This window comes from Actinosynnema sp. NPDC023587 (genome assembly GCF_040640215.1).
Classification (GTDB): Bacteria; Actinomycetota; Actinomycetes; order Mycobacteriales; family Pseudonocardiaceae; genus Actinosynnema.
Genome location: NZ_JBFABG010000008.1, coordinates 1 through 57,671 on the forward strand (window position 1 = coordinate 1; position 57,671 = coordinate 57,671).

Genomic DNA, 57,671 nt, shown 5'->3' on the forward strand with positions numbered 1-57,671 from the left:
CGGGGGCCGGCCCCCCCCCCCCCCCCCCCCCCGCCCCCCCCCCCGCGGGGGGGGGGGGGCCCCCCCGGCGGCCAGTCCCCCGGCAGAACCGGGAGATCGTGCCGTGCGGCCGGGGGAAGTCGCCTCAGAAGCGGTCGGCGTGTTCGTCCACCCACTGCGCGAACGTGCGGGCGGGACGGCCGGTCACCTGCTCGACGGTGTCCACCACGCGGCTCGCCTCGGCGGGCGGGTCGGCGTGCCAGCCGACGACGTACTCCGCGTCTTGGCGGGTGACGCCGGTGGCCAGCAGGCGGTCGACGGCTTGGTCGTGGGTCAGCTCGACGAAGGTGATGTCCCGACCGAGCACCTCGCCGAGGAACTCGACGCGCTTGCGCGTGGTGAGCACCTCCGGCCCGGTCAGGTTGTACGCCCGGCCCGAGTGCCCGTCTTCCACGAGCGCGGTGACCGCGACAGCGGCGATGTCGGCCTCGTGGACGATCGCGCTGGGGGTGTCGTGGTGCTCGCGGACCACGCCCTCGGCGCGGATCGAGTCGACCCAGGTCAACGTGTTGGACATGAACTCCTGCGGCTCCAGGCGGGTCCACTCCACGCCCGACTCGACCATGGCCTGTTCCACCGGCCCCACGTACCCGCCCCACACGACGGTCATCCGGCGCACCCCCGCGTCCACGGCGCGCTGGACCAGGTCGGCACCGACCTCGGCGAGCCCGGCCGTCACGGTGATGTGCAGCCGGGTCACGCCGTCGAGGGCCTCGGTCAGGGTTTCGGGCCGGGTGTGCGTGCCCTGGACCAGTTCCACCCCTGCCGGGAGCTTCGAGCGGGCGGCGGCGGGGTCGCGGGTGAGAGCCCGCACGCGCTCCCCGCGGCGCACGAGTCCGGAGACGACGTGCCGGCCGGTGTTCCCGGTGGCACCTGTTACCAAGACGGTCATCTTTGCTCCACTTCGTTTCCCGCTACGGTAAAAGCTCCAGGAAGCTGGAGGTCAAGGCGGACCCCTCGGGCGGTCGTCCGGCCGGCGCGCACTCCTCACAGCAGCGCGGCGATGGCCGGACCGAAGGCGGCCCCCAGCAGGTAGGTCAGGTTGAACAGGCCCATGGCCGGCGCGCGGTGCGGGTCGGCGGCGGCTCCGGCGCGCACGGCGTAGACGCCCTGGCCCGACGCCGCCGCGACCGAGGTCAGCGCCTGCGCGATCAGCAGCACCGCCGGGGCGACGCTCACGCCGGCGAGCACCAGCCCGCCGGCCGCGAGCACCGGGAACAGCACCACCAGTGCGCGGAACGGGGTTTTCGCCGTCACCGCGACGACCGCGTAGGACATCAGCCCGCCGAACAGCATCGGCCACAGGATGGCGAACCCGACCTCACCGCTGGTCCAGCCGGACTGGTCGGTCAGCCGTGGCGGCAGCACGTACATCAGGCCGAAGTTGGCCACCGCCAACGCGAACGCGAGCCCGGACGCGATCAGGAACACCGGCGTGCGCAGCAGCGCGGCGGGCACGAACCCGTCCGGCTCGGACCGCAGGTGCCTCGCCAGCAGGACCGCGACGACGAGGACCGCGCCGCCCGCCGGCAGCCAGGAGTGCGGCACGAACACCAGCGCGGTGACCAGTGCGGTCACCAGGAGCGCGCCGATCAGGTCGAACCTCGGCGGCCCGGCCGGCGTCCCGGCCGGCGTCCCGGGTGCCGACCGCAGCGCCGCCGGCACGGCGAGCAGGCTGAGCGCGGGCAGCGCCAGCGCGACCTGCCAGCCGAGCGCGTCGCCGACCAGGTCGCCGATCAGCGGCGACGCCGAGCCGACCACCGCCAGCGACGACGTGACCAGGCCCATCACCCGCGCCGAGCCGGCCAGGCTCATCGCCGTGGTGGTGAACCCGGCGGTGCCCAGCCCCTGGAGCGCGCTGCCGGCGACGAGGACCGGCAACCACGCCGCGGTCACCACCGCGACGGCACCCGCCAGTACCAGCGCGGTGCAGGTGAGCAGCGCCGTCCGCACGCCGCGATGGCTCTGCAACCCGGCGAGCAGAGGTGTGCCGACCGCGATGCCCCAGCCGAACGCGGTCACGATCCAGGTCACCGCGGCGGTCGTGGTGCCGAGCTCGGCGGCGGCGTCCGGCAGGATCAGCGCCGGCCCGGCGATGCCGAACGACAGCGGACCGGCCAGCAGCGCCGACCACGGTCCGGAGATTCGGGGGCGCACCGGGGCGCTCACCGCGCCTCGGCGGTGGGGTAGTCGGTGTACCCGAGGTGGTCGCCGCCGTAGAAGGTCGCCGGGTCGGCGGCGGTGAACGGACCGCCGGTGGCGATGCGCGCGGGCAGGTCCGGGTTGGCGAGCCACAGCCGGCCGAGGCTGATCGCGTCGGCGACGCCGTCCCGCAGCGCGGCCACGCCGTCCGCCGCCGTCGCCGGTTCCGCGCCGGACGGGTGCGGGTTGAGGACGAGGGTGCCCGGCCAGTCGGCGCGGATGAGCCCGGTGACGTCCCGGTTGCCGGATTCCACGACGTGCACGTAGGCCGGGTGCACCGGGACGAGGGCGCGGATGAGCGCGGGGTACAGCAGGTCGGTGTCGCTCTCGCGGGTGCCGTTGAGGGTCGAGCCCGGGGACAGCCGGATGCCGGTGCGGTCCGGGCCGATCGCGTCGCCGACCGCCCGCACCACCTCCACCGCGAACCGGATGCGGTTCTCGACCGGGCCGCCGTAGGCGTCGGTGCGCCGGTTGGTGTTGTCGGCGAGGAACTGGTGGATCAGGTAGCCGCTGGCACCGTGCAGCTCGACGCCGTCGAAGCCGGCCTCCACCGCCAGTCGCGCGGCGGAGGTGAACTCGTCCACCGACCGCGCGATGTCCGCCAGGGTCATCTCCCTCGGTCGCGGGTGGTCGAGCAGGCCGTCCGGGGTGTACAGCTTCTCGCCCGACGCGATCGCCGAGGGTGCCAGCGGCAGGCTGCCGTCCGGGTAGAGGCTCGGGTGCCCGATCCGGCCGGAGTGCATGAGCTGGACGAAGATCCGGCCGCCGCGCGCGTGCACGGCCTCGGTGACCGTGCGCCACGCGGCGGCCTGGGCCGGGGTGTGCAGCCCGGGGGTGTCGGTGTAGCCCTGGCCGATGACGCTGGGTTGCGTGCCTTCGGTGATGATCAGCCCGGCTCCGGCGCGCTGCGCGTAGTACTCGGCGGTCAGCCCGGTGACCAGGCCGCCGGGGGCGCGGCTGCGCGTCATCGGTGCCATCACCAGTCGGTTGGGCAGGTGCAGGGCACCTGTGGTGAGGGGGGTGAGCAACGCGTTCATGCCGTGGAGTTTGGTCGGGATGGGGTTACGCCGAATCGGTAAGGTTTCGGTACCGGGGTACTGGGATTCGACTTACGTACCTCACTCAGGGTCACGGGGGGCCGCTGTGCTGTACGGCCGGGCCGGCGAGCAGGCGGCGATCGGGGCGCTGCTCGCGGCGGCCCGCGCCGGTCGCAGCGGCGCGCTGGTGCTGCGCGGCGAGGCGGGCATCGGGAAGTCCGCGCTGCTGGGGTGGGCGGCCGAAGCCGCCACCGGGCTGCGCGTGCTGCGGGTGACCGGGATCGAGGCCGAGGCCGACCTCGCGTTCGGCGGGCTGGTGCAGTTGCTGTGGCCGGTGCAGGACCGGCTCGCCGCGCTGCCCGGTCCGCAGGCGGAGGCGTTGCGCGCGGTGCTGGACTCGGGCCGCACCGGCGGGCAGGACCGGTTCGTGACCGGGCTCGCCGTGCTCACGCTGCTCGCCGAGGTCGCCGACGACGGCCCGGTGCTGTGCCTGGTCGACGACGCGCAGTGGCTGGACCGCGCGACCTCCGACGCGGTGCTGTTCGCGGTCCGGCGGCTGGCGGCGGACCGCGTCGCGGTGCTGTTCGGCGCGCGGGACACCGGTTTCGCCGCGCCGGACCTGCCGGAGCTGCGCCCGGCCCGGCTCGACGCGGCGGACGCGGGCCGGCTGCTCGCCGAGCGCGGCCTGGCACCGCCGTCGCCGGCGCAGGTGATCGCGCGGTCGGCGGGCAACCCGCTGGCCCTGCTCGAATTCGCCGCCGCGCAACGGGAGCACCACGTCGCCGCCGGGCCGCTGCCGGTGGCCGAGCGCGTGCTGGCCGGTTTCCGCGCGCAGATCAGCGCGCTGCCGGAGCGGACCCGGCTGATGATGCTCCTCGCGGCGGCCGAGGGGCGCGGGCACCTGCCGACCCTGCTCGGTGCCGCCGACCTGCTGGGCGTGGGCACCGCCGACCTGGAGCGGGCCGAGACCGCGCGGCTGCTCGACGTGACCGGGACGACGATCACCTTCCGGCACCCGCTGGTCGGCACGGCCGCCTACCAGGGTGCCGTGCTCGCCCGGCGGATCGCGGTGCACCAGGCGCTCGCCGAGTCCACTTCGGACGCCGACTGCCGGGTCCGGCACCTCGCCGCCGCCACCACCGCTCCCGATGAGCGGGTCGCCGCCGAGATCGTGCGCTCGGCCGACCGCGCGCGGGCGCGCACGGCGTTCACCGCCGCCGCCGGGTTGTACCGGCAGGCCGCGCAGCTCACCCCCGAGGCCGGTGCGCGGGCGGCGCGGCTGGCGGAGGCGGCGGCGCTGGCGCTCGCCGCCGGGCACGGGCGGCTGGCCGCCGAGCTGGTCGACCAGGCCGAGCCGCCGGCCGGGGACGCGCGGGCCCGCGCGGACCTGGCGCGGGTGCGGGCGGCCGTGGAGTTCGAGCTGGGCGACGGTCGGGCGGCCGGTCGCCTGCTCGTCGAGCACGTCCGGTCGGCGGAACCGGCCGGGGCGGTGGCGATGGCGCGCACCGCCGCCCGGTACGCCTGGTCCTCCGGCGACGGGCGGACCGTGCACGACGCGAACGACGCGCTGGACGGGCGCGATCCGCTGGTGCGGGGCATGGCCGCGCTGGTGGACGGCGACTTCGCGGTCGGGTTGCCGCTGCTGGCCGGGTTCGTCGCGCGGGCACCGGCGGCCGACCCCGGCCGGACCTACTGCGCGATGATCCTCGGCGACGACGCGCTGACCCGGGAGCTCGCGTCCGCCGAGGTGGCCCGCTGCCGCCGGGACGGGCTGCTCGGCGCGCTCCCCCGGGTGTTGCAGGACCTCGCGGGTGCGCTGGTGTCGGCCGGGCTGCACCGGGACGCCGTCGCGGCGGTGGCCGAAGCGGCGCGGATCTCCCGGGACACCGGGTCCCCGCAGCGGTTGCCCCGGCTGGACGCCGTGGTGGCGCGGGTGGCGGCGATCGAGGGTGACGAGCGGCGCTGCCGGGAGCTGGCGGAGGTGTCGCCGGACGCCGGCGGTGCGGCGAGCACGGCCGCGCTCGCGCTGCTCGACCTCGGGCTGGGCCGCTACGAGTCCACTGTGGACCTGGTGGACGCCGCGCTGCGCGGGCCGCTCGGGTACGCGACGGCGGTGGTCGTGGCGGCGGCCGACCAGGTGGAGGCGGCGGTGCGGCTGGGCGAGCCGGGCCGGGCCGACGCCGCCTTCCGCCGGTTCGAGGCGTGGGCGCGGGCGGGCGGACAGCCGTGGGCCGCGGCGGTGGTGGCGCGCTGCCACGCCCTCCTGGGTGATGACGAGGCGCACTACCTGCGCGCGCTGGAGCTGCACGCGCGCAGCGGACGGCCTTTCGAGCGCGCGCGCACGGAACTGCTCTACGGCGAATGGCTGCGCCGGGCCAAGCGCCGCAGCGACGCCCGGGTTCCGCTGCGCTCGGCGCTGGAGACGTTCTCGCGGCTGCACGCGGCACCGTGGGTCGATCGTGCCCGGACCGAACTCGTGGCCACCGGCGACTCCGGCCCGGCGGCCGAACCCACCGCGGAGAACCCGCTGGACCGCCTCACCCCGCAGGAGCTCCAGGTGGTCCGGCTCGCCTCGGCGGGCGGTACCAGCCGGGAGATCGCCGCGCAGTTGTTCCTGAGCCCGCGCACGGTCGAGCACCACCTGTACCGGGCCTTCCCGAAGCTCGGGGTGCGGTCGCGGCGCGAGCTGTCCCGGCTGGAACTCGGCCGGGGGTGAGCGTCCGCCGGGATTTCGGGTTGATCTTCCGGGCACCGGGTAGGTGGACGGGGGACAGCGTCGTGGGGGTGGTCGTGGTCGCGTCCCGGACCGCACCTGCCCTCCCCCGGACGAGAAGTGCCCGACCGCGTCGTAGGGACCGGCGACCCGTCCTCGCCCGCTGGTCGGGCCCGACCCGGAACCGGAGACCGTGATGCTCGGCAGGACCCACGCCGCCACCGGCTGGTGCGCCGGCCTCGCCCTCGCCCCGCTGCTGGGGGCCCACACCCTCGCCCAGGCGGTCGTGGTCGCCACCGTCACCGCCGGGTCCGCCCTGATCCCCGACCTCGACCACCCCGTGTCCCGGGCCAGCAGGCTGATCGCCCCCGTCACCGGGCTCCTGTCCACCGCCGTGCGGTGGACCTCCGGCGCGGTCTACCAACTCACCAAGGGCCCCGCCGACGAGGACGTCGCCGGCGTGCACCGGCACCTCACCCACACCGTGGTCTTCGCCGCCCTGCTCGGCTGGTGGACCACCTGGTGGGTGTCGGTCACCGGCCCGTGGGCGGCCGTCACGGCGCTCGCCATCGCGGTGCTGCTGGCCGTCGACGCCCTCGGCGACTGGCTCGTGCTCGTCGTGATCGGGGTGGCGCTGCTGTGGGTGGGGCGCGGTGATCCGCTCGCCGAACTGGCCGGGATCACCGAGTGGCTCGGCATCGCGATCGGCGTGGGCTGCGTGGTGCACTGCCTCGGCGACGCCCTGACCCTGTCGGGCTGCCCCTTCCTGTGGCCGATCCCCATCGCCGGCGAGACCTGGTACGAACTCCGGCCGCCCCGCCTGCTGCGCTTCCGCACCGGCGGCGGGTTCGAGCTCTGGGTGGTCTGGCCACTGTGCGTCGCTGGCGGCGTCCTGCTCCTGCCCGGAGCGTGGCCGCTGGTGGTCGGCCTCACCGGCGGCTGACGGACGGCCGGCTCGCCGCCCGCGCCGGCCGTGCCCACGGGTACAGTCCGGCGTCCCGAGTGGACGTCCGACACCCGCGCGGACGCCCCACCCGCAGCCGCCACCCCGCCGGAGGAACCAGATGGGCGCACGCTTCCAGGAACTCGACCGGTGTCACACCGCCCTGGGCGAACTCGTCCTGCGCCGCCGCTGGGACCCCCGATTCGACCGCGAGGTCCACGAGATCAAGCTCAACGACGAGTACCTCATGTCCAGCCTGTTCACCACCTCCGAGCGGGAACTGGCCCGCCTCGCGCTGGCCGGCGCGCCGGCACCGCTCGACGTGGTCGTGGGCGGCCTCGGGCTCGGCTACACCGCGCACACCGTGCTGGACAACCCCGCCGTCCGGTCCGTGCTCGTCGTGGACGCCCTCGGGGAGGTCATCGACTGGCACCGCCGAGGGCTGGTGCCCGGCGGCGCGGAACTGGCCGCCGACCCGCGCTGCACGCTCGTGCACGGCGACTTCTTCGCGATGTCGCGCTCGGCGGACGGGTTCGACCCGACCACCCCGCACCGGCGGTTCCACGCGATCATCGTCGACATCGACCACTCGCCCCGGCACCTGCTGCACCCCGGCAACGCCGACTTCTACCAGCCCGAGGGCATCCGCCGGCTCGCCGAACGCCTGCACCCCGGCGGCGTCTTCGCCCTGTGGTCCAACGACCGCCCGGACGACGACTACACCGCGACGCTGTCCGCCCACTTCGCCCGCACCACCGCCGAAGTGGTCCGCTTCCCCAACCCCTTGCAGGACCGCGACGCCACCAGCACCGTCTACCTGGCGACCGCCCCAATGGGGTGAGGTCGGGTACCGGTGCCACGGTGCACCGCGCCGTCACCCCGGTTGGTCGCGGCGGCGGGTGAGGTACGCGGTTTCGGCGGTGTTGCCCGCCAGCTCGACGGCCCTGTCGTAGGCCGCGCGCGACTCCCGACCACGGCCCAGCCGGCGCAGCAGGTCGGCGCGGGCGGCGTGGTAGGCGTGGTAGCCGGCCAACGCGGTGTCGAGGCGGTCGACGGCGGCCAGTGCCACCTCGGGCCCGTCGAGCTCCGCGACCGCGACGGCCCGGTTGAGGGCGACGACCGGCGAGCGGTCGAGGTGGACGAGCTGGTCGTAGAGGGCGACGACCTGGGACCAGTCGGTGTCGCGCAGGTCGCGGGCGGAGGTGTGCACGGCGTTGATCGCCGCGAGGACCTGGTAGCGGCCCGGGGCCACCCCGGCGGCGGCGGCGGCCAGGCGCTCGCGCACCAGCCGGTGCCCCTCGGCGATCAGCGCCGCGTCCCAGGCCCCCCGGTCCTGCTCGCCGAGGGGGACCAGCTCACCGCCGGCGGACACCCGGGCGGGCCGGCGGGCCTCGGTGAGCAGCATCAGCGCCAGCAGGCCGGCCGCCTCGCCGTCGTCCGGTACGAGGGCCCGGACCAGGCGGGTGAGCCGGATCGCCTCGGCGGTCAGGTCGTGGCGCACGGGACCGGTGTCCGGGCCGGTCGCCAGGTAGCCCTCGTTGAAGATCACGAACAGGACGGCGAGCACGCCGGACACGCGGGCCGGGAGCTCTTCGGCGGACGGCACCCGGTAGGGGATGCGGGCCGCCTTGACCTTGGCCTTCGCCCGGGTGATCCGCTGACCCATGGCGCTCTCCCGCACCAGGAAGGCACGGGCGATCTCGGCCACCGTCAGGCCGCCGACCAGGCGCAGCGTCAGCGCCACGCGGCTCTCCGCCGCCAGCGCCGGGTGGCAGCAGGTGAAGATCAGCCGGAGTCGGTCGTCGTCGATGGTGCCGAGGGGCTCGGGCGGGTCGTCGCCGTGCACCAGCCGGGCCTCCTGGTGCTTGTCGTCGCGCTTGCTCTCGCGCCGGAGCCGGTCGACGGCCTTGCGGTGGGCGGTGGTGGTCAGCCACGCGCCGGGGTTGGGCGGCACGCCGGCCACCGGCCACCGCTCGACGGCGGTGGCGAACGCCTCGGCCGCCGCCTCCTCGGCGAGGTCGAGGTCGCCGAACCGCCCGGTCAGGGTGGCGACCACCCGCGCCCACTCGCCGTGGTGGGCTCGGGTGATCGCCTCCCGGACGTCGACCGCGCTCACCGGAACGGCCGCACCTCGACCTTCCGGTTGCAGGCCCTCGACCCCTCGGCGGCGAGCTTGAGCGCCACGTCGAGGTCGAGCGCCTCGATGACCCAGAAGCCGGCGAGGTACTCCTTGGTCTCCACGAACGGCCCGTCGGTGACGATGGCCGCCCCGTCCCGGTTGTCGATGACGGTGGCGGTGTCGGGCATCCCGAGGCCGCCGGCGAAGACCCAGTGGCCCTCGGTCCGGAGCCGGTCGTTGAACACGTCGATCGCGGCCATCTCCTCCGACGTGGCCAGGTCGGACGCGTCGTAGACCACGGAAACCAGGTACTGCACGCGGATCATCTCCTGTACTTCGGGGCACCCCTGGTGGGCGAGCCGCTCACCCCTACTACGAACACCGCTCCCCCGATCCGACACCGCCCCCGGAACTTCTTCGAGTGTTTTTCCGGCGGACCGGGCCCACGATGACAGATCGACCTCCAGCCGGCCCACGCCGAGCGCGGAACCGCGCCGCTACCGGAAGTCGGCTCCCGGTCCGAGGGTCGCCCCGATGACGGCGGCGAGGTGGTCCTCGGTCGCGCTCCGGGGCAGGACGCACGCGGCGCGCACACCGGGGACGGTCGCCCTGGCCAGGGCGGTGAGGGTGTTGCGCGGGCCGGTTTCGAGGAAGACCCCGGTCCCCGTGCGGTGCAACCTCGTCAGCGCCCGGCGGAAGTGCACCGGTCGGACCAGGTGGTGGCCGGCCGCGTCCCGGAGTTCCCCGGTGTTCCGGTAGGGCCGCACCAGCACCGCGGAGAACACCCGCGTGCCCGGTGGCCGGACGGTGATCGAGGAGGTCCGGTCGCGGAAGGCGCGGGCCGCGTCGGCGAGCAGCCGGTTGTGGAACGCGGTGGCGGTGGTCAGCCACGTCGTCCGGTGGCCGCTCCGGTCCGCCGACGCCGCCAGGGCCGCCAGCTCGCGGGCCGGGCCCGACACGACGCACTGGTTCGGCGCGTTGTCGCAGGCCAGTTGCAGCGAGGGGAGGTCGGTCCCGGCGAGCAGCCGCGCCACGTCCGCCGCGGACGCCTCCAGGACGACCAGGCCGCCCGGGGGCGGGGCGGTCTCGGCGAGCGCGGCGTCCCTGGCCAGGATCATCCGGGCTCCGTCGCCGACGTCGACCGCGCCGGCGGCGGCCAGGGCCGCGATCTCGCCGGCGCTGTGCCCCACGACGGTGTGGGCGCGCACGCCGAAACGCCGGTGCAGCAGAGCGGCCACGGCCACGGCGGTGGTGTAGACGGCCAGGTGGCCGGCGGTCGGGTCGTGCACCGACAAGTGGCGTTCGTCGGGGGCCGTGAGGTCGAGCAACAGCCGGGGGACCCGGTGCCGGCCCCGGTCGGCGTGGTCCACGGCGTCGATGGTCGACCGGACCTCCGGCAGGTGCCCGAGTCCGCTCAGGACGCCGGGGCGGTACGAGCCGACGCCGGGGAGCAGCAGCGTCACCCGGTGCGCCATCGCCGTTCCGGGGTGCGGTGGCGGACCGGTGCCGACCGCCGGCGGTCCACCGGGCCGGTCAGCACGAGCGGAGCAGCAGCGACACGTCGTGGCCGCCGAAGCCCATCGCGTTGTTCAACGCGGTGACCGGCCCGCTCGGCAGGGCGCGCGGAACGGGACCGACGACGTCGAGGTCGACCGCCGGGTCGAGGTCGACGAGGTTCGTGGTGGGCGGGGCGACGCGGTGGTGCAGGGCGAGCGCGGTCAGCACCGCTTCGACGCCACCGGCCCCGCCGATGAGGTGCCCGGTCGAGGACTTCGTGGCCGAGACGCAGGTGTGGTCGGCGTGGCGGCCCAGCGCCCGGCGGATCGCACCGGCTTCGGCCAGGTCGCCTCGCGGGGTCGAGGTGGCGTGGGCGTTGATGTGGGTGACCTCCGCGGCCGACGTGCCGGCGTCGCGCAGCGCGGCGGTGATGGCCCGTGTCACGCCCGCGCCGGTGGGGTCCGGTTGGGCGATGTGGTGGCAGTCCGCCGCCAGGCCGTAGCCGGCCAGTTCGCAGTACACGCGCGCGGAGCGGCCTCGGGCGTGCTCGGCGTCCTCCAGCACCAGCACGCCCGCTCCTTCGCCGAGCACGAAGCCGTCGCGGCCGGTGTCGAAGGGGCGTGAGGCGTGCCGGGGGTCGTCGTTGCGACAGGACAGCGCGCCCATGCGGGCGAACCCGGCGAGCGCGAGGGGGTGGATCGTGGCGTCCACGCCACCCGCCACGACCACCTTCGCCCGACCGGACCGGATCATCTGCACGCCGTAGGCGACCGCTTCGGCCCCGGCCGCGCACGCGCTGACCGGCGCGTGCACGCCGGCCCGCGCCCCGACCAGCAGACCGGCCTGGGCGCTGGGGCTGTTCGGGATCATCATCGGTATGCAGTACGGCGACACGCCGTGCGCCCCCCGGTCGCGCAGGATCTCGTACTGCCGGATCGACGAGGTCATCCCGGCCAGGCCGGAGCTGATCACCGCGCCCACCTCCAGCGGGTCCACCGGGCCGCCCCCGTCGCGGGCGGGTGCGGTGAACCCGGCGTCGGACCAGCCCTCGGCCACCGCGACCAGGGCCAACTGGGTGGCCCGGTCGGTGTGCCGGACGTCCTTGGGCGACAGGACGGTGGACGGGTCGACGGCCGCGGCGGCGACGATGCGCACCGGCAGTTGGTCGGCCCGCCACCGGGGCGGGACGTCGAGCGCGCCGATGCCGCTGTCCCCGGCGAGCAGCGCGGACCACGTCGTCCGGGCATCGCCGCCCAGCGGGGTGGTGGCTCCCACTCCGGTGACGACGACCGCGGGCTCTGTGCCGGACATGGGGGCTCCCTCGGGTCGGGCGGGCCGGGGACCGGTCAGGCCCGGCGGCGGATGTAGTCGACGACCTCGCCGACGGTCCTGAGCGCCTGGGCGTCCTCGTCCGGGATTCGCACGCCCCACCGCGTCTCGGTCACGTCGAACAACTCCACGATCGCCAGGCTGTCGACGTCCAGGTCGGCTTTGAGCGCGGAGTCCTCGGTGATCTTCTCCTCGGGTATCTCGGCGATGTCGGACAGCAGTTTCACGAAGTCCTGCGACACGGTGTCGGGGTCGAAGGGCATGGCGCAGCGCCTCTCGTGCGGCGAGGGGGGGGTGGACGGGTGACAGGGGTGGCGCGCGGGTGCCGCGTCGCGGGCATCGGGTCACGGTCCTTTCCCGTCGCGGGTCGGTGCTCGGGCGGGGTGGCGTCGCCTGGACCACAAGAAGGCTCCGACGAGCACCGCCGTGACGACCCGGTACTTGCGGGTGCGGCGGTCGAGCCGGGTGGCCTGGTTGATGCCGAACACCAACTCGCCGTCGGCCACCTGCCGCAGGGCGGATCGCACGTACTGGAGAGTCTGGGTGCCGTTGGTCAGCAGCTCCAGGGCCATCTCGGCACGCCGCGTCTCGGAGAGGCTCTCGTCGGCGACGTCGATCATGATGTCCCGGATCTGGCCGCGGAACGTGTCCACGACGCTCAGCTCGGGGGCCAGGTGGCGGATGGAGCCTTCGAGGTTCGCGAAGGACTTGCCCAGCACCGCGATGGCGGGGTTGGTGCGGATGCCGTGCCGGGTGGAGCTGGCCAGCACGGAGGAGAAGGTGGCACCGAAGTTGAGCCGGTCCAGGGTGACGGTGGTCAGGGTGGGGACGAGGAACTCCATGTCGTTGCGGAAGCCCGCGAGGTTCGCGCGTTCGGTGGCGTGCCCCATCTCGACCCAGGCGCGGGTGACGCCCAGGGCGTCGTTGAGCGCGACGTTGAGCAGCACCCGCAACATCCCCAGGCCGGTCCGGTGGTCGATGCGGCCGACCATGCCCCAGTCGAGGAGCGTGGCCTTGCCGCCCGGGTGGACGAACACGTTGCCCGGGTGGGGGTCGGCGTGGAAGACCTTGGTGGTGAAGTAGCTGCGGAACATGAACGCCATCAGGTCGCGGCCGATGCCGAGGCGCTCGGCGGAGGTGAACTCCTCGGGGCGGGCGTCGCCGATGGAGCGGCCCGGCGCGAGGCTCTGCACCATCACCCGCGGCGACGCCTCGTACACCTCGGGGATGTCGAGGTGCTTGTAGTGCAGGACTTCGCCGCGCGCCCGGTCGGCTTCGGCGGCCTCGCGGGTGAAGTCCAGCTCCGAGCGCATGGCCTCGAACAGCAGGTCGAGCATGGCCCGCACGTCGACCAGTTCGGTGAACTCGGGGGCGAGCGCGGTCAGCAGCCGCGCGGCCCGGCGCAGCAGCGCCATGTCCCGGGCGATGAGCGGCGCGATCCGCGGGCGCTGCACCTTGACCGCCACCGGCCGCCCGTCGGTCAGGGTGGCGGTGTAGACCTGCGCGAGCGACGCGGAGCCGATCGGGTGCTCGGTGTCGAAGTCGGCGAACAGCCCGCGCCACCGTTGGCCGAGGCCGGCGCGCAGGACGGGTTCGAACGTGGCGAACGGGCGCGCCGCGACCGTGTCGTGCAGGCCGCGCAACTCGTCGGCGGTCGTTTCGGAGACGATGTCCGGTCTCGTGGACAGGATCTGCCCGACCTTGATGTAGAACGGTCCGAGCTGCTCCAGCGTCGACCGCAGCCGGCGGGCGCGCGCCCGTCGCACCGAGTCGTCCTCGGGCTCGTCCGACGTCCCCTGCCCGGTGCCGCCGACCAGTTCCGACCGCAGCAGCGACACCAGCGCCCGCGCGATCTCACCAGCGCGGTGCCGGCCCATGCCACCCGCCTCCTCGCTGGTCGACGCCCGTCCCGGCGCGCCGGGGGACGTGTCGGATCGGCCGCACCCGTGCCGACGTGGCCGCGAGTGCGGTCCCGCGCCTACTTCTTCTCGGCGGGCTGCCGGGTGCCGAGCTGGTCCAGCTTGGCCGACAGCTCGTCCAGCGAGGACTTCAACGCCCTCAGGTCCCGGCGGATGGTGCCCCGGTCGTCGTGGTCGAGCCTGTCGCGGCTGCCGTCGTAGGAGTCGTGCTCGTCGTCGCGGTCGAGGATGTCGTCCACGAAGTCCTTGGTGTCGTCGACCACATCGCCCAGGTACCGGAAGAACCCGATCCCGTTGCGCCGCCTGTACCGGCCCATCACTGCCTCCGTCTCGCCGTCTCCCGCGATTACCCGTTCCCGCCCGACGCGCGCCGTCCCGGAGCCGCCACGCGCGCCGACTCGGCCGGTGGCGACGCGTCCGGGTTCCACCACGAATTCCCCGAACGAGCGTCGGCTTTCGCGTTCGAGCCTGCCGTGCTCGTCCTACTGATTGCTACGGGACTTTCGGGCCGTCCGCGGCGAAGGACCGGGCGCGGGGCGACGACGTGTTCGACTGCTTTGTCCGCCGTCACCCGCACGCCTCTGGCGAAACGGCCGCGTTTTGTGGTTCTCCACAGAACGTAAGGGCATCGCTCCAGGTCGGTCGGCCATCCGGGCGGCACGCACGGTCGCGGACCACCGCCCTGGCGATGCCCAAAAGTACCGGTGGACAAGTCCGGCCGGCGTTGCCCGGAAATCGTCGTCACACCGATGGGGGTACACCTCGGCGACAAATGCAGGTGAGATGGAAATGTTCTCGTGCCGCGCTTTCGCTCGCGAGCCACGTCGGTCGAACCAATTCCAACCCAAGCGTGCGAGGAAACCATGCCCCACCCCGGGACCGAAGAGCCCAAACACGGCATCTGGCGCTCGCCGAGTGAGATGAACGCGCTCGAAACGCTGTTCTGGCGAGCGGAGAACCACCCGGGAATGCGGTCGAACGTGGTGGGCGTCTTCGTGCTCGACCGGTGCCCGGACTGGGCGCGCCTGGTGCGCCGGCACGAGTGGAGCACGCGGATCGTGCCCCGGTTGCGGCTGCGGGTGCTGGAACCGCCGCTGCGGTTGGGCCGGCCGTTCTGGGTGCCGGACGAGACCTTCGACGTCCGCAACCACGTCCACCGGGTGCGGCTGCCCTCCCCCGGCACGCCCCGCCAACTGCTCGACCTGGTGGGCGCGGTCGCCTCCCGCCCCCTGGCACCGGAACGCCCGCTGTGGGAGGCGACGCTGGTGGAGGGCCTCGACGACGGTCACGGCGGCCAGGCCGCCTACCTGCTCAAGCTGAGCCACAGCATCAGCGACGGGTTGGGCGCGGCGCAGTTGATCGCGGTGCTGCTGGGCGAGGCGGCGACGACCGCCGAACCGCTGCTGCCGCCGGCCCGCGACCGCCGAACCGCGCCCGCCACCGCGTTGCTCGCCGGGCGGCTCGCCAGGGCGCTGGTCACCCTCCCCCCGGCCGCCGCCCGCGCCGTGCGGGGAATCCGCGCACCGCGCGCCACCCCGACGGGCACCGCGCCGCCCTTGCTCGGCCGGGTCGTCGACCGGGTGGCGTCGTTCGCCCGGACGACGCTGGTGCCGCCGGTCCCCGCGTCGCCGCTGCTGCGCGCGCGCAGCCACGCCGTCCACCTCGACGCGCTCGACTTCCCCCGGCAGGCGTTCCGGGCGGCGGGCCGCGCGGGCGACGGCACCCTGAACGACGTCTTCGTCGCCGGCCTGGTGGGCGGGTTCGAGCGCTACCACCACCGCTTCGGGGTGGACCTGCCCGCCGTGCCGCTGCTGATCCCGATCAGCGTGCGCGGGCGTGACGACCTGCCGGCGGGGAACCGGTTGGCCAGCACGAGGTTGGCCATGCCGGTCTCGGGCCTGAGCGCGGTCGAGCGGATCGCCGAGGCCGGCCGCCGGGTCGCCACCGTGCGCACCAGGCCGACGCTGCGGGCGCTGGACCTGCTCACCCGGCCGATCACGCCGCTGCCGGGACCGGTGGTGCGGTTCGTCTTCACCCAGATGTTCCGGGGCAACGACCTGATCGCCACCAACTTCGCCGGACCGTCCGGGCACCTGCGCCTGGCGGGGTCGCGGGTCCTGCGAATCCTGCCGTTCCCGCCGCTGCTGCGCGGCGCGACGAGCATCGCGCTGACCACCTACGAGGACCGCTGCCACATCGGGATCACCCTGGACACCGGCGCGTTCACCGAGCCCGACGCCTTCGTCGGCTCGCTCCGGGAGAGCTTCGAGGAGCTCTTCGCCCTCGTCCCGGGCAGTCGCGGCACGACCGTGACCGCGTGAGCACCACCCCGGCAACCCGCGCACCGTCGATCGGAGGACCGATGTCGTCCGCGTTGGACCTGTTCGACCTGAAGGGCAAGACGGCGCTCGTCACCGGGGCGTCGAGAGGGATCGGCAGGGCGATCGCGACCGGCCTGGCCGCTGCCGGCGCGGACGTCGCGCTGCTCGCGCGCAACACCACCGCGCTGGAGGAGGTGGCCGGCGAGGTCGAGGGGTTGGGCCGCCGGGCGCTCGTCCTCACCTGCGACGTCACCGACGGCGAGCAGATCAGGGCCGCCGCCCGGACGACGATGGCCGCGTTCGGCGGCCTGGACGTGCTGGTCAACAATGCCGGGGGGATCGGGCACGCGGGCCCGTTCCTGGACCTGGAGTTCGACGACTGGACGCGGGTGCTGCGGCTGAACCTGGAGTCGACCGTGCACGCCTGCCACGTGTTCGGCAGGCACATGGTCGAGCGCGGTGGCGGCTCGGTGGTCAACATGTCGTCCATCGCCGGGCTGGGCGGCACGCCGATGCTCTCCCACTACGCCGTCACCAAGGCGGCCGTCATCTCGCTGACCCGGACGCTGGCCGCCGAGTGGGCCCCGGCGGGGGTGCGGGTGAACGCCCTGGCACCGGGATGGGTCCGGACCGACCTGACCACGGCCTTCTTCGCCGACCCCCAGGCCAACGCGGGCCTGCTGGCGGCCGTGCCCTCCGGCGTGCTCGGCGAACCCCTGGACGTGGTCGGCTCGGCGGTCTACCTCGCGGGTGACGCCTCGCGCGGGGTCACCGGGAGCTGCCTGGTCCTCGACGGCGGAACGACCTGCTTCGTCGGCGGCCCGCAGGTCCTCGGCCTCCTCCAGCACGGCCGCATCCCCGTCTGACCCACCACGCACCCGGAGGACCCACCGTGCCCGATCGCCCCGTGCTCCTGTTCCCCGGCCTCGGCGCTTACTCGCCGGGAGTGCTCAGGCAGGCCAGGAGCTCCTACGACGAGGTCGACGCCACCTTCGAGGAGATCGACGCCGCCGCCGCGCGGCTCGACGTGCCGTCGGTCCGCACCGCCCTGTTCAGCGGCGAACCCCGCTCGATCCGCCTGCTCCTGGCCGAGCCGGCCGAAGTGCTCCAACTGGCCATCTTCGGCGTCTCGGTGGCCGTGCACCGCATCCTCACCGCGCGCGGGGTGCAGCCCCGGTTGCTCGTCGGCCACAGCTTCGGCGAGATGGCGGCGCTGGTGGCCGCCGGGGCGTTCACCCTCGCCGACGGCGTCCGGATGGTGTGCGCCCGCGCGGCGGCGCTGACGCCGTGGGAGGGCCGGGGCGGGATGGCCGCCATCGGCGTGGACCACGAGACCGCCGGCCACGTGGCCGGGGTGCTGGACGAGCCGGACCTGGTGGTCGCCTGCCTGAACGCACCGCGCCAGACGGTGCTCGCCGGCCCCCTGCCCGCGCTCGACCGCGCCGAACGGCTGGCCTCGGGGCTCGACGTGCTCTTCGCCCGCCTGCACCTGCCCTACGCGTCGCACCACCCGACCATGCGGCCCGCCGTGGCGGCCTTCGCGGCCGGGATGCGGGGAGTGCGCCAACAGCCGCTCCGGCACGCCGTCTACTCGCCGATCCACGGCCGCCGCTACACCGACGACGACGACCTGAAGGCCGCCCTGGCCGAGTGCCTGGTGCTCCCGGTGCGGTTCACCGACGCGGTGCGCGACCTCCACGCCAAGGGCTGCACCACTTTCGTCGAGAGCGGTGCGCTCAACGCGTTGACCAAGTGCGTCGAGCAGACGGTCCCGAACGTGCGGACGGTCGCTCCCCTGGTCGATCCGCCGGCGGAGGACGAGGGGCTGCGCGCCGCCGCCGACACCGCCGGGCCGCCACCGGTGCGCGCGTCCCGCAACGGGCGGTCGCGGCCGAACCCCGGGCCGGCGGGCACTCCCCCGGAGGCGCTGGTGGTCGGTGTCGTCGACGAGGACCCCGCACCCGTCCAGCCGCCCGCACCCGTCCAACCGCCCGCGCCCGTCGACCCGGTTACGTCCGCCGAACCGCCCGCGCCCGTCGACCCGCCCGCGCCCACCGAAGCGGGCGGGTCCGACCGGGGCCGGGTCCTCGCCGAGTTGCGCGAGCTGTACGCCGACGCGCTGGAGTACCCGGCCGACCTGCTGACCGAGGACGCCCTCCTGGAAGCCGAGCTGGGGGTGGACTCGCTCAAGCAGACCTCGTTGCTGGGCCGGGTCGTCCAGCGGTTCGACCTGCCCGAGCACCCGGCCGAGCTGCCGGTGTGGGAGCTGCCGACGCTCGGGCGCATCGCGGACTACGTCACGGCGGCGGGGACGTCGCGGTGAGCGGGGAGTTCGCGGGTCGCGTGGTCCTGGTCACCGGGGGCGCGCGAGGGGTGGGCCGGGCCGTCACCACCGCGTTCGCCCACCGGGGCGCGCACGTGGTCGTCAACCACTTCCACGCCACCGAGGAGGCGGCGCGCCTGGTCGAGCGGCTGACCGCGCGGGGCGCGTCGGTGGAGGCGGTGCGCGCCTCGGTCGCCCGCCCCGACCAGGTCGACGCCCTGTTCGACGCGGTGGAGCGGCGGCACGGCGCGCTGGACGTGCTGGTGAACAACGCGGCGTCGGGGGCGCTGCTCCCGCTGGACCGGCTGCACGAGTCGCACTGGACCCGGGCCGTGGACACCAACCTGCGCGGCGGCCTGTGGTGCGCCCGGCGCGCGGCACCGCTGATGGCGCGGCGCGGGAGCGGGGCGATCGTGAACCTGTCCTCGGTGGGCAGCTCGCTCGTGATCGGCGACTACGCCACCGTCGGGACGACGAAGGCCGCCGTGGAGGCGCTGACGCGCTACCTGGCGGTGGAGTTCGCACCCGACGGCATCCGCGTCAACACGGCCTCCGGCGGCCTGCTGGACGGCGCGGTCGCCGGGTTGTTCCCCGACGCCGAGCGGATGGCCGAGCGGGTGCGGGAGTCGACACCGCTGGGGCACCGGCTGGGCCGGGAGGAGGAACTGGCCGAGCTGGTGGTGTTCCTGGCCTCGCCGGCCGCGTCCTGGATCACCGGGCAGACCGTGGTGGCCGACGGTGGTCTCTCCCTCGGTGCCTCGCTGTTCGCACCACCGCGCCGCACCCCGGCGGCGCGGGCGGGTGCGGAGGAGGCGCGCCCGGTGTCACGCGCCCGTGCGGCACCCGCCCGGGACGACGCGGTGGCGGTGGTCGGCGTCGGTGTGGTGACCCCCGGTGCGAACGACCCCGAGCAGTTGCGGCGGCTGCTGTCGGACGGGCGGAACGTCTTCCGCCGTCCCGCGCTGTTCGACGTGGAGTCGTTCTACTCGGCCGACCCCTCGGCCGAGGACCGGACCTACTCCCCGGAATCCGGTTTCATCACCGACTTCCGCCCCCACCCGGACCTGGTCGCGGAGCTGTCCGCCGATCCCTCGCTGAGCCGGGAACCCACCACGCTGTGGTTGCGCCACTGCCTGCGCACGGCGCTGGAAGGCGTCCGGCGCGACGCGCGGGACTCCTGCTTCGCGGCCTTCGGCTACACCGCCGACGGCAGCCAGGACCTCGAGACCCAGCTCGTGCTGTCCGGCTACCTCGCCCGGTTGGCCGACCGCCTGCCCGACGCGGCGGCGCGGGTGCTGCGGCAGCGCTACGACCGCCTGGGACAGCCGCCCCACGAGTTCCTGCCCCACCGCGTCGGCCGCAACGCCGTCGCGGGGCTGCTGCCGGACGAGACCGAGCTGGTCATGGTGGACACCGCCTGCTCCTCCTCGCTGTACGCCCTCGACCTCGGCGTCAAGGCGCTGCGGGAGGGCGCGGCCGAGATCGCCGTCTGCGGCGGCGCGTTCGCCTACAGCGCGCGCAACCTGGTGCTGTTCTCGAAACTGCGCGGGCTGTCCCGGTCCGGCACCGTGCGCTGCTTCGACCGGGCCGCCGACGGCGTGCTGTTCTCCGACGGGGCCGGTGTCGTGGTCCTCAAGCGCCTGGACCGCGCGCACGCCGACGGGGACCGCGTGCTCGGCGTCGTCGAGGGCGTCGGGTTGGCGGGCGACGGCCGGGGCAAGGCCATCTACGCGCCCAACGCCGAGGGGCAGGCGCTCGCCCTGCGCCGGGCCTACCGCGCGGCCGGGGTCGACCCGGCCGACGTCGGCTGGGTCGTCGCGCACGCGACCGGGACGCGGGCCGGTGACAGCACCGAGGTGGCCGCGCTGCGGGACGTCGCCGGGTGCGGTGGGCCGGCGCTGTTGTCGTCCAACAAGGCCGTGGTCGGGCACACCGGCTGGGCGGCGGGGCTGATCTCGATCAGCCAGGCGCTGGCCGGGCTCGCCCGGGACGAGGTCCCCGCCCAGCCCTACCTGGCCGACCCGATCGACGCGGTGGCCGGGAGCCGGTTCACGCCGCCGACCGGCGGGGCGGACCGGGCGGTGCCGAGGAGGCGCGACGGGCGTCGTCACGTGGGCATCTCGTCGTTCGGGTTCGGCGGCACGGACGCGCACCTCGTGCTGGGCGACGACCGCCCCGAGCGGCCGGGCCGCGACACCGCCGCGCCGGACGACGACGTGGTGGTCGTGGGCTGGGCGGCGGACGTGCCCGGCGGTGACCCCACCGCCTGGCTGCGCGGCACCGGACCGGCACCCGCCACGACCTTCGGCGACGACTACCCGCTGCCGGGCTGGCAGGAGGTGCGGTTGCCGCCCGCCACCCTGCGCGGCATGGACCGCACCCAGATCATGGTCCTGCGCGCGACCGCCGCGCTGCCGGCCGAGGTCCTCGGGGCGCTGGAGGAGCTGCACGACACCAGCGGGGTCGTGGTCGGGCACATGGGCCCCACCCGCCGCGCGGTGCACCACGCGCTGCGGTGCTACCTGGGCGACCTCGACCGCGCGCTCACCGACCACACGGCGTCGGACCCCGACCTCGCGGAGTCCCTGGACCGGCTGGGCGCGGAAGTGCGCGCCCTGGTCCCCGCCGCCACCGAGGACTCCTTCCCCGGCATCATGCCCAACATCATCGCCTCGCGCGTGGCCGCCGTCCGGAACTTCCGGGGGCTGAACGTGACGCTCGACGGCGGCCCGGACTCGGGTCTGGACGCGCTGCGCGCCGCCGAGCGGTACCTGCGCCACGGGGACCTCGACGCCGTCGTGGTGGCCGGGGTCAGCGGCAACACCACCGCCGAGTTCCGGCGGGTGCTGGAGTCGGCGGAGCAGACCGACCACCCGGCCGAGGGAGCGTTCCTGGTCGTGCTCGCCCGCGCGTCGACGGCGCGGAAGCACTCGCTGCCCGTGCGGGGCCGGCTGCGCACCCGCTTCGGCCGGGCCGACCCGGCGACCAGGGCGCACCGGCACGCTCCGCTGGCCGGTTCCGGCCGGACCTACCCGGGTGCCGATCCGCTGGTGGCGGTCGTGGCCCACCTGGTCGGCGGGCGCGGCACCACGACGGTGGGGTCGGCGGCGGACTCCGGTGCCCAGGTCGAACTCACCGCCGTCGATCCGGGCGCGAGCGAACCCGCTCCCGTGGAACCCGCCGCCGGAGAACCCGCCCCGGTGGGACCCGCCGCTGTGGAACCCGCCCCCGGAGAACCTGCCGCCGGAGAACGCGCGGCACCGCCCGAAGGCGCTCCCGTGCCGGCCGCACCCGGCAGGGCCGTCCTGACCCGCGTGGTCCGCCGGCTGGTCCCGGCCGCGCCGCGCCGGCTCCGGTCCGCGCTGCCGGCGGTCCCGCCGGGCTGCCTGGTCGTGCTCTCCCACCCCGGACTGCGCGAGGGCGTCCCGCTGCCCTCGGACGCGCGCGTCGTCGTCGCGCCCGAGGTCGACCAGGGGGTTCTGCCCCCGCCGGCGGAACTGGCCGCCCTGCTGCCCGGAGGAGGTCCGTTCGAGCACGTCCGCGTCCTGGTCCGGGTGGGGGCGGACAGCCGCCCGCCCACGGACCTCTCGGCGCTGGACCTGTTGCGCGGTGCGCACGACCTGGCTTTCCTGGCCGCCAAGGAGTGGCGGGGGCGGGCGAACTCCTCGTACGCGGTGCTGCTGACCGGTGCCGTCCGCGCGGGCACCCCGCACCCGGCGACCGGGCCGTTCACCGGGCTGGTCAAGGCGCTGGCGCGGGAGGCACCGCGCTCCCTGGTGTTCGCCGTCGCCACCGACCTGTCCGGTCCGGCGGCGGTGAGCCTGCTCGAACGGGAATCCGCCAGGGCGCACGACCTGGCCGTGGTGGTCCACGCGGGCGGGCAGCGCTCGGAGTACCGGTTGACCGAGGACCCCGCACCACCCGCCGACCGCGCCCTGCCCCGGGGCGGGGTCGTCGTGGCGGCGGGCGGCACTCGCGGGGTGACCGCCCGGCTGCTGGCACGACTGGCCGAGGAGGGCCGCCCGGAGGCGGTGTACCTGGTCGGCCGCCACGCCCCCGAGGCGGGCGAACCGCCTCCTCGGGCGGACTTCCTGGCCGCGCGCCGCCGCGAGGACCCGACGTCCTCGGTGGCGGACCTGGTCGCCGAGCACGACCGCCGGGCCGCGTCGGCCGGGGCGGCGCGCACCGTCGGCGAGCTCACCGCGCTCCTCGGGGCCGACCGGGTCCACTTCATCCGGTGCGACCTCACCGACGCCGCGCAGACCCGCGCGGCCGTCGACCGGGTGTTCGCCGAGCACCCGGCGGTGGACCTGCTGATCAACGCGGCGGGCGCGCACTCCGGCGGGCGCGTGGCCACCACCCCGCTCGCCACCGCGCGCACCGTGCGCGACACGAAGGTCCTGACCTACCTCAACCTGTGCGCGGCCTTCGCGGGCCGCCGGCCCGCCCGCTGGCTCAACGTCGGCTCGCTGCTCGCGGTGCTGGGCCGGCCGGGAGAGGCCGCCTACTGCTCGGCCAACGACGTGGTGGGCGTCGCGGCGCACTGGCGGGCCGCCGCGCACGGCGGGGACGAGACCACGGTGGCGTCGCCGCTGTGGGACGAGTCCGGGTTCGCCGCCGAGCCGGTCGTGCGGGACCTGCTGCGCGGGCAGGGCGCGCTGACCGGCGTGTCCGACCGGGAGGGCGTGGACCTGGTGCTGGGCGAGCTGCGCCGCGGAATGCCCGACGCCGAGGTGACCTACCTGGGGCCCGCCGAGAAGCGGTTGCTCGCCGCCGGCCGGCGGCACGCCGTCGAGGTCGTCCCGGACGCCGGCGGGCGCGCCCTGGTCTGGTGCCCGGACCCGGAGGAGGACGGCTACTTCCGGCACCACCGGCTGCACGGAGCGCCCACGCTGCCCGGTGCGTGGATCACCGAGCTCGTCGTCGCCGCGAGCCTGCGCGGCGACCGCGCCGGCGTCCCGGTGGCGGTGGGCGGGCTGGAGTTCTCCGTGCCCCTGACCGTCCTGGGCCCGGTCGGGCGCACGTGCACGGTCGAGGTGTCCGACGAGGGCCGCGACCGGGTCCGGGTGCGGGTGCTCGCCGACGTCGTCGCGCCCGGCGGACGAGTGGTGCGCCGCGACCGGTCGCACGCCGGCGCGGTCGTGCACTTCGCCGCGCGACGCCCGGTTCCGCCACCGCACGCCCCGCCGGGGGACGCGCTCCCCGGTGCGGGGTTCCGCTACGACGCGGCGGGGCCCGTGGCGCTCGGCCCGCCGTTCGCCTGCCTCGCGGACGTGCGCGCCGGAGCGGGCCGGGCGCGGGCGTGGTTCCGCCCCGCGCTGGACCGGTGGGCCGAGCGGCTGGCAGGTCTGCGGTTGCCGGTCCTGCTGGTGGACGCGCTGATCCAGTGCTCGCTGATCGCGGGACCCGAGCACGAGGCCGGCGGACCGCTGCCGGTGCCGGTCGGGGTGGACCGGGTGGAGTGGTTCACCGACGCCAACGACGTCGAGCTGCTCGACCGGCACGGTGGCGGTATCGCCGTGGTCGCGGCCGACGGCGGTGCCGTCGCCCTGGCACCGGACGGCACTCTCCTGGTCCGGCTGACCGGGGTGCGCGCCGCGCGCCGCACGTCCGCGAGGGAGGTCGGCCGTGCCGTCCGATGACGAGTTCCGCGAGGTGCTGGCCGCGTTGTCCCGGCACGAGCTGTTCCGGCCCCGCGACGGCCTGGACTACCGGCGGCGCTGCGAGCTGACCTACGACAGGCTCCGCGTCGTCGGCGAGCACCTGCCACCGGGCAGCGCGCTGCTGCGGGACCTGCCCAGGCTGTTCACCGCGCTGGAGTGGGCGGCGGTGGCCGACCCGCCGCTGTTCCTGGCGCTGACGCTGCACGTGTGCCTCAGCCTCGGCGCGATCGTCGAGTTCGGGGGCGACGGGGCGGAACGGCACGTGCGCGAGCTGGACGCCATGTCCAGCTTCGGTGCCCTGCTCGTCACCGAGGTCGGCCGGGGCAACAGCCACCTCGGCATCCGGACGGTGGCCGAGCACGACCCGGCCACCGGCGGGTTCCGGCTGCGCACCCCGGACGAGGCGGCGCGCAAGTTCATGCCGAACGTGGGGCTGGCGAACGTGCCGAAGATCGGCGTGGTCTACGCCCGGTTGCACGCGCACGGGCGGGATCACGGCGTCTTCCCGTTCGTCACACCGATCCGCACCGCCGACGGCACACCGGACGGCGTGCACGTGACGCCCCTCCCGGAAGCACCGCTGCTGCCGCTCGACTACGCGGTCATCTCGTTCGACGACCTGCTGCTCCCGCCTGCGGCGCTGCTGTCGGACACCGCCCGGCTCGACGCCGCCGGAACCCTCGACGACCCCCTCGGCGATCCGGAACGCCGTCTGCGCCGGTCGCTGGACATCCGCCACAACGCCTGGGTCGCGTCGGCGGCGGCACTGGCCGCCGTCACCAGGGCGGGTGTGGTCAACGCCCTGCGGCACGCGCGGACCAGGACCACCGTGTCGCCGTTCACCGCCGAGCGCGCCGTCCTCGACCACCGCGCCCACCAGCGTCCCCTCTTCGCCGCGCTGGCCGACTGCTACGCGTTGACCCGCGTGGTGGACAAGGTCAAGGCCGCGCGCATCCGGTCGCAGGGCCGGGAATCCGCCGGTGACGACGGTTCGTGGCTGTCGGAACCGGCGTTGAACCGCACGTACGGCCTCGTCAAGGCGTACGCGAGCGACGCGGCGGGCAGGATCGTCACCGAGTGCGGGCTCAGGTGCGGGGCCCACGGCATGTTCACCCCCGGCCGGTGGGTCGAGTACCAGGGGCTGGCCCACATGCTGGGCCCCGCCGCGGGGGACGGCTACCTGATCGTCCTGGAGGCCGCTCGCGCCATGGCCTCCGGCGACCACTACGCGCCACCGCCGCCGGAGGACCGCGCGGCCGGGGACCCGCTCGACCCGGCCTCGTGGCCGGTCCTGGCTCGCACGCGGGAAAGACTGCTGCACCAACGGCTGGTCGAGCGGATGGAGCTGGCCCGCGGACGCGGGCAGACGGGGTTCGAGGCGTGGAACAACCGGGCTTCGTCGGGGGTCGAGTTCGTCGAGGCGCACGTGGCGCGGCTCGTGCTCGAAGCCGTCGCGGAGGTGCCGGCGCAGGCGCGCACCGGGCCGGCGGCCCGTCTGGCGGACGCGCTGCACGCGCTGCACGCGGTGCGCGAGCTGACCGCGCACGCCGGGTTCCACCTGCGCGAAGGTCTGCTCACCGGCGAGCAGGTGGACCGGCTCGCCGGGCGCGACAACGAGCTGTGCGACCGGGTGCTGGCCGACCTCGGTGCCGTACCGCACCTGCTCGACGTCCCCGAGGAATTCCGCCACCCCGCTTTGTCGCCGTGAATTCGATCCCACAGAATGAACGGCGACCGGCGGAACCATTCACGGTGACCGGTCATAAGGGTTTACGTGAACGGCCGAATGGAGGATTTCCGGCACTCCGGCCGGATGGGAAACTATTGTGCAGTGGCAGCTACCCGGGTGGTTCGGCCGAGGAGTTCCCGCCCATGTCCGCAACCTCCTCCGAGAATGACGAAGAGGCTGGTCACAGCGTAGTGAAGCTGCTACGGCAGGCGCAAGCCCTACAACAGGAGGCCCAGCGGCTGATCGCTCGCGCGGAAGAGGTGAGCCGACGGGAGCAGGCCGTGGTCCGCCACCTCTCCGGTGCCGGCACGGCGGTCTGGGCCGGCTTCACCGGACGCGAAAGAGGGGTGGCGGAATTGCTCACCCAAGGCCTGTCGAACCGGATGATCGCGCGCCGCCTGGACATCTCCGAGAGAACCGTCAAGAACCACCTGAACTCGATTTTCCACAAGCTCGGCGTGGCCGACCGGACCCAGGCGGTGATCGTGCTCATGCGCGGGGCGTGACCGAGGGCCGTGGAGCCCGTGCCGCCGAGGCGGTCACGGGCTCCACGGGTCTCGCGCGATCAGCAGTCCGGGATCACCGGACCGTGAGCGTGTACTGCGCCGTCCCGGTCTCGCCGGCGCTGTCCGCCCGCCGGGCGAGGCTGGCCGCCGTGGCGGGCGACCACGCCGAGACCGGGAGGCTCTACCGGGAGGCCATCGCCCCGCACCGGGGCCTGGGCCTGCCCTACCGGGCCACCCAACTCGCCGAGCAGGCCGAGGGCGACGCCCTCACCGACGCCGCGGTGATCGACGCGCTGGCCCGGTCCTACGACTCCCCGGGTGCCACCGTCGACGCCGCCCGTTGCCGCCACCGCATCCGCAGCAGCGGCGTGGCCACCCCGTCACCTCGCGGCAGGCGCGGCTACGGGAGCGAGCTGTCCCCGCGTGAGCAGGACGTCGCGCGCCTCCTGGCAGGCGGCCACACCAACCGGGAGATCGCCCAAGCCCTGTTCCTCTCCCGCCGCACGGTCGAGGACTACGTCGTCACAGTCCGCCGCGAGCTCAACGCCCGCTCCCGCCACGACGTCCGCTACTGACGGGCCGGAGACGGCACCGGGGCCCGGGAACTTTTGGCCCGCAGACCTGTCTGTGTCCATCCGCAAGTGCTGAGCCCGACACCGGAACCCGAGCGTGTTTTGCTGCTCAGGGCGGTGAGTGTGAGGGGTTCAGCCCGCACCCGGACGCCCGTTCGGGGGACGCGTCGCGACACGCCAACCAACGATGTGGCAACCCGTGACCGGATCGCTACCGTTCGCGTATGACTGTGCCTCAGACCCTCTTCACCACCTACGCCAACAACGTGCTCCAGCGCACCATCCCGGAATTCTTCCGCAACCTCGACGCGGACGACAGCGAGAAGCTCAAGCAGTCTTTCGACTCCGACGCGACACTGCTGGTGGACGGCAAACCCATCCACGGCGCGGTCGCCATCGCCGAGTACCTGGTGAAGTACAGGACCGAGCACGCGCTCGTGGGCGTCGAGGCCCAACCGCTCGGCGTGGAGAAGTTCGACGCGCAGAAGCACGACCTGATCGTCCTGGCGATGGGGTACGTCAGGCCCGCCGGGTCACGAGGGGAGGGTGAGCCGTTCGCGTTCACGTTCCGCTTCGACTCCGGTACCGACGCGCTGATCGCGAGCGGCGTCTACCGGATCATGCGGCGACCCGGTCTGGACCTCGGACAAGGAATGACGCCGATCGACAAGATGTAGTCCGCATCGGAGCGGCCCTGGACCGGCGGTCACCTCGGACGCGGCCCGTTTCCGGTGCTACCCCCACGGAGGTACGGGAACAACGGCGTCAGGGTGACGACTGCGCGTTGTCGCGTTCGTAGTTTGTTCCCCATGAAGAGAACTCGCACGATTGTGATCGCGTTGTGTGTCGCCGTGGGGGTTTCCACCGGTGGTGTGGCGTCGGGTGCGCCGGCCTCGTCGAGGACCTTGCAGCGGGACGCCGACGTGTTAGTCGCGAACGGCGCACCGGGCGTGCTGGTCGAACTGGTCACACCGCGCGGCGGGGTGAAGGTGCGCAGCGGCCGAGGGGATCTGAGGACCCAGGCTCCCGTGCCGTGGAACGCGAAGTTCCGGATCGGCAGTTTCACCAAGACCTTCCTGGCCGCCACCCTCCTCCAGCTCGTGGGAGAGGGACGACTGTCCCTTGAGGACAGTGTCGACCGCTGGCTTCCCGGTCTGGTCTCGGGCAACGGCAACGACGGCCGCGCGATCACCGTCCGCCAGTTGTTGCAGCACACCAGCGGCCTGCCGGAATACGTGGCGGGGATGCCGGACCTGTTCGACGAGAAGGGTTTCCGGCACGCCCGGTTCACCACCCTCGAACCGGAGGACGCCGTGCGGCTCGCGCTGCGCTCCGCGCCGGACTTCCCGCCCGGCACGGGCTGGAACTACTCCAACACGAACTTCATGCTCGCCGGGATGATCCTCGAAAAGGTGACCGGCCGCACCTGGCAGCACGAGGTGACCGCGCGCATCGTCCGTCCGCTCGGCCTGCACCACACCTCGACCCCGGGAACCTCCCCGTTCATCCCGCATCCGCACGCCAGGGGCTACGACCGGTTCCCGGAGGAGGGGCCGGGCGGCGAAGTCGGGTACCGGCCGGTGGTCGACGTGACGGTGATGAACCCGTCGTGGGGCGGCCCGGCCGGTGCGATGATCAGCACCACCGAGGACGGCAACGAGTTCCTGCGCGCGTTGATGGACGGCAGGGTGCTGCGGCCGGCGCAGTTGGCGGAGATGAAGCGCACCGTGCCCACGACCGAGGGCAGGGCCGAGTACGGGCTGGGCTTGATCAAGACGCCGACGGCGTGCGGCAGCGCGTACTCCCACGGCGGCACCATCCACGGGTTCCGCACCCGCAACGGGGTCACCGAGGACGGCAGGCGCAGCGTGGTCGTGTCGGTGAACACCCGGACACCGATCGCCCCGGACGGCACGGTGCAGCCGGACGGACCTGTCGAAGCGCTCATCGAACACGCCCTCTGCGGCACGAGCTGACCGTTTCCGAGCCAGGACACGGTCTGGCCGCCCGCGCGACTTCACCTCGCGGGCGGCCAGACCGGTTTTCAGCTCTTCCCGGCGCGGCGCTTGCGGCTCACGAACGTGAGCACCGCGCCCGCCGCGAGTGCCAGGGCACCGACGAGGATCGCCCACGGCAGGCCGGACACCCCGGTGTCGGCGAGGGAATCCGGCGGGGCCGGGTTGTTCGGGGCCGGCGTCGTCGGCGGCACGGTCGTCGCGGGCGGGGCGGTGGTCGGCGTGGTGGACGGCGGCGGCGGGGGGATGTGCACGCCGGCGTCGATCGTGTGGTCGACCTCCCCGGGGTTGGCCGGTGCCGTGACGGGCGCGGTGCCGCTGCACAACTGCCCGGTCGTCGGCGGGTCCACGTTGGAATCGTGCACCCGGTCGCTGCCCACCACCGGGAGCGTGAACCTCAGGTCGGTGGCGGGCGGCTGCTCCGGCACCTTCCCGGTGTTCGCGGTGCACACGTTGAACCGCACCGTGTACTCCGCGCCCGGCGTGAGCTCGTAGGCGGCACCGACCCCACCGAAGTAGTACTCGCCGGCCGCGTCGGTCTTCGTGGTGGCGACCTGGTTCCCGGTGGAGTCCAGGAGGTCGATCGTCGCGTCCGGCAGTCGCACGTCCGCCGGGTCCTGGACGCCGTTGTGGTCACCGTCGAACCAGACCAGGTTGCCGATCTGGATCGGCGCGTTCGCCGCCTGGTACGCGATGGCCCCGAGGCCGCCGGCCTTGCCGAAGCCGTTCTGGTTCGAGCCGACGAACTCGTACGCGTTGGCCGTGGGGTTGTTGCCGGGCCCCTCCCCGCTCGTGATGCCGTAGTAGCCGGTCCCGCCGGTGGCGACGTTGACGGTCGGGTCCATCTGCGTGCTGACGACCCACTGCTGCTGCGGGATGTAGGCGACCGACCCCTGGGCGGCTTCCTGGTGCGCCGCGAGTCCCGCCGGACCCTGCTGGGAGAAGTAGTCGCCCGGGAAGTACTCGACCACGCCGGCGGCCTGACCACCGTCGTTCAGGACGGCCGCGTGGTCGGGGCACGTCCCGGTGCCCTCCCAGGAGTAGCCGCCGTCGGGATTGGCGCAGGCCATGGTGATGTCCCCGCCCGAGAAGCCGTTCTCGGTGGTGTCGTCACCCGGTCGCGGGTCGAGCGAACCCCAGCCGGTCGCGTCCATGAACCGGTCGCGGAAGCCGAGGATCATCGACCCGTCCCGCGCGAAGGCCAGGCTGCCGAGCTGCGGCTGCGGGTCGATCAGCGCACCGCCGCCGGTGTCGTGCTCGTCCCAGGCGGACAGGTCGGTGTTCCACGGGTTCCAGCCGTTGGTCTGGCCGGGGATGGACCGGCCGGCGAGGACTTCACCGCGCTGACCGGTCAGCGTCCGGGTCAGCACGGCGGTGAACTCCGTGCCGTTGTAGGCGTAGACCACGACCTTGAGGTCCGCACGGTCCTGCGTGCTCTCCGCGCTGCACACACCACCCACGTACAGGGTGTTGTCGTGCGCGAGGAGCGAGAACGGCCGCCAGTCGGTGGCCGCCGCGCAGCCCGGGTCCGGGATCGGCACGGTGGCCCGGGGTGCGGCGGCGGTGGCCGCCGTGGCGTCGAAGCTGACCAGGCTGCGGGTCAGCAGGTTCACCGCGTGGAGCGTGGAACCGTCCTCCGACAGGGTCAGGCCGCCGATGCCCTCCTTGCCGGGGGCCTGGGTGAAGCCGGCGTCCTTGATGACGTTGGTGGTGTCGTGGGGCGTCACCGAGGCACCCGGCACCTTCGCGAACAGGGTCGGCGCGCCGCCGCCGTCGACCGGCACGGTGTAGATCGCGTCCCCGCCCTCCGGCCCGTACAGGGCGTGCCGCCGGGCGAACGCGCTCTGGAACAGCCGCTGCCGGTACTTGTCGTAGGCCAGCCCGAACGTCGTGCCCACCTGGGCCTGGGTGGCCAGCGTGGTCGGGCACGCGACGGAGCCGGGGCACGTGCCCCGGGTGTCCACCCCGAACGCCACCAGGGCCCGGGTGTCCGTGCCGGCGGCACCGTTCTGGACCGGCACGAAGTACCGGGAGTCCGGCAGCGCGTAGTGGTGGGGGTTCCACACGCCGGTGATCACCGAGGCGTCCTTGCCGGCCGACACGTCCACGAAGGTGGTGAAGCTGTCGAAGTGGTTCTCGGCCGTCGAGGCGGGTGCCGCCAGGAGGTATCCGTCGTAGGGCACCGGGATGGTGACGTCGACGCGGTAGTGGCCGCCGGCCAGCTCCGGGGACGGCGGCACCACGACCTTCCCGGCGGCGTCCGTGGTGCCGGTGACGTGGTGGCCCTCGCGGTCGGAGACGTCGACGTGCATGCCGCGCTGCGGTACGTCCATCGCCGTGTTGATCACACCGGTGCCGAAGAAGTCCCGTAACACCTGGACGGTCAGCGTGCCGTCCTGCGGTGACGAGGCCGCTGTCCCGGCCGTCACCCCGGTGATGGCGCTGCACGCCAGCAGCAGGCCGGCAAGCCCCACCCGCGCCGGTCGAACCGAGCGCCACCGGGTTGTCCGGGTCATCGCATCCCCTCGCGGAAGTCGTCGTGAGCCGTCACAGACAACCAGAAGGGGTACCCGCGTGGGCCGGGTGATCGGGTGAATCAGGGGGTGAATCAGGGTGGCTGTTAGGGTCCCGCCGCGTGCCGAGCATGCGAGTCCCACGACGTCCGCGGCGGCGGTGGTCGACGCCCCGCTGGGCGGTGGTCCTGATCGGTGTCGCGGGGGCCGCGGCGATCGGGGTGGCGACGTTCCTGGTCGTCGACCCCGGCTCGGCTCCCCCGGGTCCGCGTCCGCTGACCTCGGACGAGGTGGACCGGCTGGCGATCACGCGGTTCCGCAACTACGAGGCCGGTGGCCGCGCGGTGACGATCACCGTGCCGACCACCGCCGGCGGGCTGGTCGTCACCGGGTCGATCGACTACCGGGCCGGGCTCGGCTACGCGGTGGTGCGCGGCGCGGGACGCGACACGTCCGGCAACGGGCTGATCCAGTGGAACGCCACCACCGTGCTCGTCCACCCGGTGGCGGACGCCCCGCCGGAGGCACCGGCGTCGCCGCCCGCGTCCGGGTGGCACCGCCGGCCGCTGCTCACCTCCGGCAGCTCGCTGGACAGCGCGCTGCTGATCGCGCTCAACCTCGGCAGCGACCGGCCGGACAACGCCGAGCTGCTGCCGCAGAACGGTGCCGCCTGGGTCAGGCACGACCAGGTGGGCGACCACCGGGTCGACGTGATGAGCGGCCCGGCCGCGCGGGGCAGACCCGGCACCGCGGGAAACGTCCGCTACTGGGTCGACCCGGACGGCACCATGCACCGCGTGCGGGCCGACGTGGACTCCGAGCCGCAGCCGGTGGTCATCGATTTCGACGCCCGGCGGTACGTTCCGGTCCAGCCGGCACCCGGAGCCACCCCGACGCGGTAGCCGTCCCAGCCGCGACAGCCGCCTGATGCGGTAGTCGCCGCTCAGGGCGTCCGCACCAGCGCGCCTTCGGCCAGCAGCGACGCCGGCGGGAGCGGGATCGCCGCGATGTCCGGCAGTGCGGGAGCGGCCGGGACGGCGGTGCCGCCGGCGGTGGTGGCGTTCGGGAGCTGGGGTTGTGCGGCGGGCGCGGCCACGTCGGTGAACGGGATGCCGCGCGGGGGCTTCGGGCTCGTCCACGTGCCGGACGGGGACTGGTCGGTGGCCGGGCACGCCGCGATCGTCACGAGTCCGGCGGGCACGGTTGTCGCGAGGTCGTTGCCGCGCAGGCAGTTCCCGCGTCCCCGGGTGGCGGTCGGGAACGTCCAGCCGACGTCGACGCCGTTGGCGGCGAAGGTGTTGTCGACGATCTGGTTGCCCTCGGGCGGCAGGTCGGCGGTCGCCGTGATCACCACGCCGGCGTTGGCGTTGCCGTCGATCCGGTTGCGGAGGACCTGGTTGCCGCTGCCGCCGTCGATGCCGACGCCGATCCCCCAGCCCCCGTCGGCCTGCTCGGGCGTCGCCACCTGCTGGTTGGCCGCGATCAGGTTGCCCACGACGACGGCGTCCCGCTGCGGGAGCAGCTTCTCCTGGTGGTCGGAACCGGTGGTGAGCCCGACCCGGTTGCCGACGAAGCGGTTGCCCACCACGTACATCTCGCCGCCGGCGTTGGTGCCCTCGTACCCCACCGCGTTGAGTTCGGCGGTGTTGTCGCGCACCACGATGCGACAGGGTTTGCACTGCCCGACGTAGATCCCCGAGTCGGCCGACCCGGACGCGTACGAGTGCTCGATGACACCGTCCTGGGCGGAGAACGCGTAGATGCCGTACAGCCCGTTGCGGGTGGCGGTCACGTGCGAGACCAGGAACGACTTCAGGAAGGTGACCGGCTCGTCGCCGGTGTCGTAGCCGCCCTGGCCCGGGGTGCCGGCCGCCGCCTTCGCCGAACCGGTGACCAGGACGCCGTTCTGCGTGTTGTTCCGCACCGTCAGGTTCTCCACGGCCACCCCGGGCGCGGTGACGACGATGCCGTTGGGCCGCCGCAACTGCCCGTCGACGACGACCGCGTCCCGGGACTCGCCGCGCAGCGTCACCTGAGGCCGGTCGACCTCGACCGACTCCCGGTAGACGCCGGGTGCCACCAGCACGAGGTCGCCGGGCCGGGCGAGGGACACCCCGGCGGAGATCGTCGGGGCGTCGGCCGGCACCCGGATCGTCACGTGCGTGCCGGGCGGTCGCGTGCCGGTGCCCGTTCCGTCATCGCCCGCGCCACACCCGGAGAGGACGAGCGCCGGCACCGCCACGATCACGGCAAGCCCGAAGCGAAGCATGGGCCCAGTCTGGCACGACCGCCGGATTCGCCTGTGGTAGGGCGAATCTGGCACCCTCCACACCGTGCGCCGAGCCGAAGACCACCCGTCACGCCGCGCGTTCCTCGGTGCCGGTGCCACCGTGCTGGCCGCCGGCCTCACCGCCGCGTGCGAACCGGGTGCCGCCCGGCCGGACCAGCGCGACGCCCCTCCGGCCACCACCGCCGTACCGCCCACGGGCCCGCACCAGGCGGGCATCACGCTCCCCCGCGAAGCCCAGCCCAACCTGCTGGTCGTGGTGGCCGACGTCGTCGACGGCACGGCCGTGGGCGCGCTGCTGGCCGAGCTCGGCGAGGCGGTCCGCGCCCTCGCGTCCGGGACCGATTCCCGGTCGCTGGGCCTGCCGCCGGGCGATCTCACCGTCACGATCGGGGTCGGGCCCCGGCTCGTGCGCCTGGCCGATCCCGCCCTGCCCGGCGCGGTGGACCTCCCGCGGTTCTCCCACGAGCGGATCGCCCCGCACGCCCGTGGCGGCGACCTGCTGGTGCAGGTCTGCGCGGGTGACGCGGTCGTCCTGTCGATCGTCGCCGCAGCGCTGCTGGACCAGGCCGGTGACCGGGTGCGCGAGCGCTGGAGGCAGTCCGGGCGACGCGGTTCGGCCGTTCCGGTGAACCAGGACTTCACCGCGCCACGAAACGTGTTCGGCTTCATCGACGGCATCGTCGGCCCGCAGACCGACGCCCAGCAGCGACGGGACCTGTGGCTGGCCGGGCCGCCCCCGGTCGCCGGCGGCACCCTCGCCGTGTTCCGGCGCATGGAACTGGACCTGGCGCGGTTCGCCGCACTGCCGGTGGCCGACCAGGAGGCGGTTTTCGGCCGACGCCGGGACGACGGCGCACCCCTCTCCGGCGGCACCATCGCCGCCGATCCGCACCTGGGTGCGAAAACGCCGGACGGGCGCTACCTCATCCCCGCCGACGCCCACCTCCGCAAGGCACACCCCAACGCGGCCGGTGTCGGCCTCATGCTGCGCCGCTCCTACAGCATCGACGACCCCGCACCCGGCCTGCTCTTCGTCAGCTTCCAGAACGACATCCGGACGTTCACCACCACCCTCACCCGGATGGACAACGGCGACGCGCTCCTGCCGTTCACCACCACCACCGCAAGCGCGAGCTTCCTGATCCTCCCCGGGTTCGACCACCAGCACCCGCTCGGTGCCACGCTGTTCCGCCAGCGGTCAGAGCGAGTCGGTGCGCCGACACCGACCACCTAGAGCACACCGAGTTCGTAGGCCCGCATCAGCGCGCCCTCGCGGCTGGAGGCGTCGAGCTTGCGGTAAGCGCTTTTCACCTGCGTGCGCACGGTGTTGACCGACACGACGAGTTTGCGCGCGACCTCCCCGACGGTCAGGCCGGCGTCCAGTTCGGTGAGCACCACCTGTTCCCGGTTGGACAGCTCCACCAGCTCGACGCGTTCCGGGAACACGGGCCGGGCCAGGGCCAGGCGCTGGGCCGCCTCGTCGGTCAGCGGCAGGTCGCCCAACCGGATCACCGCGTCGCGGTCGACCGGTGACAGCGTGGCCAGCGACAGCACCTCCTCCGGCGGGCGCACGCGGCGGAGGAGGACGAGTGCTTGGCGCGCCTCGTCCCGGTCGCCCATGCGCAGTGCGGCAACCGCCTTGAGCAGCAACACCTGCCGGACGTCCCGACGCGAGGTGGTTTCGTGCCACGAGGTGCGCGAGGCCATCGCGCGGACCACCTCGTACTCGCCGTTGAGCAGGCGCAGCCGCGCGGCGGGCAGCGCCGACCACGTCCCGTGCGGGTCCGTCTCCTTGATCAGGCGCAGTGCGCGGGTGGCCTGCCCGGTGGCGATCAGCAGCTCGACGTGGGCGCGGCGGATCACCCGGGCGGCGGTGCCCTGCGCGACGAGTCCGGGCGCGTGCCCGAGCGGGAGCGTGCCCAGGTGGGCCAGCGCCGCCGCCGGGTCGCCGAGGTGCAAGCCGTGCGCGAACACCAGCGCGGCCACGAAGGGCCAGACCTCCAGTTGCCCGGTGCCGTCCCCGGTCGTCGCCAGGCTGTCCACCAGGGCCGTCTCGTCGTAGCGGTCCAGCGCGTCCCACCCCTCGGCGATCGTGCCGCCGGCGGTGAGCAGGAACCGGACCCGTTCGGAGGGCGACTCGAAGCCGCGCATCCGGTCGAGCCACTGGCGGGCGAGGGCACCGTGGCCGAGGTGCGCGAAGGTCATGGCGAGGTTCGCGGCGGCGTTGAGGGCGGTGGCCGCCGTCTCCGGCTCGACCGTCGCGCGCTCGTAGGCCTGGCGGTACAACTCCACCGCAGCCGGGAAGTCGTCCATCAGCGACCGGGTCAGACCTCGTTGCAGGGCGAGCCACCCGGGACGCGGTTCCGCGTCGCCGCCGGGCAGGGACCCGAGGTGCGCCGCGCGGGTCGTGAGCCGCTCGCCCAGTTCCTCGGCCTCGGTGCTCGCTCCGCGCATGCGCAACCCGATCATCGCCGCCGTGCCGACCGTGACGAGCGTGGCGGCCGACGTTTCCGCCGCGATGTCCATCCTCGCCGCCAGGCGGGTGCCGAGTTCGGTGTAGTGGCGCAGGTAGGGCCTGAGCTCACCGGCTTGCGGCTGGTTCACCGCGTGGTAGGCGCTGATCCACGAGATCATCAGGCGCGGGCGGGCGCGCAGCTCCTCGTCCGGCACCTGGCCGATCACGAACAGCAGCCGGCTCGCGAGATCTCCCTCCACGGCGAGGATGTGCCGGTCGCACAGGGCTTCGAGCGCGGTCCAGTCGCGGTCCTCGGCGATCCTGTCGAGCATTCCCGGCAGGTCGGTCGCGGGCGGACGAACGGGCGGCGTTCGACGCGGCACCGTCTCCGCCACCCGGGGACCGGGCCCGTGGATCTCGTTCGAAATCATGAGGTGCTCAGATTTCCGCCTCGCACTCGTGTGGACAAGTCATCACCTTGGCACTCGGACACAACTGTCGTCATGCCCGACAACCGGGTGAACTTGACCACTAACGAGTGAACGACCCGCGAAAAGGTCGAGCACCCCTCATGACCCATCAGAATGATGACCCGGCGGTGACCACGACCCGAGAAGTTCCACCGGTGAAATGCGGGACGATTTGGAGAATGGGGGCGCGGCCGGTCGTTCCGGCCACGCCCCTTCCGACGGGCACTGCCGAGGAAACGGTGCCGATCCCCGACAGGTCCTCAAAGGACGTGGGTTCGATCGGGAAGCGCACGGCCCGGGAACTCCCGGCCGTCGCGTGACGTCAGGGCGTCAGCTCACGCAGGTCGCGCTTGCCCGCACGGTCGCCGAGTACAGCGAGGTGCTCGGGTGCTCGACTAGCTTGATCAGCCCGTACCGCCAGCCCACGCAGTCGACGCCGGCGGCGAGGACCGCGCCGCGCGCGTAGTCGGAGGCGAGCTCGATCGCCGCGTCGCTGCCCCGTGCGGTGGCGGTCTGCGTGGAGGACCGGGGCACCGGGTAATCGGCGGCAGAGGCCGACGACACCGGGTTCACCAAGGCCGTGACGATGACGGCCGACAGGAGGAGAGGTCTCATGACCGCGATCCTGGCAGTCCGGAACCCCGCCCGAAACGGCCGATTCGGGCAATGGGCCGGCCCCGCCGCAGGGCCTCTTCGGGGGTCTCCGCGATCGGCCGTTCCGTCGCGGACCGCTTGTGCCGCACCCGAATGCGAGGTGTTCCCGATCACGTCGCCATTCCAGCGCGGGCAGACGCGCACCTTCTGGACCGTCCACTCCGGAACCCGAATTTCGATGCCCCCGGCGTGGCCCGTGCGAGTCGGCGCACGGCTCTGATCGCCCTGGGGGGTCGGATGGTGCGCGGTGGGTCGGAGGGGCGGCTGACCGGTGCCCGCCCTCGTCCGGATTCCGGACAGACCGGGTGGGCGGGTGCGGTGCCTTGCACCCCAACGGTTGCTGCTGCCATGCTTCTTCGGCCGTGGGACGGTGCCATCGCGCGGGGACCAGGGGGCCCGCGACCCGCGCACCTCGTTCGCCGCGTCTCGCGTGCGGTGTGCCGCTCCCCCGCTCATCGAGAGGACGACCGCGTGAACCCGTTGCTGCTGCCCATCGTCGCCGTGCAGGGGATGGTGGTGCGGTCGAGGACCGAAGTGCTGCCCGAGGCCACCGGTCCCACCACCGGCTCCACGGGCGACGGACCGGACCCCTTGCGCCTGGGCGTCCTCGGCGAGTCGACCGCGGCGGGCGTCGGCGCGGACAACCACGACGAGGGCATCACCGGTCGCCTGGCGCAGGAGCTGGCCGCGCGGTCGGGCCGGGACGTGACGTGGGAGGTGGTGGGGCGCAACGCGGCCACCGCGCGCCGCATCCGGCACCGCCTGCTGCCCGAGCTGCGCGGGACCTTCGACGTGACCGTGCTGCTGGCGGGCGTCAACGACGTGCTGGGCCGCCGTTCCGCGCGGGAGTGGGGCGAGGACGTCGCCGCCGTCGTGGACGACCTGGCGGGCCGGTCCGAGCGGGTCCTGATGACCGGTATCCCGCCGTTCGACGTGTTCCCGGCGCTGCCGGGCACGCTGGGGCGCTTCCTCGCCGAGCACGCCGCCAAGCTGGACGCGGTGTCGCGCGAGGTGTGCGCGGCACGGCCCCAGGCGACGTGGATCAGCTCCACCGAGATCCTCCACCGCGAGGTCGAGCGCAGCGGGCCGGACTTCTTCGCCCGCGACCGCTTCCACCCCTCGGCGCTCGGCTACCACCGCTGGGCCGAGGCCATCACCGAACACCTCGTGCCGTGAGCGGCGACGACCTGCCGTTCATCGACGAGCACCGCGTGCTCGTCGCCGCCCCGGCCGACGTGGTGTGGCGGACCCTGGGCAGCTACCTGGCGAGCCCGCGGTTCTCCGGCTCGGAGGTCTACGCGCGCCTCGTCGCCGCCGAGCCGAGCCGGGCCTCCGGCACACCGCTGGCGCAGGGCTCGACGCTGCCGGGCTTCCGGGTGGCCGAGGCCGTGCCGGGACAGCGCGTGCGGCTGACCGGCCGCCACCTGTTCTCCCGGTACGCGCTCACCCTGTCGGTCACGCCCGAGACGGGCGGCACGACGCTGAGCGCGCTCTCGCACGCCGAGTTCCCCGGACCGCACGGCCTGGTCTACCGGGGGCTGGTCATCGGCACCGGCGCGCACCGGGTCTTCGTGCGCCGCCTGCTGCACTCGGTGCGCAAGCGGGCCGAACACGCCGGCTGACCCGACCACCGGCTTCGAGCGCCGCACGGGCCCGACCGGTCGCGGGGGCGTGCCCCGCGACCGGTGCGGCTCAGTCCCCGGCCATGCTCGGCTGCGGGGTCCGGGCCCGCAGCTCCAGCCGGGTGCCGTGCTTCGGCAGCGCCGAGACGCTGCGGCTGCGCGTGCGCTCCGGTGCCAGGTCGACGCGGTGCAGGGTGTGCTGGGACAGCACCTCCCGCAGCACGGCCTTCATCTCGACCAGCGCGATGGAGGCACCGAGGCAGCGGATGCGGCCCCCGCCGAACGGGATCCAGGTGTAGGTGCCCGGCTTGACGCCGAGGAACCGCTCCGGCTTGAACGCGTACGGGTCCGGGTACAGCACCGGGTTGCGGTGCAGCAGGTAGGCGCTGGCCCACAGCAGCATGCCCGGTTCGAAGCGCACCCCGCCGATCTCGACCGGCTTCATCACCGTGCGGGGGATGATCTGCGGGATCGACGGCTTGAGCCGCAGCACCTCGTGGACGGTCGCGGTGAGGAGCTCGTCCCCGCCCGCGTCGACCTCCGCCACGAGCCGCTCCAGCGTCCCGCGCTCGCGGCTGAGGTACTCGAACGCCCACGCGATGGCCGCCGCGGTCGTCTCGGTGCCCGCGAGGAAGATGGTCATCATCTCGTCGCGCAGCTCCACGGCGGTCAGCGGGGAGCCGTCCTCGTGGGTGATGCCCAGCAGCACCGAGAGCATGTCGTCGCCCAGCTCGCCGTGCGCCCGGCGCTCGGCGACGGCCTCGGCGATGAGCGCGTCGGCCCGCTCCCGCAGCTTCAGGAACCGGTCCAGGCCGAGCGGCCGGATGGCCCGGAGCACCTTGACCGCGAACGGCGACATCTTGTGGATCATCATCGCCGACGCCATGCGGTCGTTGAACAACATCATGTTCGTCAGCACGTCGAGCAGCTCGTCCCAGCGGCTGGGGGTCACCGGCCCGAAGATCACCTCGCGGATGATGTTCAGGGTCAGCCGGTGGATGAGCGGGTGCAGCGGCACGACCCGGCCGCGCGGCCAGCTCGCCACCTCCTGCGCGGCCGTCTTGTCCACCGACACCTCGATGCGCCTGAGCGCCTTGCCGTGCATGCTCGGCATGAGCAGCTTGCGCCGGACCTTGTGCTCGTCCTCGTCCAGCCACGCGAGCCCGGACTGGCCGGTGAACTTCTCGATCGTGGACGACCCGGTGCCGGTGTGCAGGACGTCGGCGGGCGCGAGGAACATCGCCTTGATGTCCTCGGGGTCGGACAGCACGTAGAGGGGCTTCGGGGGGATGCGGATGCGCAGCGCGAACCGGTTGCCGTACTCCGCGTGGCACTTGTCCACGAACTCGGCGGGACGCCGCCAGTAGGTGAGGACCTGCGCCAGCGCGGGCGTCCGGGGCCCGGGCAGCGAGGTCGCGGGGACGGCGGCGCGCTTCGGCGTTTCCGCCGGGCTCGCCGCGCCACCCGAGTGGTCGACCGGACAGCCCGCCGAGGACGCCTCGGCGTCGCCCTCGCGGGCCCCCGTCTGGGGAGATTCCATTCCTGTCACCCTTCCGCGCACTTCTTCGTGGATCGCATCCGTCTCGCCGCCCGTGGGGGCGCGAGTGTTCTCGCCCCGGGTCACGCCCGGAGCCACTTCTCGGTGGCCTCCGCCGTCGCCGCCACCTCGGCCTCGATGAGGGCGAAGTGGTCGGCGGGCACCTCGGCGACGTCGCCGCCGACGTCCCAGGAGGGCCAGTCGGCACCGCCCGCCGAGCCCAGCCGCTCGCCGGCCCGCACCAGCAGGGTCCGGGTGGTGATCCGGGTGGCCGGTCGTTCGGTCAGCAGCCGCAGGTAGGTGCCCATGGCGAGCCAGTTGGCGTCGTCCACGGCGATGCCCTCGTGCCTGCGGTCGAGGATCTCGGTCATGACCGTGGTGAAGACGCGGCCGGTCTCCTCGCCCTCCGGCGTCGGGGTGTCGATCATGACCACCCCCGCCGGGGCCGTCCCCGCCTGCTCGAACCGCGCCGCGAGCGAGTGCGCCACGACGCCGCCGATGGAGTAGCCGACCAGCACGAACGGGTCGTCGCCGACGGTGCGGCGGATCGAGTCCGCCAGCACCTCGATCGCGGCGTCCCAGGTGGCCGGTGCCAGGTCGGTGCCCCGGAACCCCGGCAGCGAGCAGGCGAACACGTCCCGGCTCCCGTCGAACCGGTCGGCGAACCGCATGAACTGGTGCGGGCCCGAGCCGACCACGAACGACGGCACGCAGACGAGCTTCGGCAGGTCGCCGCCCGAGGCGAGCCGCACGACGTGCTCCCCGCCGGCGAGGTCGGCCGCCGACGTGAACGACGGCCGGAACCTCGACGCCTCGACCAGCAGCGGCACCGTCCCGCTGATCGCACCGGCCGCGTGGGCGTGGCGCAGCAGGGTGCCGAGCGTGCCCTCGCCACCCCCGTCGACGGTCGCCCCGGTGGTGGCGGTCGGCTCGGCGGCCACCTGCTCCACCTCGCCGAGCAGGAGCTCGGCCACGGCGGCGGAGGTCGGGTAGTCGAAGACCAGCGTCGAAGGCAGTCGCACGCCGGCGGCCTTGGCCAGCCTGTTGCGCAGGTCCACCGCCGCCAGCGAGTCGAAGCCGAGGTCGCGGAAGGCCCGGTCGGGCTCCACCTCACCGGGCGAGGCGTGCCCGAGGACGGCCGCGACCTGCGACCGCACCAGGTCCAGCGCGACGCCCTCCCACTGCTCGGCGGGCACCCCGGCCAACCGCTGGGCCAGCGATCCGGCCGCTTGGGCGCGGCGGGCCGGGACGAGGCCGCGCAGCAGCGCGGGGAGCACGCCCGAGCGGGCCTGCGCCCGCAGCGCGGCCAGGTCCAGCCGCACCGGCACCACCAGCGCTGCGTCGTGCCGCCGGGCCTGGTCGAACAGCTCCAAGCCCACGTCGGTCGTCAGCGGACTGACGCCCATGCGCTCCAGGCGGGCCAGGTCGGTGTCGTCCAAGCCGCCCGCCATGCCGCCGGCCTCGGCCCACAGGCCCCAGGCCAGCGAGGTCGCGGGCAGCCCGGCCGCCCGGCGGTGCGCCGCCAGCGCGTCCAAGAACGCGTTCGCGGCGGCGTAGTTGCCCTGGCCGGGACTGCCGACCAGCGCAGCCACCGAGGAGAACATGACAAACGCCGCGAGGTCCTGACCGTCCGTCAACTCGTGCAGGTGCAGCGCGGCATCCAACTTCGGCCGCAACACCCGATCAAGCTGCTCAACCGTCAACGACTCGACCACACCGTCGTCCAACACACCAGCCGCGTGCACCACAGCCGTCAACGGACGACCAAGCGAACCGAGCAACCCGGCCACCTGATCGCGGTCGGCGACGTCGCAGGCGGCAACGCGAGCCGACGCGCCGAGGTCGTCCAGTTCGGCGACCAACTCGGCCACGCCCTCGGCCGCTTCGCCCCGGCGGCTGACCAGCAACAGGTGCTTCGCACCGTGCTGCCGGACCAGGTGCCGGGCGAACAACGCACCCAGACCACTCGTACCGCCGGTGACCAGAACCACGCCCTCGGGGTCGAGCGCCGGCAGCGACACCGCCTGCGCGGCGGCACGGGCCAGCCTCGGCGCGAACGCCTTGCTCGCGCGCACGGCCACCTGCGGCTCGTCCGCGCCCAGCACCGACCAGTCCGGCACCGACCCGTCCACGTCCACCAGGACGAACCGGCCGGGGTGCTCGGACTGCGCACTGCGCACCAGACCCCACACCGGGGACTGCACCAGATCCGGCGACTCCTCACCGACCGCGATGGCCTCGCGCGTCACCACGACCAAGCGGGCGTCGGCGAACCGCTCGGCGGCCAGCCACCGCTGAAGCAGCCCGAGCGTGTCCGCCGTGACCGCCCGCGCGGCCTCGGCACCCGTTCCCGACGTCGACACCGCCGTCAGCACCACGTCCGGCACCGGAGCACCCTCCGCGACCGCCCGCTCCAACTCGCGCAGATCGGCGAACCGCTCCGACACACCAGGCACCTCGCCCAGAGCCACCACCCGCACCGAACCAGCCGACACCCCCACCGGAGCCCAATCGACCCGGTAGAGCGGGTTCCCCCGACCACGCCGCACACCTTCGAGCTGCGCCTGGTCGACAGGGCGGAACGCCAACCTCGCCACACTGCCCACCGGCACACCGTCCTCACCGACGAGATCGACGCGCAGCGCCGACTGGCCGGCCGAACCGATGCGCACCCGCACCCGGGACACGCCACTGGGCTCCAACCGCACACCCGACCACGAGAACGGCAGACCGGCGGACCGGCCGTCCCGGTCCAGCCAGTCCAGCCCGCTGTGCAGGGACGCGTCGAACAGCGCCGGGTGCAGACCGAACGGACGGGCCGCGTCGGCGTGCTCCTCGGGGAGCGACACCTCGGCGAACACCTCGTCACCGGCGCGCCACGCGGCCCGGACGCCTTGGAAGGCGGGGCCGTAGTCGAACCCGATGTCGACCAGCCGCCCGTACAGGGCGTCCACGTCGACCGACTCCGCACCGGCAGGCGGCCACTGGGCCGGCCAGGGCGTGACGGGCTCCGCGTCGAGGACGAGCGCACCCCGCGCGTGGCAGGTGGCCTCGCCGCCCTCGGGACGGGAGTAGACGGCGACCTCGCGGCGACCGTCCTCGTCCGCCTCGCCCACGGTGACCTGCAACCGGACGCCCGCGTCGGCGTCGAGGATCAGCGGTGCCTCCAGCACCAGGTCGTCCAGGACGGGGCTACCCGCGTGCCTGCCCGCCGCGACCGCCAGTTCCACGACGGCCGTGCCGGGCACGACCACCAGGCCCAGCACCACGTGGTCGCGCACCCACGGCGCGCTGTCCTGCGAGATCCGGCCGGAGAAGACCCACTCGTCGCGCTCCCCGAGCTGCACGGCACCGGCCAGCAGCGGGTGGTCCAGCCGCCCGAGACCGACCGCAGCCGCGTCCCCGGGCGCGGCACCCGGTTCGAGCCAGTACCGCTCACGCTGGAAGGCGTAGGTCGGCAACTCCACGCGCCGGGCCCGGGAAGGGGCGAAGTAGGCGTTCCAGTCGACCTGAATGCCGGCGATGTGCGCCTGCCCCAGGAACCCGGCAAACGTCTCCGGCTCGGGCTGACGTGCCCGCATCGCCGAGACGAACACGGCGTCGTCACTGTCCACGGCCTGCCGGGCCATCGCGGTCAGCACCGCGTCCGGCCCCAACTCCAAGAACCGCGTAACCCCTTCAGCCTGAAGCGTCCGAACCCCGTCGAAGAACCGCACCGCCTGACGGACGTGATCCACCCAGTAGCCAGGCTTCGTCAACTCAGTGGTCACCAGACCACCGGTCAAGTTCGAGACAACCGGAATACGCGGCTGCTCGAACGTCAACCCTTCGGCCAACGTACGGAATTCCGCCAACATCGGGTCCATGCGATGCGAGTGGAACGCGTGGCTCACCCGCAGGCGCGTGGTCTTGCGGTCCTGCCACTGCGGCAACCACCCCTCCACAGCGTCAAGATCACCCGACACCACCACCGAACGCGGACCGTTCACCGCCGCGATCGACAACCGGCCCTCGAACTCGACCAGAGAAGGAAGAACCTCCTCCTCCGTCGCCTGCACCGCCGCCATACCACCACCGGCAGGAAGTGCACCCATCAAACGACCCCGAGCCACCACCAACGCGGACGCGTCAGCAAGAGACAACACCCCGGCGACATGAGCCGCCGCGATCTCACCGACCGAATGTCCAATCAGGACATCCGGACGGACACCCAAAGACTCGACAAGCCGGAAAAGCGACACCTCAACGGCGAACAGAGCCGCCTGGGTGAACTCCGTCGAGTCCAGCAACCCAGCTTCGGGCGAACCCTCCGTCGCGAACAACACCGCCTTCAACGACCGACCAAGCCGCAAGTCGAGCTCGGCGCACACCTCGTCCAACGCCGCAGCGAACACCGGGTACACGGCGGACAACTCCGCGCCCATCCCGGCCCGCTGCGAACCCTGACCGGTGAACAACACCGCCGTCTTACCCGACACAGGCCGACCACGAGTCGTCAGCGCCGCCAACCCGGACAACAACTCATCCCGATCCGACGCCACGACCACCGCACGCTCGTCGAACGACGCGCGGGTCGTCGCCACTGAGTACGCGACGTCGATCACGTCCAGCTCGGGCCGGGCCGCGAGGTGCTCGCGCAGCCGTTCGGCTTGCGCCTGGAGGACAGCCTCGCTCTTGCCCGACAGGACCACCGGCACCGGCCCGAAGGCGGTGCGGTCGACCTGCTTCTCCTCCTGGCGCGGTGCCTCTTCGATGATGACGTGCGCGTTGGTGCCGCTGATGCCGAACGACGACACACCGGCCCGACGCGGCCGATCACCACCGGGCCACTGCTCGGCCTCGGTCAACAGCTTGATGTCACCGGCATCCCAGTCGATGTGCGGCGACGGCTCGTCCACGTTCAGCGTCTTGGGCAGCACGCCGTGGCGCATCGCCTGCACCATCTTGATCACACCGGCCACACCCGCAGCCGCAGACGTGTGACCGATGTTCGACTTGATCGACCCCAGGCGCAACGGACCATCGGCGCGCTCCTGGCCATAGGTCGCCAACAACGCCTGCGCCTCAATGGGATCACCCAACCGAGTACCCGTGCCGTGGCCCTCCACCGCGTCCACGTCGGCCGGGTTCAGTCCCGCGTTCGCCAGAGCCTGGCGAATCACGCGTTCCTGCGACGGACCGTTCGGCGCGGTCATGCCGTTGCTCGCGCCGTCCTGGTTGACCGCGCTGCCCCGCACCACGGCCAACACCTGGTGACCGTTGCGCAGGGCGTCCGACAACCGCTCCACGACGACCAACCCGAGGCCATCGGAGAAACCCGTGCCGTTCGCACCGGCCGCGTAGGACTTGCACAGACCATCCGGTGCCAGCCCGCGCTGCCTGCTGAACTCCACGAGCAGGAACGGTCCCGCCATGACGGTCACGCCACCTACCAAAGCCAGCGAGCACTCACCACTGCGCAACGCCTGAGAAGCCATGTGCAAAGCCACCAACGACGACGAACACGCCGTGTCCACCGACACCGCCGGGCCTTCCAGCCCCAGCGTGTACGCCACCCGACCGGAGACCACGCTGGTGGTGGCCCCCGTCAGGCGGAAGCCCTCGACCTCGGGCAGGCTGCCCGCCGGCATGGCCCCGTAGTCGGAGGAGCCGACGCCGAAGAACACGCCGGTGTCCGAGCCGCGCAGTGACGTCGGGTCCATCCCCGCGTCCTCCAGCGCTTCCCACGACGCCTCCAGCATCAGGCGCTGCTGCGGGTCCATCGCCAGCGCCTCGCGCGGGCTGACGCCGAAGAACCCGGCGTCGAAGTCGGCCACGCCGTCGACGAACCCGCCCGCGCGGGTCGAGATGGTGCCGAGCTGGTCGGGGTCCGGGTCGTAGAGCCGCTCCAGGTCCCACCCCCGGTCGGTCGGCAACCCGGAGATCGCGTCCCGCCCCTCGGCCACCAGCCGCCACAGCCGCTCCGGCGAGGTGACCCCGCCGGGGTAGCGGCAGCTCATACCCACGATCGCCAGCGGCTCGTCGGCCGTCGCGCGCGGGCGACGGGCCCGCACGACCGGTGCCGCCTGCTCGACGACACCGACCTCGGAGAGCAGCAGCTTCGCGATCGCGTCCGGCGTCGGGTGGTCGAAGACCAGCGTCGACGGCAGCCGCACGCCGCTCGCCTGGGTCAGGCGGTTGCGCAGCTCCACGGCGGCCAGCGAGTCGACGCCGAGGTCCTTGAACGCCCGGCCGGACTCCACGGCGTCGGGTGACGCGTGGCCCAGCACGGCCGCCACCTGAGTGCGCACGAGGTCGAGAACGACGTGTTCGCGCTCGCCCTCCGGCACGCCGGCCAATCGCTGGGCGAGCGAACCGCCCGCGTCGGCACGGCGGGCGGGCACGCGGACGAGTCCGCGCAGCAGCGCGGGCAGCAGGCCCGACCTGGCCTGCGCCCGCAGCGCGCCCAGGTCGAGCGCGACCGGCACCAGCAGGGCCGCGTCGACCTGCCGCGCCGCGTCGAACAGCGCCAGGCCCAGGTCGGCCGCGATGGGCTCGGTGCCCATCCTGGCCAGCCTCGCCAGCTCGGCTTCGTCCAGCTCGGCGGTCATCCCGGTCGCCTCGGCCCACAGGCCCCAGGCCAGCGAGGTCGCGGGCAGCCCGGCCGCGCGGCGGTGCGCCGCCAGCGCGTCCAAGAACGCGTTCGCGGCAGCGTAGTTGCCCTGACCGGGACTGCCGACCAACGCAGCCACCGAGGAGAACATGACGAACGCAGCGAGATCCTGCCCCGCCGTCAACTCGTGCAAATGCAGTGCCGCGTCCAACTTCGGCCGCAACACCCGATCAAGCTGCTCGACCGTCAACGACTCGACCACACCGTCGTCCAACACACCAGCGGCGTGCACCACAGCCGTCAACGGACGATCCAACGAACCCAACAACCCGACAACCTGGTCACGGTCGGCGACATCGCACGCCGCCACCCGAACCTCGCTGCCCAGACCCTCCAACTCCGCAGCCAGCTCGGCGGCCTCGCCCCGGCGACTGACCAGCAGCAAGTGCTTCACACCGTGCTGCCGGACCAGGTGCCGGGCGAACAACGCACCCAGACCACTCGTACCGCCGGTGACCAGAACCGTGCCCTCGGGGTCCAGCGCTCGCGGGGCACCCAGGGACTCGGTAGCCCGGACCAGCCGAGGCGCGAGGACCCGGCCGTCACGCACCGCGACCTGCGGCTCATCAGCCGCCACCAACACCGACCAATCCGGCGCGGACCCATCCACATCAACCAGAACGAACCGGCCGGGGTGCTCGGACTGCGCACTGCGCACCAAACCCCACACCGGGGACTGCACCAGATCCGGCGACTCCTCCCCCACCGCAACCGCACGCCGCGTCACCACGACCAGCCGGGTATCGGGCAGCCACTCACCGGCCAACCAGCGCCGCAGCAGGTCCAGGGTGTGCCCGGTGACCGCCCGCGCGGCCTGCGCGACCTCGCCCACCGGAGACCCCAGGGCGGTGACGACCACGTCCGGTGCCTGGGCACCTGCCGCGACCGCCTGCTCCAACGCCTCCAGGTCCGGGTAGCGGTCGCCCGCCCCGTCGAGCTCGCCGAGGAGGGCGACTCGTGCGGGTGTCCGCGTCGCCTCGGCGACCGGGGTCCAGTCGACGCGGTAGAGCGGATTGCGCCGCACACCTTCGAGCTGCGCCTGGTCGACAGGACGGAACGCCAACCTGGCCACACTGCCCACCGGCACACCGTCCTCACCGACGAGATCGACGCGCAGCGCCGACTGACCGGCCGAACCGATGCGCACCCGCACCCGGGACACACCGCTGAGCTCCAACCGCACACCCGACCACGAGAACGGCAGCTTGGCCGACGAGCCGTCACCGGGGTCGAGCCAGCCGAGGCCGCCGTGCAGGGCGGCGTCGAACAACGCCGGATGGAGACCGAAGCGACGGGCCGCGTCGGCGTGCTCCTCGGGGAGCGAAACCTCGGCGAACACCTCGTCACCGACGCTCCAGCCGGCGCGCAGCCCTTGGAAGGCGGGGCCGTAGTCGAACCCGACCTCGGCCAGCCGCGCGTAGAGGGCGTCCACGTCGACCGGCTCGGCACCAGCGGGCGGCCACTCCTCGGGCAGCCACGCCGGGGTGTCGGACCCGTCGGCGGCGACGGACCCGCGCGCGTGGCAGGTCGCGTCCTGCTCGGTCCCGGTTTCGGGCCGCGAGTAGAGCGCCACGGCGCGGCGGCCGTCCCCGTCGGGCTCGCCCAACGTGACCTGGAGCTGTCGAGCGGTGCCGTCCAGGATCAACGGCGCTTCGAGCACCAGCTCGTCGAGAACGGGGGTGCCCGCGTGCCGTCCTGCGGCGACGGCCAGTTCGACCAGCGCCGTGCCAGGCACGACGATCATGCCCAGGACACCGTGGTCCTGCGTCCACGGCGCGGTGTCCTGCGCGACGCGGCCGGTCAGCAGCCACTCGTCCCGGTCGCCGACCCGCACCGCAGCCGCCAGCAACGGGTGGTCGACACGCCCGAGCCCTGCGGCGACGGGGTCACCGGCACCGGTGCCCTGGGTCAGCCAGTACCGATCGCGCTGGAAGGCATAGGTGGGCAGCTCGACCCACCGGGCTCCCGTGGGTTTGTAGAAGGCGTTCCAGTCGATTTCAACACCGGCGATATGCGCCTGCCCCAAGAACCCGGCGAAGGTCTCCGGCTCGGACCGGCGAGCCCGCATCGCCGAAGCGAACACAGCGTCGTCACTGTCCACGGCCTGCCGGGCCATCGCGGTCAACACCGCATCCGGCCCCAACTCCAAAAACCGCGTAACCCCTTCAGCCTGAAGCGTCCGAACCCCGTCGAAGAACCGCACCGACTGACGAACGTGATCTACCCAGTAGCCAGGCTCGGTCAGCTCGGACGTCACCAGCCCCCCGGTCAAGTTCGACACGACCGGAATGCGCGACAGCTCGAACGTCAACCCTTCAGCGACCGCACGGAACTCCACCAACATCGCATCCATGCGATGCGAGTGGAACGCATGACTCACCCGCAAGCGCGTGGTCTTACGGTCCTGCCACTGCGGCAACCACTCCTCCACCGCGTCCACATCACCCGACACCACAACAGAGCGAGGCCCATTCACCGCCGCAATCGACAACCGGCCCTCGAACTCGACCAGAGAGGGAAGAACCTCCTCCTCCGTCGCCTGCACCGCCGCCATACCACCACCGGTCGGAAGTGCACCCATCAAACGACCCCGGGCAACGACCAACGCGGACGCGTCAGCCAAGGACAGCACGCCCGCGACGTGCGCCGCCGCGATCTCCCCGACCGAGTGTCCAATCAGGACATCCGCACGGATGCCAAGTGACTCGACAAGCCGGTAAAGAGAAACCTCGACCGCGAACAATGCGGCCTGGGTGAACTCCGTGGAGTCCAGCAACGCCGCCTCGGGCGAACCCTCCGTCGCGAACAACACCGCCTTCAACGACCGGCCAAGCCGCGAATCAAGCTCCGCGCACACTTCGTCGAGCGCTTCGGCAAAGACCGGGTAGGCGGTGGACAACTCCGCACCCATCCCGGCCCGCTGCGAACCCTGACCGGTGAACAACACCGCCGTCTTACCCGACACCGGACGACCACGAGCCGTCAGCGCAGCCAGACCCGCCAACAACTCGTCCCGATCCGACGCCACGACCACCGCACGCTCATCGAGTTGAGCCCGCGTCGTCGCAGCCGAGAACGCGACGTCGGCCAGGTTCAGCCCGGGTTGCGCGGCCAGGTGGTCGCGCAGCCGGTCGGCCTGTGCCCGGAGTGCCGCCTCCCCCTTGCCCGACACCAACACCGGCAAGGGAACCGTGACCGTGGGCACGGCGGCGGCGGGAGCGTCCTCGACCGGCGCTTCCTCGATGATGACGTGCGCGTTGGTCCCGCTGATGCCGAACGACGACACGGCAGCCCGGCGCGGACGCGTGGATGCCGTCCACTCCTCGGCCTCGGTCAACAACCGGATCTCGCCCGCGTCCCAATCGACGTGCGGCGACGGCTCATCGACGTTCAGCGTCTTCGGCAGCAGGCCGTGACGCATCGCCTGCACCATCTTGATCACACCAGCCACACCAGCAGCCGCAGACGTATGACCGATGTTCGACTTGATCGACCCCAACCGCAACGGACCACCAGCCCGCTCACGCCCATAGGTCGCCAGCAACGCCTGCGCCTCAATGGGGTCACCGAGTTTGGTGCCGGTCCCGTGGCCCTCCACCGCGTCCACGTCGGCCGGGCTCAGTCCGGAGCTCGCCAACGCCTGGCGAATCACGCGCTCCTGCGCCGGACCGTTGGGAGCGGTCAGGCCATTGCTCGCGCCGTCCTGGTTGATCGCACTACCGCGCACCACGCCCAGGATGCGACGACCGTTGCGACGCGCGTCCGACAAACGCTCCAACACCAGCAGACCCAGACCGTCAGAGAACCCGGTCCCATCCGCCCCAGCCGCATAGGACTTGCACCGGCCATCGGGAGCCAGGCCGCGCTGCCTGCTGAACTCCACCATCAGGAACGGCCCGGCCAACACCGTCACGCCACCCACAAGAGCCAGCGAGCACTCACCGTTGCGCAACGCCTGAGCGGCCATGTGCATGGCCACCAACGACGACGAACACGCCGTGTCCACCGACACCGCCGGACCCTGTAGCCCGAAGCTGTAGGCCACCCGCCCGGACACGACGCTGGAGGTGGTGCCGGTCAGGCGGAAGCCTTCCAGCTCCGGCGGCATCGTGCCGCCGTAGTCCGACGTCACCACACCGCAGAATACGCCCGTGTCCGAACCCCGCAACGACGTCGGATCGAGGCCCGCATCCTCGAACGCCTCCCAGGACGCCTCCAGCAACAACCGCTGCTGCGGGTCCATCGCCAACGCCTCACGCGGACTCACACCGAAGAATCCGGCGTCGAACTCGGCGGCGTCCTGGATGAACCCGCCGCCGCGCGTGGACAGCGTGCCGAGGTGGTCGGGGTCCGGGTCGTACAACCGCTCCAGGTCCCAACCTCGGTCGGTCGGGAGCCCCGAGATCGCGTCACGGCCTTCGGCCACGAGTTGCCACAACTGCTCGGGCGAAGTGACTCCACCGGGGTAGCGGCAACTCATGCCCACGATCGCCAACGGCTCATCCGCCTTGGCGCGCCGTTGCCGCACTACCGGCCGCACGACCTCTTCGACGCCGCTGACCTCGGTCAGCAGTAGGCGGGTGACCGCCAGGGGCGTCGGGTGGTCGAAGACCAACGTCGACGGCAGCCGCACACCACTCGCCTGAGTCAGACGATTGCGCAGCTCCACAGCGGCCAGCGAGTCAAACCCGAGCTCCTTGAACGCCCGCTCGGAGTCGATGGCGTCAGGTGACGCGTGCCCCAGCACGGCAGCCACCTGTGCTCGGACCAGGTCGAGCGCGACCCGTTCCCAGTCGGTCTTCGACACGTCCGCCAAGCGCTGTGCCAACGAGCCGGAGGCGGATTCCGCACGACGGGCGGGCATCCGCACCAGCCCGCGCAGCAACGCGGGCAGCATTCCCGACCGCGCCTGGGCGCGCAGTGCGCCCAGATCGAGCCGAACCGGCACCAGTAGTGCGTTGTCCAACGCGAACGCCCGGTCGAACAGCTCCAGACCCAACTCGGTCGACAGCGCACCGACACCCTGGCGTTCAAGACGGGCGAGTTCCGCCTCGTCCAGCTCACCGGTCATCCCCGTGCTGTCCGCCCACAAACCCCACGCCAACGACGTCGCGACAAGCCCCTCAGCACGACGACGGGCCGCCAGCGCATCCAGAAACGCGTTCGCGGCGGCATAGTTGCCCTGACCGGGACTGCCGACCAACGCAGCCACGGAGGAGAACATGACGAACGCAGCAAGATCCTGCCCCGCCGTCAACTCGTGCAAGTGCAGGGCGGCATCCAACTTCGGCCGCAACACCCGATCAAGCTGCTCGACCGTCAACGACTCGACCACACCGTCGTCCAACACACCAGCCGCGTGCACCACGGCCGTGAGCGGACGATCCAACGAACCCAACAACCCGACAACCTGGCCACGGTCGGCGACGTCACACGCCACCACCCGAACCTCGCTGCCCAGACCCTCCAACTCCGCGACCAGCTTGGGCACGCCCTCGGCGTTCTGGCCACGACGGCTGACCAACAGCAGGTGCCGTGCACCGTGCTCAGTGACCAGGTGTCGGGCCACCAGCGCGCCAAGACCACTCGTGCCACCGGTGACCAGCACCGTGCCATCCGGGTCCAGCGGCGACGCCTCGGGCGAGGCGGTCCCGGTGACCCGGGCGAGCCGTGGCGCGAGCGCCTTGCCCTCACGCACCGCGAGCTGCGGCTCATCAGCCGACACCAACACCGACCAGTCCGGCGCGGAATCATCCACGTCCACCAACAAGAACCGGCCGGGGTGCTCGGACTGCGCACTGCGCACCAGACCCCACACCGGGGACTGCACCAGATCCGGCGACTCCTCCCCCACCGCAACCGCACGCCGCGTCACCACGGCCAACGTGACCCCGGCGAACCGGTCGTCGGCCAGCCAGCGCCGCAGCAGGTCCAGCGTGCGGGCGGTGACGGCCCTGGCCGCCTCCGCGACGTCACCCGCCGGGGATTCCGCAGTGGCGACAACGAGTTCCGGTGCCTCCGCGTTGCCGGCCAGCGCATCCAGGTCGGCCGTGGAGCCCAGTTCCGCGACCCGCAGGCGGCCCGGCGCGCCCTCGGCCCGGACCGGTGCCCACTCGACCGCGAACATCGCGTCGGGCCCCGACCGCCGGGCACCTTCGAGCTGGGCCTGATCGACCGGGCGGGCGACGATCGACCGGACCGACACGACCTCGGCCCCCTCGTCGTCCACCGCGTCGAGGCGCAGTTCGGAATCGCCGGTCGAGACGACGCGGACGCGCAGCCGCGACGTGCCCAAATGGCGCAGGCTGACGCCGGACCAGCTGAACGGCATCCGGTGCTTGCTGTCGCCGCCGTCGATCAGCAGGACCGCGCCGCTCTGGAGCGCGGCGTCGAACAGGGCAGGGTGGATGCCGAAGCGCCGCGCCGCGTCGGTGTGCTCATCGGCGAGGGAGACCTCGGCGTAGACCTCGTCCCCGTCCCGCCACGCGGCGCGCAAGCCCTGGAAGATCGGGCCGTAGTCGTAGCCGATGTCGGTGAGGCGGCTGTAGAGCGCGTCGACGGGCAGCGGCTCCGCGCCCTCCGGCGGCCACTCGGCGGGCCACGGCGCGGCAGCGTCGGCCTCGGGGACGAGCGTGCCCCGCGCGTGACAGGTCGCCTCGGCACCCGCACCGCTCTCGGGACGCGTGTAGATCGCGACCGGGCGACGACCGTCGTCGGTGGCTTCGCCCACGCTGACCTGGACTTGGACGGCGACACCGTCCTGAAGCAGCATCGGGGCTTCGAGAACGAGCTCCTCGACCACCGGGCTACCGGCCAGCCTGCCCGCCGTGAGCGCCAGTTCGACCAGGCCGGTGCCGGGCACCACGATGTTGTCGAGGAGAACGTGCTCGGCGACCCACGGCTGGCTGTCGGTCGACAGGCGGCCGGTGAACAGCCACTCGTCCCGATCACCGACCACGACAACGGCGGCCAGCAGCGGGTGGTCAAGGCGACCGAGGCCGGAAGTGGCGGGGTTCGACTCGCCGCTGTCGTGCGCGAGCCAGTAACGCTCACGCTGGAAGGCGTAGGTGGGCAACTGGACCCGTTGTGCGCCAAGGGGTTTGTAGAAGGCGTTCCAGTCGATCTCGACCCCGGCGACGTGCGCCTGCCCCAGGAACCCGGCGAAGGTCTCCGACTCGGGCTGACGAGCCCGCATGGCCGAGGCGAACACGGCCTGCTCACCGTCAAGAGCCTGTCGGGCCATCGCGGTCAACACCGCATCCGGACCCAACTCCAAGAACCGCGTGACGCCCTCGGCGCGCAACGTCCGAACCCCGTCGAAGAACCGCACCGCCTGACGGACGTGATCCACCCAGTAGCCAGGCTCGGTCAGCTCGGACGTCACCAAACCACCGGTCAGGTTCGACACCACGGGAATGCGCGGCTGCTCGAACGTCAATCCTTCAGCGACCGCGCGGAACTCGGCCAACATCGGGTCCATGCGATGCGAGTGGAAGGCATGGCTCACTCGCAGGCGCGTGGTCTTGCGGTCCTGCCACTGCGGCAACCACCCCTCCACAGCGTCGAGATCACCCGACACCACCACCGAACGCGGACCGTTCACCGCCGCGATCGACAACCGGCCCTCGAACTCGACCAGAGAGAGAAGAACTTCCTCCTCCGTCGCCTGCACCGCCGCCATACCACCACCGGCAGGAAGTGCGCCCATCAAACGACCCCGAGCCACCACCAACGCGGACGCATCAGCCAAAGACAGCACCCCGGCGACATGCGCCGCCGCGATCTCACCGACCGAGTGTCCAATCAGGACATCCGGACGGACACCGAGCGACTCGACGAGCCGGAAGAGCGACACCTCAACAGCGAACAACGCCGCCTGAGTGAATTCGGTCGAATCCAGCAACGCGGCCTCGGGCGAACCCTCCGTCGCGAACAGCAACGCCTTCAACGACCGACCAAGCCGCGAATCAAGCTCCGCGCACACCTCGTCCAACGCCGCAGCGAATACCGGGTATGCCGCAGCCAAACCGGCACCCATGCCCGCCCGCTGCGAACCCTGACCGGTGAACAACAATGCCGTCTTGCCAGCGACAGGCCGTCCTCGGGTCGTGAGCGCGGCCAGGCCCGCCAGGAGTCCTTCACGGTCCGACGCCACCACAGCGGCCCGCTCGTCGAGGTGCGCCCTGCCGGTGGCCGCCGAGTACGCGACATCGACCAGTCCTAGGCCGGGTCGGGCCGCCAGGTGCTCGCGCAGGCGGTCGGCCTGCGCTCGGAGCGCCGCCTCGCCCTTGCCCGACACCAACACCGGAACGGGAATCGACACCGGGGCCGGAACGGCGGCGGGAGCGTCCTCGGCAGGCGCTTCCTCGATGATGACGTGCGCGTTGGTGCCACTGATACCGAACGACGACACACCGGCCCGACGCAACCGATCACCAGCAGGCCACTGCTCGGCCTCGGTCAACAGCTTGATGTCACCGGCATCCCAATCCACATGCGGCGACGGCTCGTCCACATTCAACGACCTCGGCAACACACCATGGCGCATCGCCTGCACCATCTTGATCACACCAGCCACACCAGCAGCCGCAGACGTATGACCAATATTCGACTTGATCGACCCCAGACGAAGCGGACCGGCCGAACGCTCCTGGCCATAAGTCGCCAACAACGCCTGCGCCTCGATCGGATCACCCAACCGAGTACCCGTCCCGTGGCCCTCCACCGCGTCCACGTCGGCGGGGGTCAACCCGGCGCTGGCGAGCGCTTGGCGGATGACCCGCTCCTGCGAGGGACCATTCGGGGCGGTCAAACCGTTGCTCGCACCGTCCTGGTTGACCGCGCTGCCCCGCATCACGGCCAACACCTGGTGGCCGTTGCGGCGGGCGTCGGACAGGCGTTCCATGACCAGGAGGCCGACGCCGTCGGCGAAGCCGGTGCCGTCGGCGGCGGCGGCGTACGGCTTGCAGCGGCCGTCGGGAGCCAGTCCGCGCTGCCTGCTGAACTCCAGCATCAGGAACGGCCCGGCCAGCACCGTCACGCCACCTACGAGAGCCAGCGAGCACTCACCGTTGCGCAACGCCTGAGCGGCCATGTGCATGGCCACCAACGACGACGAACACGCCGTGTCGATGGTCACCGTGGGGCCTTCCAGCCCCAGGCTGTAGGCGATGCGGCCGGCGACCACGCTCGCGGCCTTGCCGGTCAGCCGGAAGCCCTCGAACTCGGGCGGCATCGAACCGCCGTAGTTGGAGTCCACCGAGCCGCAGAATACGCCGGTGGCGGAGCCGCGCAGCGAGGACGGGTCGATCCCGGCGTCCTCGAACGCCTCCCACGCCGTTTCCAACACCAACCGCTGCTGCGGGTCCATCGCCAACGCCTCACGGGGGCTCACGCCGAAGAAACCGGCGTCGAACTCGCCGACGTCCTCGATGAAACCGCCGCCGGAGGCGTAGACCTTGCCCGCCCGCTCGGGGTCCGGGTCGTAGAGCCGCTCGACGTCCCAGCCGCGATTCGCGGGCAGGCCGCCGACGGCGTCACGGCCGTCGGCGACGAGTCGCCACAGCTCCTCCGGCGAGCCGACCCCGCCGGGGTAGCGGCAGCCCATGCCCACGATCGCCAACGGCTCGGTGGACTGGGCGAGCAGACGCCGGTTCTGCTGCCTGAGGCGCTCGGTCTCCTTGAGCGACTTGCGCAGCGCCCCGACGAGTTCGTTCTGGTTGGTCGCCATCGCCTACGCCTCCACGTCCGCCTGGGCCATGCGGATCAGGGCTTCGGCGTCCATCTCGTCGATCGAGGGCTCGTCGTCGTCCTGGTCCGCGCTTTCGTCGGCATCGCCACCGGCCAGCTCAAGCAGCGCTTCGAGCAGTCCCGCCTGACGCAGGCGGCCGATCGGGATCGAGGTGAGCACGTCGCGGATCTCGTCCTCCTCCGACCGGCGTCGCGGGGTGCCCGTGGTGCCGGGCATGGCCGCCGGCACCAGGTACCGGGCGACGGCCAGCGGTGTGGGGTGGTCGAACACGAGCGTGGTGGGCAGCCGGAGGCCCGTGGCCCGGGTGAGCCGGTTGCGCAGCTCGACCGCGGCGAGCGAGTCGAACCCGAGCTCTTTGAACGCCCGCTCGGGGCCGACGTCCTCGGCCGAGGAGTGCGCGAGGACCGAGGCGACCTGGGCCCGCACGAGGTCGAGGGCGACCCGCTCCCAATCCGCCTGCGGGACACCTGCCAGCCGCTGGGCCAGCGATCCGCCGGTGGTCTCCGCGCGCCGGGCCGGGACCTTGACCAGGCCGCGCAGCAGCGCGGGCAGGATGCCCGCCCTCGCCTGGGCGCGCAGCGCGCCCAGGTCCAGCCGGACCGGGACGAGCAGCGCCTCGTCGACGTGCCGGGCGCGGTCGAACAGCTCCAGACCCAACTCGGTCGACAGCGCACCGACACCCTGGCGTTCGAGGCGGGCAAGCTCGGCTTCGTCCAGCTCACCGGTCATCCCCGTGCTGTCCGCCCACAAACCCCACGCCAACGACGTCGCGACAAGCCCCTCAGCACGGCGACGGGCCG

At 73.1% G+C, this 57,671-nt stretch carries 33 protein-coding genes (1 of these 33 running past the window's edge); 16 read left to right on the forward strand and 17 right to left on the reverse strand.

Translation table 11 applies throughout. The annotated features are described in order from the left end of the window. Nucleotides 1-124: 124 nt before the first annotated feature. The 3 genes from AB0G01_RS21595 to AB0G01_RS21605 form a co-directional block, all read right to left on the reverse strand. Nucleotides 125-931 (reverse strand): NmrA family NAD(P)-binding protein, encoded by an 807-nt coding sequence (locus tag AB0G01_RS21595; protein WP_360948151.1) that lies wholly within the window; start codon nucleotides 929-931, stop codon nucleotides 125-127. A gap of 95 nt (nucleotides 932-1,026) precedes the next feature. Then, the gene (locus AB0G01_RS21600; RefSeq protein ID WP_360948153.1) at nucleotides 1,027-2,208 is read right to left on the reverse strand and encodes an MFS transporter; all 1,182 of its coding nucleotides are present in this window, start codon (nucleotides 2,206-2,208) and stop codon (nucleotides 1,027-1,029) included. Then, nucleotides 2,205-3,278 (reverse strand): alkene reductase, encoded by a 1,074-nt coding sequence (locus AB0G01_RS21605; protein WP_360948155.1) that lies wholly within the window; start codon nucleotides 3,276-3,278, stop codon nucleotides 2,205-2,207. Before AB0G01_RS21605 ends, AB0G01_RS21600 begins: the two co-directional genes overlap by 4 nt. A 106-nt stretch (nucleotides 3,279-3,384) precedes the next feature. On the opposite strand from AB0G01_RS21605, the gene AB0G01_RS21610 reads away from it, so the two are divergent. From AB0G01_RS21610 to AB0G01_RS21620, 3 genes are all read left to right on the forward strand, one after another. Continuing rightward, nucleotides 3,385-5,994, forward strand: a complete 2,610-nt coding sequence (locus tag AB0G01_RS21610) for a LuxR C-terminal-related transcriptional regulator (protein ID WP_360948157.1) — start codon at nucleotides 3,385-3,387, stop codon at nucleotides 5,992-5,994. Between the two features lie 193 nt (nucleotides 5,995-6,187). Next, the gene (locus AB0G01_RS21615; RefSeq protein ID WP_360948159.1) at nucleotides 6,188-6,934 is read left to right on the forward strand and encodes a metal-dependent hydrolase; all 747 of its coding nucleotides are present in this window, start codon (nucleotides 6,188-6,190) and stop codon (nucleotides 6,932-6,934) included. Nucleotides 6,935-7,055: 121 nt separating this feature from the next. Continuing rightward, complete coding sequence (locus AB0G01_RS21620; protein WP_360948161.1) at nucleotides 7,056-7,775, forward strand: spermidine synthase; 720 nt, start codon at nucleotides 7,056-7,058, stop codon at nucleotides 7,773-7,775. 33 nt (nucleotides 7,776-7,808) lie between these two features. On the opposite strand, the gene AB0G01_RS21625 is transcribed toward AB0G01_RS21620, so the two are convergent. From AB0G01_RS21625 to AB0G01_RS21655, 7 genes are all read right to left on the reverse strand, one after another. Then, on the reverse strand, nucleotides 7,809-9,050 hold the full coding sequence (locus tag AB0G01_RS21625; protein ID WP_360948163.1) for a DUF6596 domain-containing protein: 1,242 nt from the start codon (nucleotides 9,048-9,050) through the stop codon (nucleotides 7,809-7,811). Beyond that, the gene (locus tag AB0G01_RS21630) at nucleotides 9,047-9,370 is read right to left on the reverse strand and encodes a YciI family protein (RefSeq protein WP_360948165.1); all 324 of its coding nucleotides are present in this window, start codon (nucleotides 9,368-9,370) and stop codon (nucleotides 9,047-9,049) included. Before AB0G01_RS21630 ends, AB0G01_RS21625 begins: the two co-directional genes overlap by 4 nt. 180 nt (nucleotides 9,371-9,550) lie before the next feature. Further along, a complete protein-coding gene (locus AB0G01_RS21635) occupies nucleotides 9,551-10,528 on the reverse strand; it encodes an acyltransferase domain-containing protein (protein WP_360948167.1) in 978 nt (325 codons plus the stop codon). Nucleotides 10,529-10,586: 58 nt separating this feature from the next. Further along, nucleotides 10,587-11,861 carry a beta-ketoacyl-[acyl-carrier-protein] synthase family protein gene (locus tag AB0G01_RS21640; RefSeq protein WP_360948169.1) on the reverse strand — a complete coding sequence of 425 codons (1,275 nt, stop codon included), beginning with the start codon at nucleotides 11,859-11,861 and terminating at the stop codon, nucleotides 10,587-10,589. A 35-nt stretch (nucleotides 11,862-11,896) separates the two neighbouring features. Beyond that, nucleotides 11,897-12,142 carry an acyl carrier protein gene (locus tag AB0G01_RS21645; protein ID WP_360948171.1) on the reverse strand — a complete coding sequence of 82 codons (246 nt, stop codon included), beginning with the start codon at nucleotides 12,140-12,142 and terminating at the stop codon, nucleotides 11,897-11,899. An 81-nt stretch (nucleotides 12,143-12,223) separates the two neighbouring features. Further along, on the reverse strand, nucleotides 12,224-13,756 hold the full coding sequence (locus tag AB0G01_RS21650) for an AarF/UbiB family protein (RefSeq protein WP_360948173.1): 1,533 nt from the start codon (nucleotides 13,754-13,756) through the stop codon (nucleotides 12,224-12,226). 101 nt (nucleotides 13,757-13,857) lie between these two features. Beyond that, nucleotides 13,858-14,115 carry a hypothetical protein gene (locus AB0G01_RS21655; protein WP_360948175.1) on the reverse strand — a complete coding sequence of 86 codons (258 nt, stop codon included), beginning with the start codon at nucleotides 14,113-14,115 and terminating at the stop codon, nucleotides 13,858-13,860. A gap of 603 nt (nucleotides 14,116-14,718) precedes the next feature. On the opposite strand from AB0G01_RS21655, the gene AB0G01_RS21660 reads away from it, so the two are divergent. The 9 genes from AB0G01_RS21660 (at nucleotide 14,719) to AB0G01_RS21700 (ending at nucleotide 28,888) form a co-directional block, all read left to right on the forward strand. Next, complete coding sequence (locus tag AB0G01_RS21660) at nucleotides 14,719-16,119, forward strand: wax ester/triacylglycerol synthase domain-containing protein (RefSeq protein ID WP_360948177.1); 1,401 nt, start codon at nucleotides 14,719-14,721, stop codon at nucleotides 16,117-16,119. 41 nt (nucleotides 16,120-16,160) lie between these two features. After that, nucleotides 16,161-16,985: an SDR family oxidoreductase gene (locus tag AB0G01_RS21665; protein WP_360948179.1), complete on the forward strand. Its 825-nt coding sequence runs from the start codon at nucleotides 16,161-16,163 to the stop codon at nucleotides 16,983-16,985. 26 nt (nucleotides 16,986-17,011) lie between these two features. After that, nucleotides 17,012-18,442: an acyltransferase domain-containing protein gene (locus tag AB0G01_RS21670; RefSeq protein WP_360948181.1), complete on the forward strand. Its 1,431-nt coding sequence runs from the start codon at nucleotides 17,012-17,014 to the stop codon at nucleotides 18,440-18,442. Then, nucleotides 18,439-24,084 carry an SDR family oxidoreductase gene (locus AB0G01_RS21675; RefSeq protein WP_360948183.1) on the forward strand — a complete coding sequence of 1,882 codons (5,646 nt, stop codon included), beginning with the start codon at nucleotides 18,439-18,441 and terminating at the stop codon, nucleotides 24,082-24,084. Before AB0G01_RS21670 ends, AB0G01_RS21675 begins: the two co-directional genes overlap by 4 nt. Continuing rightward, nucleotides 24,071-25,813, forward strand: a complete 1,743-nt coding sequence (locus AB0G01_RS21680; protein ID WP_360948185.1) for an acyl-CoA dehydrogenase — start codon at nucleotides 24,071-24,073, stop codon at nucleotides 25,811-25,813. Before AB0G01_RS21675 ends, AB0G01_RS21680 begins: the two co-directional genes overlap by 14 nt. Before the next feature lie 164 nt (nucleotides 25,814-25,977). Further along, the gene (locus tag AB0G01_RS21685) at nucleotides 25,978-26,340 is read left to right on the forward strand and encodes a LuxR C-terminal-related transcriptional regulator (RefSeq protein WP_360948187.1); all 363 of its coding nucleotides are present in this window, start codon (nucleotides 25,978-25,980) and stop codon (nucleotides 26,338-26,340) included. An 83-nt stretch (nucleotides 26,341-26,423) separates the two neighbouring features. Next, nucleotides 26,424-26,915 (forward strand): helix-turn-helix transcriptional regulator, encoded by a 492-nt coding sequence (locus AB0G01_RS21690; protein ID WP_360948189.1) that lies wholly within the window; start codon nucleotides 26,424-26,426, stop codon nucleotides 26,913-26,915. Nucleotides 26,916-27,136: 221 nt separating this feature from the next. After that, complete coding sequence (locus AB0G01_RS21695; protein WP_360948191.1) at nucleotides 27,137-27,589, forward strand: hypothetical protein; 453 nt, start codon at nucleotides 27,137-27,139, stop codon at nucleotides 27,587-27,589. Between the two features lie 246 nt (nucleotides 27,590-27,835). After that, nucleotides 27,836-28,888, forward strand: coding sequence for a serine hydrolase domain-containing protein (locus tag AB0G01_RS21700; RefSeq protein ID WP_360948193.1), 1,053 nt, complete (start codon nucleotides 27,836-27,838; stop codon nucleotides 28,886-28,888). 68 nt (nucleotides 28,889-28,956) lie between these two features. Here the strand turns inward: AB0G01_RS21700 and AB0G01_RS21705 are convergent, their stop codons facing one another. Beyond that, nucleotides 28,957-31,443 carry an SdrD B-like domain-containing protein gene (locus tag AB0G01_RS21705; RefSeq protein ID WP_360948195.1) on the reverse strand — a complete coding sequence of 829 codons (2,487 nt, stop codon included), beginning with the start codon at nucleotides 31,441-31,443 and terminating at the stop codon, nucleotides 28,957-28,959. Between the two features lie 128 nt (nucleotides 31,444-31,571). Here AB0G01_RS21705 and AB0G01_RS21710 point away from each other — a divergent pair, with 128 nt between their 5' ends. Then, nucleotides 31,572-32,342: a hypothetical protein gene (locus AB0G01_RS21710; protein ID WP_360948706.1), complete on the forward strand. Its 771-nt coding sequence runs from the start codon at nucleotides 31,572-31,574 to the stop codon at nucleotides 32,340-32,342. A gap of 41 nt (nucleotides 32,343-32,383) precedes the next feature. Here AB0G01_RS21710 and AB0G01_RS21715 read toward each other — a convergent pair whose 3' ends face one another. Then, nucleotides 32,384-33,709: a right-handed parallel beta-helix repeat-containing protein gene (locus tag AB0G01_RS21715; protein WP_360948197.1), complete on the reverse strand. Its 1,326-nt coding sequence runs from the start codon at nucleotides 33,707-33,709 to the stop codon at nucleotides 32,384-32,386. 64 nt (nucleotides 33,710-33,773) lie between these two features. Here AB0G01_RS21715 and AB0G01_RS21720 point away from each other — a divergent pair, with 64 nt between their 5' ends. Next, nucleotides 33,774-34,964, forward strand: a complete 1,191-nt coding sequence (locus AB0G01_RS21720; protein ID WP_360948199.1) for a Dyp-type peroxidase — start codon at nucleotides 33,774-33,776, stop codon at nucleotides 34,962-34,964. Here AB0G01_RS21720 and AB0G01_RS21725 read toward each other — a convergent pair. Together AB0G01_RS21725 and AB0G01_RS21730 are read right to left on the reverse strand one after the other, a co-directional pair. Then, the gene (locus AB0G01_RS21725) at nucleotides 34,961-36,517 is read right to left on the reverse strand and encodes a LuxR C-terminal-related transcriptional regulator (RefSeq protein WP_360948201.1); all 1,557 of its coding nucleotides are present in this window, start codon (nucleotides 36,515-36,517) and stop codon (nucleotides 34,961-34,963) included. The two genes, AB0G01_RS21720 and AB0G01_RS21725, sit on opposite strands and share 4 nt — an antisense overlap. A gap of 468 nt (nucleotides 36,518-36,985) precedes the next feature. Beyond that, on the reverse strand, nucleotides 36,986-37,270 hold the full coding sequence (locus tag AB0G01_RS21730) for a hypothetical protein (RefSeq protein ID WP_360948203.1): 285 nt from the start codon (nucleotides 37,268-37,270) through the stop codon (nucleotides 36,986-36,988). A 510-nt stretch (nucleotides 37,271-37,780) separates the two neighbouring features. Between AB0G01_RS21730 and AB0G01_RS21735 the strand changes: the two genes are divergently transcribed. Then, on the forward strand, nucleotides 37,781-38,485 hold the full coding sequence (locus AB0G01_RS21735) for an SGNH/GDSL hydrolase family protein (protein ID WP_360948205.1): 705 nt from the start codon (nucleotides 37,781-37,783) through the stop codon (nucleotides 38,483-38,485). Next, complete coding sequence (locus tag AB0G01_RS21740; RefSeq protein WP_360948207.1) at nucleotides 38,482-38,931, forward strand: SRPBCC family protein; 450 nt, start codon at nucleotides 38,482-38,484, stop codon at nucleotides 38,929-38,931. Before AB0G01_RS21735 ends, AB0G01_RS21740 begins: the two co-directional genes overlap by 4 nt. A gap of 70 nt (nucleotides 38,932-39,001) precedes the next feature. Here AB0G01_RS21740 and AB0G01_RS21745 read toward each other — a convergent pair whose 3' ends face one another. From AB0G01_RS21745 to AB0G01_RS21755, 3 genes are all read right to left on the reverse strand, one after another. Beyond that, entirely contained in the window at nucleotides 39,002-40,471 is a 1,470-nt protein-coding gene (locus AB0G01_RS21745) for a cytochrome P450 (RefSeq protein WP_360948209.1), read from the reverse strand. Between the two features lie 80 nt (nucleotides 40,472-40,551). Next, nucleotides 40,552-56,850 (reverse strand): type I polyketide synthase, encoded by a 16,299-nt coding sequence (locus tag AB0G01_RS21750; protein WP_360948211.1) that lies wholly within the window; start codon nucleotides 56,848-56,850, stop codon nucleotides 40,552-40,554. A gap of 3 nt (nucleotides 56,851-56,853) precedes the next feature. Next, a protein-coding gene (locus AB0G01_RS21755; protein WP_360948213.1) for a type I polyketide synthase crosses the window boundary here: on the reverse strand, nucleotides 56,854-57,671 show its 3' portion. 5,659 nt of this gene lie beyond the right edge of the window; 818 of the gene's 6,477 nt are visible here — the last part of the coding sequence; its start codon lies beyond the right edge, outside the window — the gene reads right to left on this strand; its stop codon occupies nucleotides 56,854-56,856.

Coding starts and splice junctions, on each gene's coding strand:
- AB0G01_RS21595 (WP_360948151.1), bottom strand. CDS start 931: ATGACCGTCTTGGTAACAGGTGCCACCGGGAACACCGGCCGGCACGTC.
- AB0G01_RS21605 (WP_360948155.1), bottom strand. CDS start 3,278: ATGAACGCGTTGCTCACCCCCCTCACCACAGGTGCCCTGCACCTGCCC.
- AB0G01_RS21615 (WP_360948159.1), top strand. CDS start 6,188: ATGCTCGGCAGGACCCACGCCGCCACCGGCTGGTGCGCCGGCCTCGCC.
- AB0G01_RS21620 (WP_360948161.1), top strand. CDS start 7,056: ATGGGCGCACGCTTCCAGGAACTCGACCGGTGTCACACCGCCCTGGGC.
- AB0G01_RS21635 (WP_360948167.1), bottom strand. CDS start 10,528: ATGGCGCACCGGGTGACGCTGCTGCTCCCCGGCGTCGGCTCGTACCGC.
- AB0G01_RS21640 (WP_360948169.1), bottom strand. CDS start 11,861: ATGTCCGGCACAGAGCCCGCGGTCGTCGTCACCGGAGTGGGAGCCACC.
- AB0G01_RS21645 (WP_360948171.1), bottom strand. CDS start 12,142: ATGCCCTTCGACCCCGACACCGTGTCGCAGGACTTCGTGAAACTGCTG.
- AB0G01_RS21650 (WP_360948173.1), bottom strand. CDS start 13,756: ATGGGCCGGCACCGCGCTGGTGAGATCGCGCGGGCGCTGGTGTCGCTG.
- AB0G01_RS21655 (WP_360948175.1), bottom strand. CDS start 14,115: ATGGGCCGGTACAGGCGGCGCAACGGGATCGGGTTCTTCCGGTACCTG.
- AB0G01_RS21660 (WP_360948177.1), top strand. CDS start 14,719: ATGAACGCGCTCGAAACGCTGTTCTGGCGAGCGGAGAACCACCCGGGA.
- AB0G01_RS21665 (WP_360948179.1), top strand. CDS start 16,161: ATGTCGTCCGCGTTGGACCTGTTCGACCTGAAGGGCAAGACGGCGCTC.
- AB0G01_RS21685 (WP_360948187.1), top strand. CDS start 25,978: ATGTCCGCAACCTCCTCCGAGAATGACGAAGAGGCTGGTCACAGCGTA.
- AB0G01_RS21695 (WP_360948191.1), top strand. CDS start 27,137: ATGACTGTGCCTCAGACCCTCTTCACCACCTACGCCAACAACGTGCTC.
- AB0G01_RS21705 (WP_360948195.1), bottom strand. CDS start 31,443: ATGACCCGGACAACCCGGTGGCGCTCGGTTCGACCGGCGCGGGTGGGG.
- AB0G01_RS21710 (WP_360948706.1), top strand. CDS start 31,572: ATGCGAGTCCCACGACGTCCGCGGCGGCGGTGGTCGACGCCCCGCTGG.
- AB0G01_RS21715 (WP_360948197.1), bottom strand. CDS start 33,709: ATGCTTCGCTTCGGGCTTGCCGTGATCGTGGCGGTGCCGGCGCTCGTC.
- AB0G01_RS21725 (WP_360948201.1), bottom strand. CDS start 36,517: ATGCTCGACAGGATCGCCGAGGACCGCGACTGGACCGCGCTCGAAGCC.
- AB0G01_RS21730 (WP_360948203.1), bottom strand. CDS start 37,270: ATGAGACCTCTCCTCCTGTCGGCCGTCATCGTCACGGCCTTGGTGAAC.
- AB0G01_RS21745 (WP_360948209.1), bottom strand. CDS start 40,471: ATGGAATCTCCCCAGACGGGGGCCCGCGAGGGCGACGCCGAGGCGTCC.
- AB0G01_RS21750 (WP_360948211.1), bottom strand. CDS start 56,850: ATGGCGACCAACCAGAACGAACTCGTCGGGGCGCTGCGCAAGTCGCTC.